48 protein-coding genes and 3 pseudogenes (1 of these 51 running past the window's edge) are annotated in these 57671 nt (G+C 52.6%); 37 read left to right on the forward strand and 14 right to left on the reverse strand.

Features of this window, described 5'->3' with window-relative positions; translation table 11 throughout:
• Window positions 1-88 precede the first annotated feature (88 nt).
• From gucD to B4113_RS00035, 7 genes are all read left to right on the forward strand, one after another.
• Window positions 89-1555 (forward strand): alpha-ketoglutaric semialdehyde dehydrogenase GucD, encoded by a 1467-nt coding sequence (gene gucD / locus B4113_RS00005; RefSeq protein ID WP_033022690.1) that lies wholly within the window; start codon window positions 89-91, stop codon window positions 1553-1555.
• Between the two features lie 425 nt (window positions 1556-1980).
• The gene (locus B4113_RS00010) at window positions 1981-2928 is read left to right on the forward strand and encodes an ABC transporter permease (protein ID WP_033022688.1); all 948 of its coding nucleotides are present in this window, start codon (window positions 1981-1983) and stop codon (window positions 2926-2928) included.
• Complete coding sequence (locus B4113_RS00015) at window positions 2921-3871, forward strand: iron chelate uptake ABC transporter family permease subunit (RefSeq protein ID WP_033022685.1); 951 nt, start codon at window positions 2921-2923, stop codon at window positions 3869-3871. Before B4113_RS00010 ends, B4113_RS00015 begins: the two co-directional genes overlap by 8 nt.
• On the forward strand, window positions 3865-4620 hold the full coding sequence (locus B4113_RS00020) for an ABC transporter ATP-binding protein (RefSeq protein ID WP_033022683.1): 756 nt from the start codon (window positions 3865-3867) through the stop codon (window positions 4618-4620). The genes B4113_RS00015 and B4113_RS00020 overlap by 7 nt, the downstream gene beginning before the upstream one ends.
• A 2-nt stretch (window positions 4621-4622) precedes the next feature.
• Window positions 4623-4934, forward strand: coding sequence for a hypothetical protein (locus tag B4113_RS00025; RefSeq protein WP_033022681.1), 312 nt, complete (start codon window positions 4623-4625; stop codon window positions 4932-4934).
• Entirely contained in the window at window positions 4931-5896 is a 966-nt protein-coding gene (locus tag B4113_RS00030) for a siderophore ABC transporter substrate-binding protein (RefSeq protein ID WP_033022679.1), read from the forward strand. The genes B4113_RS00025 and B4113_RS00030 overlap by 4 nt, the downstream gene beginning before the upstream one ends.
• A gap of 549 nt (window positions 5897-6445) precedes the next feature.
• On the forward strand, window positions 6446-7879 hold the full coding sequence (locus tag B4113_RS00035) for a site-specific DNA-methyltransferase (protein WP_033022678.1): 1434 nt from the start codon (window positions 6446-6448) through the stop codon (window positions 7877-7879).
• Window positions 7880-7950: 71 nt separating this feature from the next.
• On the opposite strand, the gene B4113_RS00040 is transcribed toward B4113_RS00035, so the two are convergent.
• Window positions 7951-8262 (reverse strand): hypothetical protein, encoded by a 312-nt coding sequence (locus tag B4113_RS00040; RefSeq protein WP_033022676.1) that lies wholly within the window; start codon window positions 8260-8262, stop codon window positions 7951-7953.
• Window positions 8263-8471: 209 nt separating this feature from the next.
• Window positions 8472-9863 carry a GABA permease gene (gene gabP / locus B4113_RS00045; protein WP_033022674.1) on the reverse strand — a complete coding sequence of 464 codons (1392 nt, stop codon included), beginning with the start codon at window positions 9861-9863 and terminating at the stop codon, window positions 8472-8474.
• Between the two features lie 225 nt (window positions 9864-10088).
• Here gabP and B4113_RS00050 point away from each other — a divergent pair, with 225 nt between their 5' ends.
• Complete coding sequence (locus tag B4113_RS00050; protein WP_033022673.1) at window positions 10089-11705, forward strand: PucR family transcriptional regulator; 1617 nt, start codon at window positions 10089-10091, stop codon at window positions 11703-11705.
• 316 nt (window positions 11706-12021) lie between these two features.
• A complete protein-coding gene (locus B4113_RS00055; RefSeq protein ID WP_033022671.1) occupies window positions 12022-13374 on the forward strand; it encodes an aspartate aminotransferase family protein in 1353 nt (450 codons plus the stop codon).
• 225 nt (window positions 13375-13599) lie between these two features.
• On the opposite strand, the gene B4113_RS00060 is transcribed toward B4113_RS00055, so the two are convergent.
• A complete protein-coding gene (locus B4113_RS00060) occupies window positions 13600-14169 on the reverse strand; it encodes a Uma2 family endonuclease (protein WP_081917065.1) in 570 nt (189 codons plus the stop codon).
• A gap of 211 nt (window positions 14170-14380) precedes the next feature.
• On the opposite strand from B4113_RS00060, the gene B4113_RS00065 reads away from it, so the two are divergent.
• The 4 genes from B4113_RS00065 to dhaM all read left to right on the forward strand — a co-directional run bounded on the left by B4113_RS00065 (window position 14381) and on the right by dhaM (window position 17623).
• Window positions 14381-15367 carry an acryloyl-CoA reductase gene (locus B4113_RS00065; protein ID WP_033022701.1) on the forward strand — a complete coding sequence of 329 codons (987 nt, stop codon included), beginning with the start codon at window positions 14381-14383 and terminating at the stop codon, window positions 15365-15367.
• Window positions 15368-15450: 83 nt separating this feature from the next.
• Complete coding sequence (dhaK, locus tag B4113_RS00070) at window positions 15451-16449, forward strand: dihydroxyacetone kinase subunit DhaK (RefSeq protein ID WP_033022668.1); 999 nt, start codon at window positions 15451-15453, stop codon at window positions 16447-16449.
• Between the two features lie 18 nt (window positions 16450-16467).
• Window positions 16468-17082, forward strand: coding sequence for a dihydroxyacetone kinase subunit DhaL (dhaL, locus tag B4113_RS00075; RefSeq protein WP_031410086.1), 615 nt, complete (start codon window positions 16468-16470; stop codon window positions 17080-17082).
• Window positions 17083-17230: 148 nt separating this feature from the next.
• Window positions 17231-17623: a dihydroxyacetone kinase phosphoryl donor subunit DhaM gene (dhaM, locus tag B4113_RS00080; RefSeq protein ID WP_033022666.1), complete on the forward strand. Its 393-nt coding sequence runs from the start codon at window positions 17231-17233 to the stop codon at window positions 17621-17623.
• A gap of 80 nt (window positions 17624-17703) precedes the next feature.
• Here dhaM and B4113_RS00085 read toward each other — a convergent pair whose 3' ends face one another.
• Window positions 17704-18612, reverse strand: a complete 909-nt coding sequence (locus B4113_RS00085) for a LysR family transcriptional regulator (protein ID WP_033022665.1) — start codon at window positions 18610-18612, stop codon at window positions 17704-17706.
• A gap of 126 nt (window positions 18613-18738) precedes the next feature.
• On the opposite strand from B4113_RS00085, the gene gltB reads away from it, so the two are divergent.
• The 5 genes from gltB to B4113_RS00110 all read left to right on the forward strand — a co-directional run bounded on the left by gltB (window position 18739) and on the right by B4113_RS00110 (window position 29070).
• The gene (gene gltB / locus B4113_RS00090; RefSeq protein ID WP_033022661.1) at window positions 18739-23298 is read left to right on the forward strand and encodes a glutamate synthase large subunit; all 4560 of its coding nucleotides are present in this window, start codon (window positions 18739-18741) and stop codon (window positions 23296-23298) included.
• Between the two features lie 135 nt (window positions 23299-23433).
• Entirely contained in the window at window positions 23434-24918 is a 1485-nt protein-coding gene (locus B4113_RS00095) for a glutamate synthase subunit beta (RefSeq protein WP_033022654.1), read from the forward strand.
• Window positions 24919-25121: 203 nt separating this feature from the next.
• A complete protein-coding gene (locus B4113_RS00100) occupies window positions 25122-25706 on the forward strand; it encodes a phosphatase PAP2 family protein (RefSeq protein ID WP_033022700.1) in 585 nt (194 codons plus the stop codon).
• Between the two features lie 166 nt (window positions 25707-25872).
• A complete protein-coding gene (locus B4113_RS00105; protein ID WP_061912041.1) occupies window positions 25873-26451 on the forward strand; it encodes a hypothetical protein in 579 nt (192 codons plus the stop codon).
• Window positions 26452-26979: 528 nt separating this feature from the next.
• Complete coding sequence (locus B4113_RS00110; protein WP_033844013.1) at window positions 26980-29070, forward strand: GDYXXLXY domain-containing protein; 2091 nt, start codon at window positions 26980-26982, stop codon at window positions 29068-29070.
• 185 nt (window positions 29071-29255) lie between these two features.
• Here the strand turns inward: B4113_RS00110 and B4113_RS00115 are convergent, their stop codons facing one another.
• Both B4113_RS00115 and B4113_RS00120 read right to left on the reverse strand, forming a co-directional pair.
• Window positions 29256-30128 (reverse strand): fructosamine kinase family protein, encoded by an 873-nt coding sequence (locus tag B4113_RS00115; RefSeq protein ID WP_033844012.1) that lies wholly within the window; start codon window positions 30126-30128, stop codon window positions 29256-29258.
• Window positions 30125-30853 (reverse strand): NAD-dependent deacylase, encoded by a 729-nt coding sequence (locus B4113_RS00120; protein WP_033844011.1) that lies wholly within the window; start codon window positions 30851-30853, stop codon window positions 30125-30127. Before B4113_RS00120 ends, B4113_RS00115 begins: the two co-directional genes overlap by 4 nt.
• Before the next feature lie 151 nt (window positions 30854-31004).
• Here B4113_RS00120 and B4113_RS00125 point away from each other — a divergent pair, with 151 nt between their 5' ends.
• The 6 genes from B4113_RS00125 to B4113_RS20205 all read left to right on the forward strand — a co-directional run bounded on the left by B4113_RS00125 (window position 31005) and on the right by B4113_RS20205 (window position 37470).
• Window positions 31005-31556 carry a DJ-1/PfpI family protein gene (locus B4113_RS00125; protein WP_033844940.1) on the forward strand — a complete coding sequence of 184 codons (552 nt, stop codon included), beginning with the start codon at window positions 31005-31007 and terminating at the stop codon, window positions 31554-31556.
• Between the two features lie 227 nt (window positions 31557-31783).
• The gene (locus B4113_RS00130) at window positions 31784-33220 is read left to right on the forward strand and encodes an NAD-dependent malic enzyme (protein WP_061912042.1); all 1437 of its coding nucleotides are present in this window, start codon (window positions 31784-31786) and stop codon (window positions 33218-33220) included.
• 339 nt (window positions 33221-33559) lie between these two features.
• Entirely contained in the window at window positions 33560-33910 is a 351-nt protein-coding gene (locus B4113_RS00135; RefSeq protein ID WP_235597932.1) for a MurR/RpiR family transcriptional regulator, read from the forward strand.
• Between the two features lie 451 nt (window positions 33911-34361).
• Window positions 34362-35138, forward strand: a complete 777-nt coding sequence (locus B4113_RS00140) for a CAP domain-containing protein (RefSeq protein WP_061912043.1) — start codon at window positions 34362-34364, stop codon at window positions 35136-35138.
• Window positions 35139-35335: 197 nt separating this feature from the next.
• The gene (locus tag B4113_RS00145) at window positions 35336-36589 is read left to right on the forward strand and encodes an MFS transporter (protein WP_061912044.1); all 1254 of its coding nucleotides are present in this window, start codon (window positions 35336-35338) and stop codon (window positions 36587-36589) included.
• A gap of 146 nt (window positions 36590-36735) precedes the next feature.
• Window positions 36736-37470, forward strand: a complete 735-nt coding sequence (locus B4113_RS20205; RefSeq protein WP_061912045.1) for a hypothetical protein — start codon at window positions 36736-36738, stop codon at window positions 37468-37470.
• On the opposite strand, the pseudogene B4113_RS20210 reads toward B4113_RS20205, so the two are convergent.
• Window positions 37465-37842: pseudogene (locus tag B4113_RS20210) on the reverse strand (SIMPL domain-containing protein); the annotation flags it as partial. The gene B4113_RS20205 and the pseudogene B4113_RS20210 overlap by 6 nt on opposite strands.
• A gap of 100 nt (window positions 37843-37942) precedes the next feature.
• On the opposite strand from B4113_RS20210, the gene B4113_RS00155 reads away from it, so the two are divergent.
• Both B4113_RS00155 and B4113_RS00160 read left to right on the forward strand, forming a co-directional pair.
• Complete coding sequence (locus B4113_RS00155) at window positions 37943-38596, forward strand: 5-bromo-4-chloroindolyl phosphate hydrolysis family protein (RefSeq protein WP_033844939.1); 654 nt, start codon at window positions 37943-37945, stop codon at window positions 38594-38596.
• A 41-nt stretch (window positions 38597-38637) separates the two neighbouring features.
• Window positions 38638-39828 (forward strand): toxic anion resistance protein, encoded by a 1191-nt coding sequence (locus tag B4113_RS00160; protein WP_033844009.1) that lies wholly within the window; start codon window positions 38638-38640, stop codon window positions 39826-39828.
• 230 nt (window positions 39829-40058) lie between these two features.
• Here B4113_RS00160 and B4113_RS00165 read toward each other — a convergent pair whose 3' ends face one another.
• Together B4113_RS00165 and B4113_RS20900 are read right to left on the reverse strand one after the other, a co-directional pair.
• On the reverse strand, window positions 40059-40574 hold the full coding sequence (locus tag B4113_RS00165) for a YndM family protein (RefSeq protein ID WP_033844008.1): 516 nt from the start codon (window positions 40572-40574) through the stop codon (window positions 40059-40061).
• A gap of 15 nt (window positions 40575-40589) precedes the next feature.
• The gene (locus tag B4113_RS20900) at window positions 40590-40718 is read right to left on the reverse strand and encodes a hypothetical protein (protein ID WP_255358687.1); all 129 of its coding nucleotides are present in this window, start codon (window positions 40716-40718) and stop codon (window positions 40590-40592) included.
• 150 nt (window positions 40719-40868) lie between these two features.
• On the opposite strand from B4113_RS20900, the gene B4113_RS19980 reads away from it, so the two are divergent.
• The 5 genes from B4113_RS19980 to B4113_RS00190 all read left to right on the forward strand — a co-directional run bounded on the left by B4113_RS19980 (window position 40869) and on the right by B4113_RS00190 (window position 44895).
• Window positions 40869-41069, forward strand: coding sequence for a YozQ family protein (locus B4113_RS19980; protein ID WP_033844007.1), 201 nt, complete (start codon window positions 40869-40871; stop codon window positions 41067-41069).
• Between the two features lie 150 nt (window positions 41070-41219).
• Entirely contained in the window at window positions 41220-41627 is a 408-nt protein-coding gene (locus B4113_RS00175) for a VWA-like domain-containing protein (RefSeq protein WP_033022695.1), read from the forward strand.
• Between the two features lie 174 nt (window positions 41628-41801).
• Entirely contained in the window at window positions 41802-43103 is a 1302-nt protein-coding gene (locus tag B4113_RS00180; RefSeq protein ID WP_061912046.1) for an ammonium transporter, read from the forward strand.
• 18 nt (window positions 43104-43121) lie between these two features.
• Window positions 43122-44174, forward strand: a complete 1053-nt coding sequence (locus B4113_RS00185; protein ID WP_033022820.1) for a DUF294 nucleotidyltransferase-like domain-containing protein — start codon at window positions 43122-43124, stop codon at window positions 44172-44174.
• On the forward strand, window positions 44167-44895 hold the full coding sequence (locus B4113_RS00190; protein WP_033022824.1) for a 3'-5' exonuclease: 729 nt from the start codon (window positions 44167-44169) through the stop codon (window positions 44893-44895). Before B4113_RS00185 ends, B4113_RS00190 begins: the two co-directional genes overlap by 8 nt.
• A 668-nt stretch (window positions 44896-45563) precedes the next feature.
• Here B4113_RS00190 and B4113_RS00195 read toward each other — a convergent pair.
• Complete coding sequence (locus tag B4113_RS00195; protein ID WP_033022826.1) at window positions 45564-46052, reverse strand: PCYCGC motif-containing (lipo)protein; 489 nt, start codon at window positions 46050-46052, stop codon at window positions 45564-45566.
• A 245-nt stretch (window positions 46053-46297) separates the two neighbouring features.
• A complete protein-coding gene (locus B4113_RS00200) occupies window positions 46298-47260 on the reverse strand; it encodes an ABC transporter substrate-binding protein (protein ID WP_033022863.1) in 963 nt (320 codons plus the stop codon).
• A gap of 381 nt (window positions 47261-47641) precedes the next feature.
• On the opposite strand from B4113_RS00200, the pseudogene B4113_RS00205 reads away from it, so the two are divergent.
• The 5 genes and pseudogenes from B4113_RS00205 to B4113_RS00225 all read left to right on the forward strand — a co-directional run.
• A pseudogene (locus tag B4113_RS00205) lies at window positions 47642-48364 on the forward strand (FecCD family ABC transporter permease); the annotation flags it as partial.
• 14 nt (window positions 48365-48378) lie between these two features.
• Window positions 48379-49191, forward strand: coding sequence for an ABC transporter ATP-binding protein (locus B4113_RS00210; protein ID WP_033022828.1), 813 nt, complete (start codon window positions 48379-48381; stop codon window positions 49189-49191).
• Window positions 49191-49928, forward strand: coding sequence for an IucA/IucC family C-terminal-domain containing protein (locus B4113_RS00215; protein ID WP_033022831.1), 738 nt, complete (start codon window positions 49191-49193; stop codon window positions 49926-49928). The genes B4113_RS00210 and B4113_RS00215 overlap by 1 nt, the downstream gene beginning before the upstream one ends.
• Before the next feature lie 135 nt (window positions 49929-50063).
• Window positions 50064-52028 (forward strand): bifunctional diguanylate cyclase/phosphodiesterase, encoded by a 1965-nt coding sequence (locus B4113_RS00220; RefSeq protein WP_061912047.1) that lies wholly within the window; start codon window positions 50064-50066, stop codon window positions 52026-52028.
• Between the two features lie 21 nt (window positions 52029-52049).
• Window positions 52050-52676: a histidine phosphatase family protein gene (locus B4113_RS00225; protein ID WP_061912048.1), complete on the forward strand. Its 627-nt coding sequence runs from the start codon at window positions 52050-52052 to the stop codon at window positions 52674-52676.
• 630 nt (window positions 52677-53306) lie between these two features.
• Here the strand turns inward: B4113_RS00225 and B4113_RS00230 are convergent.
• The 3 genes from B4113_RS00230 to B4113_RS00240 are packed head-to-tail and all read right to left on the reverse strand — an operon-like array spanning window position 53307 to window position 55651.
• A complete protein-coding gene (locus B4113_RS00230; protein ID WP_033022835.1) occupies window positions 53307-54701 on the reverse strand; it encodes a nucleoside recognition domain-containing protein in 1395 nt (464 codons plus the stop codon).
• Window positions 54670-55404, reverse strand: a complete 735-nt coding sequence (locus B4113_RS00235; RefSeq protein WP_033022836.1) for a FeoB small GTPase domain-containing protein — start codon at window positions 55402-55404, stop codon at window positions 54670-54672. Before B4113_RS00235 ends, B4113_RS00230 begins: the two co-directional genes overlap by 32 nt.
• Complete coding sequence (locus tag B4113_RS00240) at window positions 55397-55651, reverse strand: FeoA family protein (protein ID WP_033022837.1); 255 nt, start codon at window positions 55649-55651, stop codon at window positions 55397-55399. Before B4113_RS00240 ends, B4113_RS00235 begins: the two co-directional genes overlap by 8 nt.
• A gap of 236 nt (window positions 55652-55887) precedes the next feature.
• On the opposite strand from B4113_RS00240, the pseudogene B4113_RS00245 reads away from it, so the two are divergent.
• A pseudogene (locus B4113_RS00245) lies at window positions 55888-57671 on the forward strand (acetoacetate--CoA ligase); it runs 217 nt beyond the window's last position.

Consider the following 57671-nt stretch of genomic DNA (forward strand, 5'->3'; position numbering starts at 1 on the left):
TTGGCCATTTTCAGTATACCCGCACGGATCAGGAGCGTATACAGCACTCACCCAGTGGTGGGGATTTTCACGGAAAGGAGAATGGATCATGACGGCAGGAACGGCAAGACAAACGTATTTGAATTACATTAACGGCCAATGGACCCCTTCATCCACAAGCCAAACCGAACCGAGCATTAGCCCAGCCAATACCTACGATATTGTTGGCTATGTGCAGCAATCCGGCATCGAGGACTTGAACGCCGCGGTCGAAGCGGCGGGACGAGCGCAACCGGTATGGCGGAAATTGTCCGGCCCAAAACGCGGGGAGTATTTGTTCCGCGCAGCTGACGTTCTTGAGCAACGGCTTGATGAGATTGCGGAAACGGTGACAAGGGAGATGGGGAAAACACTCCCCGAAGCGAAAGGGGAGGTGCAGCGAGGAGTAAATATTTTGCGCTACTACGCTGGAGAAGGAATGCGGTCCATCGGCGAGGTCATTCCTTCTACGGACAGCGAGGCGCTCATGTTGACAACCCGCGTGCCGCTTGGAGTGGTCGGCGTGATCACGCCGTGGAACTTTCCGGTCGCCATTCCGATTTGGAAAATTGCTCCCGCTATCATCTATGGAAATACAGTGGTGTTTAAGCCGGCCCAGGAAACGGCGGTCACGGCGGCCAAAATCGTGGAGTGCTTGGACGAAGCGGGATTGCCGGCCGGGGTCGTCAACTTGGTGATGGGGAAAGGGTCGGTGATCGGCAACGCCATGGCCGAACATCCGTATATTCACGCGATCACCTTCACCGGTTCCAATGACGTCGGCAAAATGATCGCCCAAAAAGCGGTGGCCAGAGGGGCAAAGTATCAGCTGGAAATGGGCGGAAAAAACCCGATCATTGTGCTTGAGGACGCTGACCTTGACCGCGCAGTCGAAGCGACGATTAGCGGCGGGCTGCGTTCGACGGGGCAAAAATGTACAGCGACAAGCCGCGTTTTTGTGCAAAGCGCTATATACGAACCGTTTAAACGGCGGTTGTTGGCAAGGATCAAGGAACTGACCATCGGCAATGGACTCGCGGACGGCGTTTGGATGGGGCCGTGCGCCAGCCAGAAGCAGTTGGAGACGGTGCTTTCTTATATCGAAAAAGGAATCGAAGAAGGGGCGACATTGCTTTGTGGCGGCCGCCGCTTGGACGACGGGGAGTTCGGTACCGGTTTTTATGTGGAGCCGACGGTGTTTGAGAACGTATCCCCGAACATGACGATCGCCCGTGAGGAAATTTTTGGGCCGGTGCTCGCCTTAATCAAAGTGGAGACGTTTGAGGAAGCATTGGCGTTAGCCAATGACACGCCGTTTGGATTGAGCGCCTCAATTTTCACTCAAAACATCGGAAAAATGTTGACGTTTATCCAAGATATTGAAGCCGGGCTCGTTCGCATCAATGAAGAAAGTGCAGGAGTTGAACTGCAAGCGCCGTTTGGCGGCATGAAGCAGTCGAGCTCCCATTCGCGGGAACAAGGGCGGGCGGCCATTGAGTTTTTCACGGCGATCAAGACGGTGTTTGTCAAAGGATAAGACGTTGATGAAAGTGCGCTGCCGGTTAGGCAGGGCGCTTTTTTTGTGCGAGGGAGAAAAGGGGAAAGGGATCTCGTTTTTGTTGGTCGATGAAAAAAGGACAAGAAATTGATGAAAAAGTGATGAAAAACATTGACAATGATAATTTTTATCAATTAAAATATGAAATGTGAAAATGATAATCTTTCTCTTTGAGAAATTGCCAAGAAAATTGGCAGAAGGCGGCGATAGACGTAAGCAGGAGGGAGTTGATTTGAAAAGCATACAGAGTTGACGGGAGAGGCCGATTGTCATAGCAGCGCCGCCTGCTTGGAAACAAACTCTCTATTAATAAAGACGATCACTATATCCTGATTGTTTTGGGAAAATGGTTCATCCCGTCCCGTTGGGGGTATGGGGCAGAATGGAAAACGAGATGAGGAAAAATGAAAAAGTGGATATTGTTGCTTGTTGTCCTATCCATGGGTTCGCTGTTTGTCGGCGTTCATGATTTATCGCCCAGCGCGCTGCTTTCCGGTGACCAGGCGGCTTGGGAAATTTTCTTGATTAGCCGCTTGCCTCGGCTGATCAGCATTCTTCTTGCCGGGTCAAGCGTCAGCATTTGCGGCTTGATTATGCAGCAGTTGAGCCAAAACAAATTCGTGTCGCCGACAACCGCGGGAACGATGGATTGGGCGCGGCTCGGCTTGCTGGTGTCCATGATTTTGTTCGCTTCGGCGGCTCCGCTGGTCAAAGCCGCTATAGCTGTTGTGTTTGCGTTTGTCGGAACGCTGCTGTTCATGACGATGTTAGATCGCATCAAATATAAAGATTCCGTGTTCATACCGCTTGTCGGTTTGATGTTCGGCAACATCATCGGTTCAGTGACGATGTTTTTGGCCTATAGGTACGATTTGATTCAATCGCTTTCCGCTTGGCTGCACGGCGACTTTTCCGTGATGATGGAGGGGCGCTACGAGACGTTGTATGTAAGCGTCCCGCTGATGGGTCTTGCCTATGCATACGCCAATCGTTTTACGATCGCGGGAATGGGAGAGGAGATGGCAACGAATTTAGGGCTTCGCTATCGATCGGTTGTGTATGCGGGGCTGCTCATTGTCGCGGTCGTTTCAGCGATTGAAGTGCTGACGGTGGGGACGCTGCCGTTTTTGGGCTTGGTCGTTCCGAATCTTGTAACGATGTATTACGGTGATCATTTGCGCAAAGTGTTGCCGCTGACAGCGGTGTTTGGCGCGCTGTTTGTGTTGCTTTGTGATGTATTGGGGCGCGTGGTCATCTATCCGTATGAAATTCCGATTGGGTTGACGGTCGGGGTGATAGGGAGCGGCATTTTTCTATATTTGCTGGCAAGGAGAACAAAGCGGTATGTCTAAGCGGATGAAAGTAGCGGTGCTTGTCGTTTTGGTTCTTGTACTAGCCGTTTTGTTTTTGTTTACGCATTTGCGCGGCGATCTTGAATATGTGTTGCGTTCGCGCGGTGAAAAAATCATGGCGATGGTGTTTGTCGGTTGGGCAGGGGCAGTGTCGACCGTTTTATTTCAAACGATGACGCACAACCGAATCTTAACGCCGAGCATCATCGGCTTGGACGCGGTTTACATGCTGGTGCAAACCGTTGTTGTGTTTTTTTTCGGTTCGACGACGTTAACGATGATGAGCGACACGTCTCACTTTCTTTTTTCAGCCGGCACAATGATGGGGTTTTCGGTCTTGTTGTATTCTTTCTTATTTCGTCGAGAGGGGCAAAACCTCTATTTCATCTTGCTTGTCGGGATGATTCTCGGTACGTTTATGCAGAGTGTGACGTCGTTTTTGCAATATTTGATTGATCCGAATGAGTTTTCCATCATTCAAGACCGAATGTTTGCGAGCATCAACAATATGAAAACCGATTTGCTTTGGCCGGCTGGATGGTGCATTGCCGCTGCCACGGCCTATACATATCGCCACCTTCATGAGCTGGATGTGTTATCGCTAGGCAAAGACCACGCCATCAATTTGGGGGTGGACTATGAACGGATCGTCAAGCGATTGTTGATGGTGGTGGCTCTGCTTGTCTCAATTTCAACAGCGCTTGTCGGGCCCATCATGTTTTTCGGACTGATCGTCGCCAATCTTGCGTATGCGTTTTTTCAAACGTATGAGCATCGGTATTTGCTGGCGGGAGCGGGGCTGTTTGGCATCGCTGCCCTGATTGGTGGTCAGCTGATCGTCGAGAGAGTGTTTGTGTTTTCGACGCCATTGTCTGTCATCGTCAATATAGTCGGGGGCGCGTATTTTCTGTACCTCTTGATAAAGGAGCGAAAGGCATGGTAGAGGTGAAACAAGTGACAAAGCGGTACGGTGGAAAGACGGTCGTCGATCGCGTATCTTTAACCGTTCCGCCTCGGCAATTAACGTCGCTCATCGGACCGAACGGAGCGGGGAAAAGCACGCTCCTTGCCATGATGAGCCGCTTGATTTCAAAAGATGACGGAGAAATCTGGGTTGAGGGAAAAGAAATCAGTTGCTATCGAACAGAAGAGTTAGCGAAAAAAATTTCCATTTTAAAGCAGTCCAATCATATCGCTGCCCGGCTGACGGTCAACGAATTGGTGTCGTTCGGCCGCTTTCCATACTCGCGCGGCCGTTTGACGCGCGAAGATCGGAACTATGTGCGCGAAGCGATTCGCTATATGGAATTGGAAGAGTTGCAAAACCGGTATATTGATGAGCTGAGCGGCGGACAGCGTCAGCGGGCCTATATCGCCATGGTGTTGGCACAAGATACAGATTACATTTTTTTGGACGAACCGTTGAACAATTTGGATATGAAACATGCGGTGCAAATGATGAAAGTGTTGCGCCAGCTGGTCGATGAGCTCAACAAAACGATTGTCGTTGTGATGCACGATATCAATTTTGCTTCCTGTTATTCCGATCATATGGTCGCTTTAAAAGATGGCACGGTCATCTGCGAAGGAGATGTCTCATCGATCATGCGCAATGAGGTTCTTCACCGTATTTACGATTTGGATGTGCGCGTGCAAACGATAGAGAATAGACGCATCTGTGTGTATTTTTAAGGTTGGCGATTACGGCGGCGCAAATGGGCCTGCCGGGAATAGCCGCATCTGTCTGTAGTTTTAAGAGACTGGTGAAAACCAACCGATCGCTCGATCGCTGGAAATCACAAAAAATGATGACATTTCAAGGGGTTTTGATTGGAAACACCATGCGGGAGACTGGCGAAGCGCATGGATACACTCCTATTCCAGTAACGTACAACAGGTTGATCCGGCTTTCCTTGGAACATTGGCAAGAAAGGGCGCCCCTTGCCGTGGGAAAAGAAAGCCGTCAACATATACAGAACATTGTTGAAGGGGGTAAGAGCCAATGAAGCAGCGTTGGCTGATGCTAGTTGTAGCCTTGCTTGTCGTCATGTTGGCCGCATGCGGAAACGGCCAAACAAAGAGCGAAAGTAGCGGCACGAGCGGAAAGAATAACGAAAAGAAAACGGAACAGGCAGAAGAAATGACGATCAAGCACCAGCTTGGAGAAGCGAAAGTGAAGAAAAATCCTGAAAAAGTGGTTGTCTTTGATTTCGGGGTGTTGGACACATTAGATAAGCTCGGTGTCAAAGTGACCGCCTTGCCGCAGATGAACGTTCCGAAATACTTGGAAAAATACAAAAGCAATGAGTATCAAAACGTGGGAAGTTTGATGGAGCCAGATTTTGAGAAGTTAAGCGAAATAAAGCCTGATGTTATTTTTATTTCCGGGCGGCAGGCCAATTTGTATGACAAGTTCAAAGAAATAGGTCCTACCGTGTACATGGGCATTGACACTCAGCATTATTGGGATTCGTTCACAAACAATATGAAGCTAATCGGACAAATATTCGGCAAAGAAAAAAAAGTGGATGAGGAATTAGCAAACATCGAGAAACAAGTCGAAGAAGTGAAGGCGAAAGCGGGAGATAAGAAAGCGTTGATTATTCTAACGACAGGAGGAAAAGTAAGCGCGTATGGAACGGGATCACGGTTTGGTCTCATTCATGATGTGCTCGGCGTCCCGGCCGCGGATCCGAATTTGAAAGTAACGAATCCGCACGGACAAAGTGTGTCGTTTGAATACATTGCCGAAAAAAATCCAGATTACTTGTTTGTCATTGACCGCGATGCCGTTGTTGAAGGAAAGCCGACAGCCAAGCAAACCATTGAGAACGCGCTTGTGAAAAAGACGAAGGCATATCAAAACGGACAGATCGTGTATTTGGATCCGAACTATTGGTATCTGTCAGGAGGCGGATTGACGTCCGTATCCGAGATGGTCAAGCAGGTGGAAGAAGGGTTGAAATGAGAACAGGCGGGCCGCAACAGCCCGCCTTCCTTCATAAAATGGCCTGTTTTACTACGATGCCGGTGATTTAAGGGAGCAGGTCGCTTCAGCTAGAAGACGTGTACGATGTCGCCAACGGGATGGCTGCATCGACCATGTTTCCCAAGGTGCGTTTTTCCGTGAAGGAGATTTTTGCGTTTTTGTCGTTGGACAGTTGACGTTTTTGGTCAATCATACAAGTTGACATAACCACATTTTATTTTTCAAAGGGGTGGAAGGGGTGTGCAAAATGGCCTCTTGCCACCTTGGAAAATCAATGGTAAAATGAAGGTGCTCTTGAAAGGGGAAGGCCTCGTTTAGAGGATTGAAACATCTCCGTTGCCATAAAAATCATAAAGGAATAATATAGCTTGAAAGAGGAAGGCCTCGTTTAGAGGATTCTACCCCCGCTTCCGTTCGCAGGAGGCGGGGTTGTTTTTCGGCTAGAAATGGAGGCAGGAAAACCGTTTGCCATGGCGAAATAATGGAAACACGAGCACTTTTTCGCGGACATGGGGGAGGGGGCGTGCGATGGCAAACGGCAGCAGGAGAGCGAAAAAAGCAGCGAGGGCGCGGCTTGAGTTGGTTAAAGAGCTTTTTCCGGAGGCGGTGACGGGCGAAGCGATCGACTGGGAGCGGCTGAAAAAGGCGCTTGGCTGCCAGGCGGAGGACGAAGTGTATGAGTTCACGTGGCCAGGAAAAGCGGAGGCGAAGCGGTTGGCGGAGGCGCCCGCTGCGGGAGTGCTGCAGCTGGACCGGGAAAAAAGCAAGAGGTGGGAGACGACAAGCAATTGGTACATTGAAGGGGATAATTTGGAAGCGTTAAAGCTTTTGCGCCCCTCGCATGAAGGAAAAGTGCAGATGATTTACATTGATCCGCCGTATAATACAGGAAAAGCGTTGATGTACAAAGACAATTGGCGCAAGCGAAAACGTGCCGCTTCAGGTTTAGGACGGGAAGAGGCGCGTGCCCATGCCGGCTGGCTCAACATGATGTATCCTCGCCTTTGGGCGGCGAAGGCGTTGTTGGCTGAAACAGGGGCGATTTTTATCTCTATTGATGATACGGAGCAGGCGAATTTGAAAAAGGTGTGCGATGAAATTTTCGGTGAGCGGAATTTCGTTGCGACGTTCATTTGGCAGCGGGCGTTTTCGCCGGTGAATATGAACAAATTCGCCTCGCGCAATCATGATTTCATTTTATGTTACGCGAAAGATATCGACCGCCTCGCTTGGTACGGCTTGCCGCGCCATCCGGAAGCGGACGGGCGGTATGCCAACCCGGACAATGACCCGCGCGGTCCGTGGACGTCCGGTGATTTATCGGTCGGCCCGCTGATTCCGGAAAAAATTTATGACATCGTGACCCCAAGCGGCCGGATTGTTTCGCCGCCCCACGGGTATTGTTGGCGGGTGACGAAAGAGCGCTTTGCCGAGTTGGCGGCGGACAACCGCATTTGGTTTGGTAAAGACGGCAACGGGGTGCCGCGCTTAAAGCGGTTTTTGCGCGAGGTGAAACCGACGATGACACCGCTCACGATCTGGACGCATGATGAGGTGTCCCACTCGCAGGAGGCGAAAAAGGAGCTGAAGGAGCTGTTTAACGGGGTGGCGGTGATGGATTACCCGAAGCCCGTCAAGCTGATTCAGCGTATGATCGCACTGACGACGAAGAACGATGATGTCATCCTCGACTTTTTTTCCGGCTCGGCGACAACGGCCCATGCGGTCATGCAGCAAAACGCCGAAGACGGCGGCCGGCGGTCGTTTATTATGGTGCAGCTTCCTGAACGGCTGGCGGAAACGTCAGCGGCATATCGGGCTGGGTTTCGGACGATTTGCGACATCGGTCGTGAGCGCATTCGCCGTGCGGGGGAGAAAATCGTTTATGAAACGGGGAAGACGGAGTTGGATATCGGTTTTCAAGTGTTTCGGATCGAACGGAACAATCAGCCCGCTCGCTAGGCGAACGGGCTGGTTCCTTGACTACGTGAATGAAAGACGCTGTCTCCGCTGTCCATCGTTTCGGGCGTTTTTTACAACGACGCCGCAGCCCAACGGTCATTGACAAAGACGTCGTATTCCGCGGCAATCGTTTCTTTGAGCTCGTCCAGAGACGGGATGCCGTCGGCGAAAGTGTAGGTGTCAAGGAGAATGAGGGAGTATTCGTCGCCGGGATCAAATACGATGGTGACGACTTCTTCCGTGCCGGCGTCCACTTGCCGGACGGTGTCGCCGTCTTTTGGTTCAACGAGTACGTTTTGGTACGTTTCGCGAATAATGTAATAGCCTTTTTGAACTTGCTCGGTAAACAAATGTTCTATCCCTATCAGTTCATGAATGATCATAGTTTCGGCCTCCTAGTTTGTGAAATTGTTCTCAATATCAGTATATATAGCAATGGAATCGATGTATACCAATGCGAGAGGAAGTTTGAAAAGTTGTCAAGTTTGTATGTCTGTGTGGACGTGGTTGGGGGTGAGCAGAGAAGACGGGCTGTTCAAAAGGAATAGCGCCCTTTGTGATGGGCGCTAGGCTCATCCATCCATAATGAACGTTACTCTTTTATGACTGTTGATGCTGGCGGTTGGTAGTTTGGCTGAAGATGACGCCGGGCAAACACGAAGTAGCAAACGATCACGACAACGGTAATGAGCAATGTTAACAACAGCTGAGAAGCCATGGATTCAATGAATAGCATAGAAACGAGGATGACGAGCAAAACAAGAATTGTAAAATAAGTCAAGTATGGAAACAGCCACATTTTAATTTTTAAGGCAGCATTGGTTTCACGTTCGAGTTTTTTTCGCAGGCGGAGCTGCGAGACAGCAATAGCTAAATAGACGAGCAGCGCGATCGCCCCGGAAGAGTTGACGAGAAAGAGAAACACTTTATCAGGCGAAACGTAGTTCATGATGACGGCGATGTAGCCAAACAGCGTGCTGGCGATAACAGCTCGAACTGGGACGCCGTTTTTGTTCAGCCGCAAAAACGATTTCGGCGCCTCGCCTTTTTCCGCCAACGAGTACAACATGCGTGACGTTGTGTACAGCCCGGAGTTGAGGCAAGACAATACCGCGGTCAATACGATAAAGTTCATGATTTGGGCGGCCGCAGGGACGCCGACGTGTTCCAATACAGCAACAAATGGGCTTTTCAAGACACTTGCCGAGTTCCACGGCAGCAATGTGACGACAACGGCGATAGAGCCGATGAAAAACACTAAAATCCGCCATGTGACCGATTTCGTCGCCTTCGACACCGCTTCTTGCGGCTCGGCCGATTCGCCGGCGGCGATCGTGACGATTTCTGTCCCGAAGAACGAGAAAATGACGATGACGATTCCGACAAGGATCGAACCGATGCCATGCGGCATAAACCCGCCGTGGCCGGTCAAATTTGTCAAGCCGACCGGATCGCTGCCCGGGGCAAGGCCGAAGATGAACGCTAAGCCAAGAATGAGAAAAAGCACGATACTTGCTACTTTGATGAAGGCGAACCAATATTCAAACTCCCCGTAAGATTTCACGGACCAAATGTTTGTAAGCGTCATCAAAATGGTGAGAACAAGGCTAAGGAGCCATAACGGAATAGAAGGAAACCAATATTGGATGATCGCCGCTCCCGCATTCGCTTCAATCGCAATGACAATCACCCAAAAGAACCAGTACAGCCACCCAACCGTGAATCCTGCCCACGGGCCGATCGCTTCATGGGCGTAAGCGGCGAACGATCCGCTCGTTGGGCGGGCTGCCGCCATTTCCCCGAGCATCCGCATAACAAGCACAACGAGCGCACCTGCTAGAGCGTAAGAGACAATGGCTCCTGGTCCTGTCGAGTGGATGACAGCTCCGCTTCCAACAAACAGACCGGCGCCGATGACCCCGGCGATGGCGATCATGGCCATATGACGTTCTTTCAATCCTTTTTGCAAGCTCGAATGATTCATCCGAACTCCCCCCTCAAGGAAGTTTGAATTTACAAAATAGTCAAACCATAATATTGCTTTTAGTGTAAGTGGAAATCCTGTCTTGTACATTAGACAAAGTGCCAACAAAAAATGGAGCATCATTGGACAATTTGTCAATAGACGCCTCCCATGATAGAAGGATTTTGGCTATAAAATTTCGAATGTTTTTATGAAAAATTAGGCTAAAAGAAAGGGGAGGAGAGGATGGGGGGCAACTTTCCCTTTACAGTCGCTGATATTTTGCAGCGAAAACATTTTGAAAATACAATGGTTGTCGCAGGGAAGGAAGGATTGTCCAGGACGGTCAAATGGGTGCATGTCGTCGAGGTGACGAAAATCAGCAACTTGTTGCGCGGCAAGGAGTTGATTTTGTCTACCGGAATTGGATGGCGGGAGGACGATTCGCTCTTTTTGTCGCTGCTTCAGCAATTGATTGAGTGTGACGCCTCCGGGCTGTGCATTGAACTGGGAACATACGCTTCGTCCATTCCGGAAGAGGCGATCGAGTTGGCTGATCAGCACCATTTCCCACTTATTCTTTTTCTTGAGGAAGTCCCGTTCGTTGAGATCACCCATGATATTCATACCTATTTAATTAACCAGCAGTATAAGATGATTTCCCAGCTTGAGTCCTATTCCCAAGAGCTGAATAAAAAGTTGCTGGCCATCCACCATCATCGCGACATTTTGAAAGTTCTCCATCGCTGCCTAGGCCATGATGTCATGTTCAAAATGAACGGTGGGGAAGCTGAGTATGTCCCTGGACGGCCGAAGCGGGGGAACGAAAGCGGTGTTCCATCCGAAGCCAGCCTGCCGCCGGGCGCCGTTTCGAAACCGATTTCTTTGTTTGGCACGGAATATGCGGAACTGGCCCTTCTCCCCACCGATCGGGACATCAATGAGTTTGATGTGCTGATTTTGGATCGAACAGCTACTGCCTTGGCACAGCACTTGTTGCGGAATCTTTACATTGAGGAAAAGCGGCGGACGGAAGAAAACGAATGGGTGAAGGGATGGATGGAAGGGAAGTATACGGAAGAAGAGGTTTCGTCTTATTTGTCTCATTATTTTCCATATTACCAAATCAACGGGGGAGTTGTGTGGGTGTGCAAAGCAGAAGGGGCCGGCCAAAAAGGAAATTTCGATTCGACATACTTTAAGCTGTTGTGTCGGTCGGTGTTTGAGCAGCGTGGTTTTTTTCTGCTTTCATCCGACATGGGACGGCACTTGGCGTTTATCGCAATCAATCAACGGGATGAGGCGACGTGGAAAAGCCGGATCGCGGAAAGTATCAGGTGTCTTATGGAGTCAGAGTTTGTCCCAACGAGACTTCCTCATTTGCTCGTCGGCGTTGGGACGTTTGTCAAGTCCCTTTCGGCGATGAAGAAAAGTTATGCGGCCGCGCTCGAGGCGCTGACCATTCGGAGCCGGATGAAGGGGAAATCGACCAGCCTATTTTATAATGACCTTGATTTGTATCGGATGATCACGGTGCTTGATAAATATAGCGATCTTCGTGAAATGGTAGGCAGCTATTTAGGCCCGATTATCGAGTATGACCGGAAACATAATGGAAAGCTGCTTGAAACGCTTAAGGTGTATTTGCAGTGCAACGGCTCAAAACAAGAAACGGCGAGGCGGCTGTTTATTGTCCGGCAGACGTTGTACCACCGCATGGAAAAGCTAGAAAGATTCCTTGGGACTGATTTCATGGAAGCGGACAAGCGGTTGGCTCTCGAGTTGATGCTCCAAGCGTACGACTACTTGATGAGCGGCGGGGAGATGCATGGGCAACGGAGGGCCGCGCTTGGAGCCGAGTAAAGGCCATAGCCCTAGAGGGATGGACGCAGTCCTAGCAGAGATTCGTCTCTAGAGGGCTGGTGAAAAGCAGTGGTTTCCTTTGTTCAATGAATAAATGTGTACAGTGTTTCAAGTTTTTTTATTTAAGAAACAATGCCGAGAAGCGGTATGCACGATGTAATCGCCGGTCTCCTAGTGGTTTAGGGTGAAAATGGTAGTCAAACTGTGGAACGGATGAAACGACTATTTTTACACTTTGTCTAATGAACCGTGGTGCGGGATGAGCGATAATGGCTGTAAAATAGAACGATTTCCAATGGAAGGGAGCCAAGCGGTGATGAAAACCGAACCAACCCACCAACTGTGGCTCGACAAAGACGATCGATACGTTTGGCATTCGATGAAGCCGTATAACCCACAAGCAACGCTGATTGCGGACCAAGCAAAAGGCTGTTGGGTGGTGGACGCAGCTGGCCGTCAGTATTTGGATGCGATGGCCGGGCTTTGGTGCGTCAACGTCGGGTATGGGCGCGAGGAGCTGGCGGAGGCGGCGTATGAGCAGCTGAAAACGCTGGCGTATTTCCCGCTCACGCAAAGCCACCTGCCGGCGATCCAGCTCGGCGAAAAGCTCAGCGAACTGTTGGGCGATGAGTATGTCATCTTCTTCTCAAACAGCGGGTCAGAGGCGAACGAAACGGCGTTTAAAATCGCCCGCCAATACCATCAGCAACGCGGAGAACCCCACCGATACAAAATCGTCTCCCGCTACCGGGCGTATCATGGCAACTCGATGGGAGCGCTTGCGGCGACCGGGCAGGCGCAACGGAAATACAAATACGAGCCGCTCGCCCCGGGCTTCATCCATGTGCCGCCGCCTGATCGCTACCGCGATCCTGACACAGCGGACGATCCGCGCCAGCTTCGGGCCGTGAAAGCAGTTGACGATGTGATGACGTGGGAGCTGAGTGAGACGATTGCCGCCATGATCATGGAGCCGATCATCACTGGCGGCGGGGTGCTGATGCCGCCCGATGGATACATGAAAGCGGTCAAGGAAGTATGTGAAAAGCACGGCGCCTTGCTCATTGTCGATGAGGTCATCTGCGGTTTCGGCCGAACCGGGAAGCCGTTCGGGTTCATGCATGAAGAGGTTAAGCCAGACATCATTACGATGGCCAAAGGCATTACGAGCGCTTACTTGCCGCTGGCGGCCACGGCGGTGCGGAAAGAGATTTATGAGGCGTTTAAAGGAACGGACGAATACGATTACTTCCGCCATGTCAATACGTTTGGCGGCCACCCGGCTGCTTGTGCGGTGGCGCTGAAAAACATCGAAATCATGGAGACGGAGCGCTTGTTTGACCGTTCCCGTGAAGCCGGCGAATGGCTGCTTTCGGCACTGAAAACGAAACTGGCCGATCATCCGTACGTCGGGGATGTGCGCGGAAGAGGACTGCTTGTCGGCATTGAGTTGGTCGTCGACCGAGCGACGAAAGAGCCGCTTGATGTGTCGCTCGTCAACCAAGTAATCAGCCAATGCAAAGCCCATGGCGTCATCATCGGCAAAAACGGAACGACGGTCGCCGGGTACAACAACGTGCTCACCTTGTCGCCGCCACTTTGCATCAGTGATGACGAACTGTCGCTCCTTGTCCGCGTCTTAACAGAGGCGTTAGCAGCCATTCAATAAGAAGAAGGACAAACGCCAGCTTGGGTCGACGGGCTGGCGTTTTGTTTGCTTTTGTGCGGCTGTTTAGAAAAATACGGTATGACACGGCTGCCGCGGGGGCAGAATGTTCTTCCGCCTATGCGCTTGGGTTTCGGGAGGGGAGATTTTTAGGAGCGTCTGCCCGATCATCGATTTCTGTCTGTTTGACGAAAGATCGATCATGAACACTGAATGGTCAGAACCGTTTTAACTCCATTCAAATACATACGTTAATGGAATAGCTAAGTCCTTAAATTGTACGGAATGCAGCGTGTCTTGTTGCCCGTATGTGGCATGCCGTTGATAGACCCCTTTGTGCAAATTGTATACATGAAGCATTTTGTTAGCTGTATCGACGATCCAATATTCCGCAATGCCATAGTGTTGGTAAGTATAAAATTTTTCGTTGTAATCTTTTAAAGCGGTTGAAGGTGACAAGACTTCAACAACTAGCGCAGGCGCCCCGTAACCCCCTTTTTTGACAATCTGTTTTTTATTGCAAATCACCACAATATCGGGTTGGACAATGTCATCAGGGGGTTCATACGTTTCCTTTTTGCTAAGGAATACATCAAACGGCGCCATAAAGACGTAACAATGTTGGTTTTGGAAAACATGGCGCAAAGCAAAATACAATTTTCCGACTGCAAATTGATGTTCCGAAGATGGAGCAGGGGTCATATTATAGGCTTTTCCATTGATCAGTTCCCAGCGACCTTCCCATGTTTTCCAGTCCGCGTACGTGTAAATTTTGTTCGGGTCAGGGATATTGCCCACTGTTTCCCCCTCTTTCATTTTAAGGATGCGTTTGTTTCCAGTTTAGCAAAAGAAATCAAGGAAGGGTAGGGAGGACGTTCATGAGAGGTTTATTCATCACTCGCCTACGCCCACAAGCCGAAGTGATGGTTTTCTTGGTTCAGAAAGGAATGTAGCGTCTGTTTGTCGAATGACATGAGGGAAAAATGCATGGGGAAAGGGTGAGGAAATGATGTCCGCATTTCAAGCGTTTGTTGTCAACAAAACGGAAACGGAGTTTACAGCTGAGGTGAAAACGATCTCGATGGACGATTTGCCGGAAGGGGATGTCGTCGTCCGCGTCCATTATTCAAGCGTCAACTACAAAGACGGGCTGGCGTCGATCCCGGACGGCAAAATTGTGAAAACGTATCCGTTCGTGCCCGGGATTGACTTGGCCGGAGTCGTCGTCTCGTCGCAACATCCGCGGTTCCTTGAAGGGGATGAGGTGGTCGCTACCGGCTATGAAATTGGCGTCACCCACTTTGGCGGCTACAGCGAGTATGCGCGTTTGCCCGGCGACTGGCTCGTGCCATTGCCGAAAGGGTTGACGTTGAAAGAAGCGATGGCGATCGGCACGGCGGGGTTCACGGCGGCGTTGTCCATCCATCGGCTTGAGGAGCACGGGCTGACGCCGGAACACGGGCCGGTGCTCGTTACGGGGGCGACGGGCGGCGTCGGCAGTCTGGCGGTGTCGATGCTCGCGAAGCGCGGCTACACGGTAGAGGCGAGCACAGGCAAAGCGGCGGAGCACGATTATTTGCGCGCCCTTGGCGCCAAGAAAGTGTTGGCGCGCGAAGACGTCACCGCCGAGCGCATTCGCTCGCTCGATCAGCAGCGCTGGGCGGCGGCGGTCGATCCGGTCGGCGGCCGGACGCTGGCGACCGTGCTAAGCCGCATCCGTTACGGCGGGGCCGTGGCGGTAAGCGGATTGACGGGAGGAGCGGACGTGCCGACAACGGTCTACCCATTCATTTTGCGCGGCGTCAGCTTGCTTGGCATCGATTCGGTCTATTGTCCGATGGATTTGCGGCTTCGCATTTGGGAACGGCTCGCTGGCGATTTGAAGCCGGATTTGGAGCGGATTGCCAAAGAGATTTCGCTCGCTGAATTGCCGCAGGCGCTTAAGCGCATTTTGCGTGGAGAGCTGCGCGGCCGGATGGTAGTGCGGCTGGCTTGATCAGGAACCATCTCGATTTTACCGGGCGACTAGTTCTGTTTGGGGTTCGTTTTGATGATTCTTGATTGAAGGGGAGAGGAATCTTGAAAAAATTGATCAATGATCCGCTACGGGTAGTGGATGATATGTTGGAAGGATTTGTGGCTGCTCATTCTCGACAAGTGAGACGAATTCCGGGAACGAATGTGATTGTCCGGAAGGATGCTCCAGTGAAAGGGAAAGTTGGGATTGTGAGTGGTGGCGGAAGCGGCCATGAGCCGGCACACGCCGGGTACGTCGGAAAGGGAATGCTTGATGCAGCTGTTTGTGGGGAAGTGTTTACGTCGCCGACGCCAGATCAAATTTTGTCCGCTATTCAAGCCGTAGATGGCGGGAATGGAGTATTGCTCATCATTAAAAATTATACCGGTGACGTGATGAATTTTGAAATGGCTGCTGAATTGGCTGAGGCCGAAGGAATCCGGATCGCGAAAGTGATTGTAAATGATGACGTGGCGGTCGAAGACAGCACGTTTACGACAGGACGTCGTGGGATAGCGGGAACGGTGTTCGTCCATAAAATTGCTGGAGCATTGGCGGAACGCGGGGCTTCGCTCGAAGAAGTGGAAGCAGCAGCAAAAAAAGCCATCCAAAGAGTCCGTTCCATGGGGGTGGCCATCAGCCCTTGTATTGTGCCGGCTGCTGGAACGCCAGGGTTTGTGTTAGGTGAGAATGAGATGGAAGTAGGAATCGGCATTCATGGGGAGCCGGGAATTGAGAAAGTCAGCGTTCAGCCAGCCGAGCATGTTGCGGACGGATTGCTTGCCCGCATTGTTGAAGATATGAAACTCGATCAAGGAGATCAAGTGGCGGTCATGATCAATGGACTCGGAGCTACCCCTTTGATGGAGCTGTATATTGTTCATAAACGTGTTGCTGAGCGGTTAGCAGAAAAGCAGATTCGTATTCATGAGACGTTTGTCGGGGAGTATATGACCTCATTGGAAATGGCGGGGTGCTCCATCTCGCTGTTGAAGCTCGATGACGAGCTGATCGACTTGCTTCGTTCGCCGGCTGATACAGTAGCCTTTAAGACATGCTGAGCGGAAGGAGGGCAGAAGATGAATTTAGGCGTAGAGCAAGCAAAAGCATGGATTGATCAAATGAATGAACTTTTTCAGCAACAGAAACAGTATTTAACTGAGTTGGATCAAGCGATCGGTGACGGCGACCACGGATGGAATATGGCTCGGGGATTTCAAGAAGCGGTGGATAAAATTTCTTCAAATCGCTATGAAGATCTCGGAACACTGTTGAAAGATGTGGCCATGACTTTGATTGCCAAAGTTGGGGGAGCTTCAGGGCCGTTATATGGGACGGCTTTTTTAAAAATGTCCCAAGTCCTTGCTGGTAAACAAGAAGGAAATGAGCAAGAATGGATTGCGGCATTAGGAGAAGCATTGGCTGGGCTGAAAGCGCGTGGAAAGGCGCAGGTCGGTGAAAAGACAATGATTGATGTGTGGGAGCCAGTCGTGATGTTTTTGCAAGAAAAAGGACAGCTGCTTGCTAGAGAGGCAGCACAATTGGCACAACAAAAAATGGAAGAAACGAAAACATTGGAGGCGAAAAAGGGGCGTGCCGCTTATTTAGGGAAACGTTCGATCGGCCATATTGATCCTGGTTCGGCGTCTAGCTGCTTATTGTTTATTGCTTTCGCTAAGGTTGTTGAGTCATAGGGAGCAGGTGATTGACTCGCGCAACCGCTTCCCGGGATCGTTTCTCAAGTAGAAAAACCTTGGCAGCACCAGCCCTTATTTTCATCCGTTCACCCATTGATCAAGGAAAACAGCGGTTTTTCACCAACCTTATAGGGAGGGCTTATGGATGAACCATGTCAGTCTTGTATTAGTTTCTCATAGTGAAGAAATCGCCGAAGGATTGAAGAAGTTGTTGGAACAAGTAGCTCCAAATGTGGGCATTGCCGCAGCGGGAGGCAACAATGGCGAAATTGGAACGAATGCCCTTCGTATACAGGAGGCAATCGAATCAGTTTATTCTGAAAAAGGGACCGTTGTTTTGTTCGACCTTGGAAGCGCTCTGCTAAACGCTGAACTGGCTCTTGAGATGGCAGGTGGAAAAGAGCGGGTCCGAATCGCTGACGCCCCCTTGGTGGAAGGGGCGTATATCGCCGCTGTTGAGGCGGGGCTAGGAAAACCGTTGGAAGAGGTCGTACAGGCTTGCGAAGCAGTGAAACAAATGGTAAAAATTGAAAAATAAAAGCTGGTGAAACGAACGCTCTCATGTTGTTTAGCGGGAGGGGGAAGCGGCATCTCCCCTTCCCTTTTCGTTCGGGCTTCCTACCCAAGCTGATACCGCTCCAGCTCGGAGAAAAAATTTTTCACAAACCGGTAAAACACTTTCACCGACGGGGCGAGCTCGTGATGGTCGGAGATGATGATGCCGACGTTGCGCCGCACTTGCGGAGTTTCGATCGGCACTTTGGCGGCGTAGCGGAGGAGGCTCTCCGACAAGGCGCTTTCCGGCAGCAGAGTGACGCCGATGCCGGCGGAGACGAGCCCTTTAATGGCGTCGAGATCCTCGCCTTCCGAGGAGATGTTCGGGGAAAACCCCGCTTGATGACAGGCGTCGATTAAAATTTGATGCAAAATGTATCCTTTGGGAAACGTGACAAACGGGTCGTGGCGCAGTTCGTTCAACACGATCCGGTCGCGGCGAGCGAGCGGGTGGCTGTTCGGCAAGAGGGCGGCAAACGGTTCGGAAAATAAAATTTCCCCTTTAATGCCCATTTCGCGCGCGGGAATGGGGCCAAGAAAGGCCAAATCAATTTCCCGCTTTTTCACCGCTTCGATTAAATAATAGTACGATCCTTGGCGGAGATGGAACGAGACGTTTGGGTGTTCCGCTTTAAAGGCGGAGATGACCATCGGCATCATATGGCTCGCGAGGCTGGTCGGGAACCCGATTTTAATCGTTCCGCGCTCCGGATCCAAATACTCCTCAATTTGTTGCTTTGCATCCTCAACCGCTTTTAACACCGCTTCGGCGTGCGGCAAAAAATGGCGGCCGATCGGAGTGAGCTTGACGTTCCGTCCTTCCCGTTCAAAGAGCTGGACGCCAAGCTCTGCTTCTAAGTTGGCGATTTGCCGGCTGATCGCCGACTGCGCGACATGAAGGGCATCGGCGGCTTCAGAGACATGTTCGCGCCGGGCGACTTCCACAAAATATTGCAACTGCCGCAGCTCCATTGTTTCCTCTCCTTTTTCATTGATCGCGAAATGAGATCAATTTTATCTAAATTATATATTGTTTATATTAATTTTGAAAACTACAATGAATATTACAGACAATTCGGAACGGGAGGGGAAGGCAGCATGAAACACTACGGATTACCGAAAGCGCAAGGGCTGTATCGTCCGGAATTTGAACATGACGCGTGCGGGATCGGGTTTTATGCGCATTTAAAAGGAAAAGCATCGCATGATGTGATCGAAAAAGCGCTCCATATGCTCCGTCAGCTTGAACATCGGGGCGGGCAGGGAAGCGATCCGGAAACGGGCGACGGCGCGGGCATTATGACGCAAATTCCTCACGAATATTTTCAAGACGTGTGCATTCGGATGAACTTGCCGGAAAAAGGGCGCTATGGGGTCGGGATGTTCTTTTTGCCGGAAAATGAAGAAAAACGGGCGTATTATGAAGCAAAAGTAAATGAAATCATCGCCCAGGAAGGACAACAGCTGCTCGGCTGGCGGACCGTGCCGGTTGACGGCACCAAGCTTGGCAAGCTGGCGCGGCAAAGCCAACCGTTCATTCGTCAAGTGTTTGTCGCGGCAGGGGATGATGCGGCCGATGAGCTGGCGTTTGAACGGAAGCTGTATGTGATCCGCAAACAGTTCGAAAAATGGGTGGAACACAACGAGTGCTATGTAGCGAGCTTCTCGAGCCGGACGATTGTCTATAAAGGGCTGCTTACGCCGGAACAAATCGATGCGTTTTATTTGGATTTGCAGGATGAACGGTTCCGCTCGGCGTTCGCCCTCGTGCACTCGCGCTTCAGCACGAACACGTTCCCAAGCTGGGAGCGGGCCCATCCGAACCGCTATTTGATTCATAACGGCGAGATTAACACGCTCCGCGGCAATGTCAACTGGATGGCGGCGCGCGAGAAGCAATTTGTGTCCGAAACGTTCGGCACCGATTTGGAAAAAGTGTTGCCGATTTTGGATACAAACGGGAGCGACTCGTCGATTTTGGACAATGCGTTTGAATTTTTCGTCCTTGCTGGCCGTAATCCGGCCCATGTGGCGATGATGCTCATTCCGGAACCGTGGTTTTGGGATGAACAAATGGATGACGCGAAAAAGGCGTTTTACGAGTATCATAGCTGTCTCATGGAGCCGTGGGACGGCCCGACGGCGATTTCGTTCACCGACGGCAAGCAAATCGGAGCTATTTTGGACCGGAACGGCTTGCGCCCGGCCCGCTATTACGTCACGAAAGACGATTACATTGTTTTCTCGTCCGAAGTCGGCGTCATTGATATCGATCCGAACAACATTTTATATAAGGAACGGCTGAGCCCGGGGAAAATGTTGCTTGTTGATTTAGAGCAAGGGCGGATCATTTCTGACCAGGAAATTAAAGAAGAAATCGCTCATGAAAAGCCGTATCGCCAATGGATCAATGAGCAAATGATCACGCTTGGCGATCTGGAGATTCCGGAGGACGTCGAAGCGCCGAAGCAGCTTGTCAAACGGCAAAAAGCGTTCGGCTACACGTTTGAAGATGTGGAAAAAACGATTTTGCCGATGGCGACGGAAGGAAAAGACCCGACCGGCGCCATGGGCATGGATGCCCCGTTGGCCGTATTGTCCGAGCGGCCGCAAAGCTTGTTCAACTACTTCAAGCAGCTGTTTGCCCAAGTCACGAACCCGCCGATTGACGCGATTCGCGAGTATGTCGTCACGTCAACGATGACGCTGCTCGGCAAAGAAGGGAACATTTTGCATCCAGACGCCAAAGCGGCGCGGCGCATTCGCCTTGAGACGCCGCTATTGACGAACGAAGAATTGGCCGCGTTAAAAGCCAATCCGTATCCGGAGTTTACATGTGTGGTGCTGCCGACGCTGTTTACGGATGACTTGAAGCAAGCGTTGGATGAGTTGTTTGCCAAAGCGGACGAAGCGATCGCGAACGGGGCAACGCTTCTCGTTTTGTCCGACCGCGGCGTTGATGAGACGCATGTGGCGATTCCGGTGTTGCTGGCGGTGAGCGGGCTTCATCAACACCTGATCCGGAACGGGACGCGCACAAACGTCAGCCTGCTGGTCGAAAGCGGCGAGGCGCGCGAAGTCCATCATTTTGCGGCGCTGATCGGCTACGGGGCGGATGCCATCAACCCGTACTTGGCGCTCGAGACGATCCGCCAGGCGTCCGAAAACGGCGTCATTGCCTTGTCGTACCGTGACGCGGTGAGCACGTATAGGAAGGCGGCTGTTGACGGTGTGGTCAAAGTGATGTCAAAAATGGGCATCTCGACGGTGCAAAGCTACCGCGGTGCGCAAATTTTTGAAGCGGTTGGCATCGGCGACGCCGTCATTGATCAATACTTCACCGGCACCGCCTCGCAAATTGGCGGCATCGGGCTTGAGGAAATCGCCAAAGAGGCGAAAATGCGCCATGAAGCGGCATTTGCCGCCCGGCACGAAGATCATGTGCTCGATACCGGCAGCGAGCTGCAATGGCGGCGCAACGGCGAACATCACGCGTTCAATCCGAAGACGATCCATTTGTTGCAATGGGCGTGCCGGAAAAATGATTACAATCTTTATAAGCAATATTCGAAACTGGCCAATGAAGAACAGTTGACGTTCTTGCGCAACTTGTTCGACTTCGATCCGAACCGGACGCCGGTGCCGATTGACGAAGTCGAGCCGGTCGAGTCGATTGTCCGCCGCTTCAAAACCGGAGCGATGTCGTTTGGCTCGATCAGCCAAGAGGCGCATGAGGCGTTGGCGATTGCCATGAACCGGATCGGTGGAAAAAGCAACAGCGGTGAAGGCGGGGAAGATCCGGCTCGCTATGTGAAGGACGAAAACGGCGACTGGCGCCGCAGCGCGATCAAGCAGGTCGCTTCCGGGCGTTTTGGCGTGAAAAGTCATTATTTGGTCAACGCCGACGAATTGCAAATTAAAATGGCCCAAGGTGCAAAACCAGGCGAAGGCGGGCAGCTTCCGGCCAACAAAGTGTACCCGTGGGTCGGCAAAGTGCGCGGCTCGACGCCGGGGGTGGAGCTCATTTCTCCGCCGCCGCACCATGACATTTACTCGATCGAAGATTTGGCTCAGCTCATTTACGACTTAAAAAATGCGAACAAAGACGCGCGCATCAGCGTTAAGCTCGTCGCCAAAGCGGGCGTCGGCACGATTGCGGCCGGCGTGGCGAAAGGGAACGCCGATGTCATCGTCATCAGCGGTTATGACGGTGGCACGGGCGCGTCGCCGAAGACGAGCATTAAGCACGCAGGGCTTCCATGGGAGCTCGGTTTGGCGGAAACACACCAGACGCTGATGCTCAACGGCTTGCGCGACCGCGTCGTGTTGGAAACCGACGGCAAACTGATGACCGGCCGCGACGTTGTGATGGCGGCGCTGTTTGGCGCCGAGGAATTTGGGTTTGCGACGGCGCCGCTCGTCGTGTTGGGCTGCGTCATGATGCGCGTTTGCCATCTGGATACATGTCCGGTCGGGGTGGCGACGCAAAATCCGGAGCTGCGCAAAAAATTTACCGGCCAACCGGAACATGTCGTCAACTTCATGTATTTTGTCGCTCAGGAAGTGCGGGAGATCATGGCCGAGCTCGGCTTCCGCACGATCGACGAGATGGTGGGCCGCGTCGATGTGCTGACAGTGAGTGAGCGGGCGAAAACGCATTGGAAAGCGAAACATCTCGACTTGTCGCGCCTGCTGCACCAAGTCGACGGCCCGCGCACTTGCGGCCAAGGACAAACCCATCGCATGGAAGAAACGCTTGACTATACGACGATTTTGCCGGCGGTGCAGCCGGCGCTCGAAAACCGGGAGCCGGTTGCGCTTGAACTTACGATCCGCAACGTCCATCGGACGGTCGGAGCGATGACCGGCAGCGAAATTTCGAAACGGTACGGCGAAGAAGGATTGCCGGATGATACGATCCGCCTCCGCTTCACCGGATCGGCAGGGCAGAGCTTCGCGGCGTTTGTGCCGAAAGGGATGACGCTCGAGCTTGTCGGCGACGCGAACGATTACGTCGGCAAGGGACTCTCCGGCGGCAAAGTGATCGTCCGTCCGCCGGATGAGGCGCCGTTTGCGGCAGCGGACAACGTCATTATCGGCAACGTCGCCTTCTACGGAGCGACGGGCGGCGAGGCGTATATTCGCGGCCGCGCCGGCGAGCGGTTCTGCGTGCGCAACAGCGGCGTCCATGCCGTTGTCGAGGGCGTCGGCGACCACGGCTGTGAGTACATGACCGGCGGCCGTGTCGTCATCCTCGGCTCGGTCGGCAAAAACTTCGCCGCTGGCATGTCGGGGGGCATCGCCTACGTTCTCGCTGATGAAGATAGCTGGACGCAAGCAGCCAACCTTGAGCTCGTTTCCTTGGAACGGCTCGAGAATGAGGAAGAAATTCGCGCCGTCCGCCGGATGATCGAAAACCATTTCCGCTATACCGGGAGTCCGCGGGCCTCGCTCGTGCTTGACGAGTGGGACGCTTATGTGAAACGGTTTGTTAAAGTCATTCCGCACAACTACAAACTGATGGTGGAAACGATTCAAGCGCTCGAACAATCCGGGCTTTCGTATGATGAAGCTGCCATGGCGGCGTTTGAAACGGTGGCGAAACAGAAAAAAGCGGCTGCCGCCAACGCTCCAATGTTGCAAGCGGCCGCAAAGTAGTCCCGCTTTTTCGGTCGGCTGCGCATGGCGGCGCCGCTTCGGCCCCGCGCCGCCGCGGGGCTCGCTTTTTGGCTGCCAAACAGGCGGGAAGGATAGAGCGGAGAGAAGAGAGGACGCAGAAGGAGGGGAACCGTCGTGGGAAAAGCAACGGGGTTTATGGAATATGCTCGCGAGGAAGAAAAAAAGCGCGACCCGCTTTCCCGTCTTGACGATTGGAAGGAATATACAAAGCCGTTTTCCGAAGACGTGTTGGCGCGCCAAGGAGCTCGCTGTATGGATTGCGGCACGCCGTTTTGCCATATGGGATTGGAGCTGAACGGTCTCACCTCGGGGTGCCCGGTGCACAACTTCATTCCGGAATGGAACGATTTAGTGTACCGCGGCCGTTGGAAAGAAGCGCTCGATCGGCTCTTGAAAACGAACAACTTTCCAGAGTTTACGGGCCGCGTCTGTCCGGCGCCGTGCGAAGGATCGTGTACGGTGGCCATTTCCGACCCAGCGGTGGCGATCAAAGGAATCGAACGGGCCATTATTGATAAAGGGTTTGCCGAAGGTTGGGTGAAACCGCGCATCCCGAAAACGCGCACCGGAAAAAAGGTGGCCATCGTCGGCTCCGGCCCGGCCGGGCTCGCCTGTGCCGACCAGCTTAACCAAGCCGGCCATTCGGTGACGGTGTACGAGCGGGCCGATCGCATCGGCGGCTTGTTGATGTACGGGATCCCGAACATGAAGCTGGAAAAAGACATCGTCGAACGGCGAGTGCGGCTGCTTGAAGAAGAGGGCATCACCTTTGTTGTAAACACCGAAGTCGGCAAAGATATTACCGCCGATGAGCTGCGCGCTCAATACGATGCCGTTGTGTTGTGCGTTGGGGCGCAAAAGCAGCGCGATTTGGCCATTGAAGGTCGGGAGCTTACAGGCGTTCATTTTGCTATGGATTATTTAACAGGCGTCACGAAAAGTTTGCTCGATTCGAATTTTGCCGACGGTCAGTTTATTGACGCCAAGGACAAACGTGTCATCGTCATCGGCGGCGGCGACACGGGGGCTGACTGTGTGGCGACCGCGCTGCGCCAAGGCTGCAAAAGCGTCGTCCAGTTTGGCAAACACCCGGCGTTGCCGGACAAGCGCCCAGACGATAACCCGTGGCCGCAATATCCGCTCGTGTTCACGCTTGATTATGCGTATGAGGAAGCGAAGGCGAAATTCGGGGCAGACCCGCGCCAATATTGCATTCAAACGAAAAAAATCGTAGGCGACGAGCACGGCCGGGTGAAAGAACTGCATACGGTTCAAATGGAAAAAATCATTGATGAAAACGGCAAAGCGACCTTTCAAGAAATTCCGGGGACGAAGCAAGTATGGCCGTGCGATTTGGTGTTCATCGCGATTGGCTTCGAAGGTCCTGAACAGCTACTGTTGCAGCAGTTTGGTGTGGAAACGGTCAACAATAAAGTGAAAGCTCCGTACGGTAAATATACGACAAACATTGAAGGCGTGTTTGCGGCCGGCGACGCCCGCCGCGGCCAAAGCCTGATCGTTTGGGCGATTCACGAAGGCCGGGGGGCGGCCCGTGAAGTGGACCGGTTCCTGATGGGAGAGACGAAGCTGCCGTCGTAACGGTTGTTTCCTCCTTAAAAAGTGCTGCTTTTTAAGGAGGATTTTTCTTTTGTTCGTAAAAATATTATTGAGAAACTTTCAATGTTTCTTTTGGGTTTCATCTCCATACAAATCTATTTGACGATCTCGTAGTGGACAACCGACTGATGCGGTTGTGAGGAAGCATCGACAAGGAGTGAGTCAGAGTGAACCGACGGTTATGGATGATAGCGGCTGTCGGCGCGGTCTTTTTTTTGGCTGTTTGGGCAAGCGTGGCCGCCGGGGTGACAAAGGCGGCTGACGAAGGTGGGCTGCAGCTGTTTGATTCATGGCAATGGCTCGATCCGTTTACGTTTCTCGGCAATGGGAAAACAATAGGCATCATCAGTGTGATGCTTGTTATTGGTTTATGGTTTTTCCGCCGCGATGTCTATGGAATGGTGTTGGTGGTCGTCGCTGTTGGTGGGGGGTATGGCATCAATGAATGGATCAAGCATGTGGTTGGGCGGGAGCGCCCGCCGCATTCCGAGATCGGAGGATTCAGTTTTCCGAGCGGCCACGCGATGATCGGGACGATTTATTTGTTGCTTTTGGCGTATTTTTTGGCGCAAACGCGCACAAAGCGCGGGGAGCGGGCGGCCATTTACGGCGTGTTTGCGACGCTGGCGCTCTTAACCGGCTTAAGCCGGCTAAGCTTGCAAGTGCATTATCCGTCTGATGTGCTTGGCGGGTTTGTGCTTGGCGGCGCTTACTTGTCGGCCTGCCTTGCTCTTTATCGGATGTCGATTCATCGAGGCGACCGTTGGTAGCTGATCATCAAAAAATCACTTTTGCCCCATAGTGATTTGATGATGAAGCCGATTCATCGGCTTGATCTAGCGTCTCGTCTTGTCGAAAAGGCGCAGAAAATCTCTTTTTCTATACTATGACGTTGTGTGGGACCATGATACAATGGAGGAAAGGAGGTGAGAAACGATGAGTCAAGCCGAACTCGTGCAACTAATGGCTGAATTGCTTGACCAAAAGTTGAATCCGATCCACATGCGGCTCGATCGGATCGAAGGCGATGTTCGGGCCCTTCAAGAAGGACAAGCGCGTTTGGAAATTGAGATCCAAGCGCTGAAAGAAGGACAGGCGCGCTTGGAAGGTGAAGTGCAGTTGTTGCAAGAGGGACAAGCCCGCTTGGAACAGCGGCTTGACCGAGTAGAAGAGGATGTGCGCACATTAAAAGCGGACATGGACATGGTCAAGGGCGATGTGCAAACGTTGAAAGTGGACATGGACATGGTCAAGGGCGATGTGCAAACGTTGAAAGAAGGACAGCAACGGCTTGAAGTGAAAGTTGAACGGGTCGAAGAAAAAGTGGACAACCTTGCAACAGAAATGCGGAGCCACTTTCGCCACATCGAGAACATGCTTCATAAGCATCAGGCCGCTCTTGATCTGGCTTCGCGCGAATTCTCTTCCAAGCAAACATCCATCGATTATTTGATAAAAAAGGTGGCCGAGCATGATATGGAAATTTTCCACTTAAAACATCATCTCCAACTGTAATGTTCTTCATCGCAAGCAGGAACCGAGAAGACCGGTGACAAACAACCGCTGGAAAACAAAACGGAGAAAGAGGGTGGTGTTTTCGGCAGTGTCAGCTTAAGAAGCGCTGTTGGAGCACCACCCTATCCGCGAGCCTTCTAGAAGGGTGGTGATTTCGTGCAAAATACCGCTGAGTTCCACCCATTTCTCAATGAGAGAAACCTCGCAGAATCAGCTTTCTTCTCTGAATGAAAATGTCGCAAATTGGTGGTGACAGCAGTTTTTCACCAGCCTTCTAGAGGGCTGGCGAAAAACGGTTGTTTCTTTTGAGCAATGGGGGAGCGTTTGAAAGACGATCCTGATGCGACAAGGCTTTTCTATTTGAGAAACGAGGTTGGTAAGCGACCTGCTCCCTTAAATCACCGGCATCCTAGCGGACCGGCAGCGGCTGGAAACGTGCGAGGAAATAACGCGTATTTTCAACGGTCTTCTAGACAGCTTTTTCTGCATATATTTTATAGAAAAAATCATTGACAAGGGGGAAGCGATATGGCGGCCCGGATCGTGAAAACAGGGTATGCGTTAGCGTTTTTGTGCATCATTGCCGGCATCGTGTATTTTTTTGCCGCCAACTGGCCGGAGATGGGGCGAGAGGCGAAAGTCGGAATCAGTATCGGCATGATGGCGGGGTTTTATGGAGCAAGCGCTGCTTTGGCGGGCCGCCATCGCTTTTTAGGGCGCTGGATGTTGATCGGTGGGGTGTTGTCGTTTGGCATCTCATTGGCGTTAGTAGGACAAATTTATAATTCTCACGCCGACAGTTATTGGTTGTTCCTCATTTGGCTGGCGCCGACAGCGTTGTTGGCGCGGCTGACGAAAGATCCGGCGCTTTCGGTCATCGCTGTCGTGCTGCTGCAACTTGCTTGCTGGTTTTATTATTTTCCTTCCGCTTACCATATCGAGTGGACGGAATGGGCATCGTTTGGCTGGCTGCTTCTGTTCGCTGTAGTCAACGGCGCGCTCGTTCGCTTCAGCCGTTCGCCTTGGACAGCGTATCCCGCGTATGCGGCGATGCACGGCTGGCTGCTTGTCATCGGCATCACCGGCTTTTCGTACGGGCGCGATGTTTGGTGGCCGTACGTGTATGCGGCGCTGCTTGTCGGGCTGCTTTACTACTTTTTCTCGGTTGCCAAACAGCGTGGCTATGGTTTGCTGACGAGTTTGTTTGCCGGCTTGTTTTTGTTCATTCAATACCACCGTTTGCTGGTGGATCATTTTGAAACATGGCTGCTTCTCCTCGGACTTGTCGTTGCCACCATCGTCCTGTACGGCGGGGTCGTCTTTTTGCGCCGGGCCGGAGTGTTTTCGGCGAGAACGCGGGCCGGGAAATGGTTTTTGGCTGCGTTTCAAGCGGTGATTACGCTCGCAGCTTCGTCGTTGGCCATATCGAGTTTGCTCGGCTTGTATTTTCTGTGGGCGGACACGTGGTCGCCGTATGTGCTGTTTTTCCTTTCGATCTTTGGATTGGTGCTTCCGGCTTGGCTCGGCCGCCGTTGGAACGCCGTTGTTCGTTATACGCTGCTCGCGGTCGGTTATGGGCTTGGCTGGACGGTGACGTGGGAACTGTCGACGGTGGTGTTGGTTCTTTATATCGCCGTGCTCGCCGTGGGAGTGATCCGTGTCCCGGAGCGCGGGATGCAGCGGTTGACGACGGTTGCGTTGACGCTTTATTTGTATGTAGTGCTTGATGGGAACATGGAGAATGGACGGGTGGAGCTGTTGCTGCTCGCCCTATGGAACGGGGCGTTGTACGCGTACAGTCGATGGAGAGGGAAGACGGCCGCGACCCCGCTCGTGCTGGCGCTTAGTTCGCTCGGGATTGCGACAAGTGTTCACATCTCCGAACCTGATGGGCTTTATATGGCGTTCAATCTCGCTATGGTGGCGGTGCTCGCCTTTTTCTTGTTTCAACGACGGCGCCGCGAGCGGACCATTGCTTGGGGGTATACCATTCTTTATTTTGTGCTCAAATATTATGAGCTGGCGTGGAACTTGCTCCATAAATCGGTCAGTTTGTTGGCGGCTGGGGTGGTGTTGCTCGCTTGGGCTGTTTGGCTGGAAAAACGGAATCGGCTTCATTTCCCTAGGGAGGCGGTGTGGCCTCGAAACGTTTCCTTCGGTGTCCTGTTGATCGTTGTTGCCCAATTTCTGTTTACCGGATATACCGTATGGGAGAAAGAACGGCTATTGCGAGACGGACAGTTGGTCAAATTAGCGCTCGAGCCGGTGGATCCGCGTTCTGTGCTGCAAGGGGATTATATCCGGCTTCGCTATGACATTTCTACGATCTCGTCTCTGGATGGAAACGGCAAGGTGAAAGTTGCGCTGCGAAAGGGACCGGATGGGGTGCACCGCTTTGCTGGGGTGTACGCCGTGAATGGGGAAGAATGGCCCGGATTTAAGCGGCAACAAGGGGATATTTTGATTAACGGCACTTTTTATAGTACGCAAGTCGTATACGGGATTGAATCGTATTTCGTGCCGGAACAAAGCGGGGAACGGTGGCGGGATGCCCGCTTCGCTTATGTGCGTGTCAGCCGAAACGGCGATGCGCTGCTTGAAAAGATCGGCGCAGAATAAGCGAACTGGGGAGCGGGCCTGCTTGAGCGTCCGCTCCTTATCGACATACAGGCGGTGTTTTCGCAAACAGGGCTGTTCGTATGGACAACTGGGTCAACGGCACGTACCATGTGACAAGTTTAGGAAAAGTCAACGGCAGCACGCTCGTGTTGCGTCCGGAATGAGCGGTCAAGTCAAGCGGGGGGTTACTCCCCCGCATAACGTTCAAGCACGCGGTCGACGGATCGGCCATACGATTCGCCAAACAGATTCAAATGCACGAGTAAATAAAACAGCTGGTAAAGCGGTTTTCGTTCATGATACTCCGGAGTAAGGGGCATCAGCTCTTGATAGCTTGCATAAAACCGAGCGGGAAAGCCGCCAAACAGCTCGGTGAACGCGATCTCCAACTCATAATGACCGTAAAACACGGACGGGTCGATCAAATAAGGAGCTCCGCCGGGACCCGGAAGCCAGTTGCCGCCCCATAAGTCGCCGTGCAACAACGACGGAAAACAATCGTTTGGAATCCAGCGGTCAAGCCGCTCAAGCAGCCGCTCCAACTTTCTTTGTCGCTCGGCGGGCAGGAGGCCGTTTGCTGCCGCCCGTTTCATTTGCGGGGCGAGCCGGGCATCGCGGTAATAGTCAAGCCAGCGGCCGTACCAGCCGTTTCGTTGTGGCAGCGTCCCGATATATGTATCGTGGTCGAGCCCGAACGCCGGCCCGCGGCATCGATGGAGGCGGGCGAGGCCGCGCCCGAGCTGTTTGGCCGTCTGCGCTGTTTCTGTTCCTTCGATCCACTCGAGGACAAGCCAGCCCCATCCGTTTGCTTCCCCGACGCCAAAGACAGCTGGGATGTGGATGGCGTCCGCTTGGCGAAGCCGTTCCAACCCTGCTTGTTCGGCGGTGAAAAAGCCGGCTGGCGGAAAGCGCTGCATTTTGATGAAATACGTTTGCTTGCCGCTTTGGACGCGGTAGGCGTCATTGATGTCGCCGCCGGATACGCGCCGCCAATGGCGGATTTGTGAATCATCGCCGATTGAGCAAAGCGCCTCTTGGAACATCGCTTCCCGGTTCATGACGTTCCTCCCGTCAGCTGTTCGTTAAGTTCTTTCAGCACGTCGCCAATTTTCCGTTGCTGGATGACGGCGTCAGCGAGATCATCAAGTTCTGTCGGTTCCCAATTGATGATGACGAGTTTGGCGCCGTTTCGTTTGGCGACAAGCGGCAGTTGGTTCGCCGGCGCTACTTGCAAGGATGAGCCGAGCACAAGGAACAAGTCCGCTTGGCGGGCGGCTTCCCACGCTGCATTGATGGCATTCTCCGGCAGCGGCTCGCCAAACAATACGACCGATGGACGCAAAACACCGCCGCATTCGCACGTCAACACACCGTGCAAATAGACAAAGCTAGGCTTTGATTGCCCGCACCGCTGACAATGGACGGTTCGGAGCGAGCCATGCAGTTCGATGACGCATCGGCTGCCGGCTTGTTGATGAAATCCATCGACGTTTTGCGTCACAATCGTCTGCACGATTCCGCGCTGCTCCCAGTCGGCGAGCAGGCGATGTCCATCATGCGGCTGGCATTGCTGCAAGGTGCGGATGCGGTATTGGTAAAACTTGAAAAACGACTCGCGGCGGCGGTACAACGCATCGATGGTAGCGAGTTCGCTCGGGTTAAAACGCGCCCACAGCCCGGTGCGCGGCGAACGGAAATCCGGCAGCCCGCTTTCGGTCGACATGCCGGCGCCGGTAAGCACCACCGTTCGGCGCGATTCGGCGAGCCAAGAGGCAATGGTCATGGTTGATTCCTCCTTGATCATGCGCTTTTTCCTCGTTAAAGCTTCACACGAACCCTTTTTCTATTGATTCGACAATCATTTTGCTTTTCCTTTCCGTCCGTTTCCATTATGATAAAAGAGAAGGAAAAAATGGACAAGGGGGGCGAGAATGATGAGCAAAAAAGTGTTGATCATCACCGGCGACGCTGTTGAGGCGCTGGAGGTGTATTATCCGTATTATCGTTTGTTGGAGGAAGGGCATGACGTAACGATTGCCGCGCCGAAGAAAAAGAAACTGCACACCGTTGTCCATGATTTTGCCGACTGGGATACGTACGTGGAAAAACAAGCCTATTTGATCGACGCCCATGCCTCGTTTGCCGAGATCGACCCGACCGAATACGATGCGTTAGTCATTCCGGGCGGGCGGGCGCCGGAATACATTCGCCTTGATGAAAACGTGCAGCGCATCGTCCGTCATTTCTTTGAGGCGAATAAGCCGATCGCGGCGATTTGCCATGCTTCGCTCATTTTTGAGACGATGCCAGAGGTGCTGAAAGGGCGGAGCTTGACGGCGTATATCGCTTGCAAACCGGGGGTTGAAGCGCTCGGAGCGACGTATGTGTCCGACCGTACGGTGCATGTCGACGGCAACCTTGTTTCCGCCCATGCGTGGCCGGATTTGCCGGCGTTTATGCGCGAGTTTCTCCGCCTGCTTCAATAGCGGAAAGGCAGCGGTCTTCCTGCATCCGGGAAGGCCGCTTTTTTTCGTGAAACTCCTACCGACTGATGCAGCCAAAGTAGGCTTATTTCTGCGCTGGCCGCTTTGCCTGTCACGCCAGCATCCGTTTGGCTTGTTCGAACCATAAGGGTTGTCTTTTTGGCGCTCATAAGATAACATTTGTACCGTAGACCATTTACAAAATATAGAGAAAAGGAAGGACGATAGGTATGGCATTACCAGGCGGGGCAGCGATGAACATTACGATTCGTCTTCAGTTTGAAAAAGACCGCGTCTCTTTTAGCGATATCGCCGCGGCGATCGGCAAGGCGGGCGGAGACATCGTCGGGATTGACGTCATCTCATCAAGCAAAGTCCATACGGTGCGCGACATCACCGTCAGTGCGCTTGATACGAAACAGTGCGATTTGATCATCGAAGCGCTGAAACGGATTCAGGGCGTCAAAATTGTGAACGTTTCCGACCGCACGTTTTTGATGCATATCGGGGGGAAAATTGAAACCAGCTCGAAAATTCCGGTGAAAACGCGCGATGATTTGTCGCGGGTGTATACGCCGGGCGTGGCGCGCGTTTGCACGGCCATCGCTGAAGATCCGCGCAAAGCGTATTCGCTGACGATTAAACGGAATACGGTCGCCGTCGTCTCGGATGGCACAGCGGTGCTCGGGCTTGGCGACATCGGCCCGTATGCGGCGATGCCGGTCATGGAAGGGAAGGCGATGCTGTTTAAGGAGTTTGCCGGCGTCGATGCGTTTCCGATTTGCTTGGACACGAAAGACACGGAAGAGATTATTCAAATTGTGAAAGCGATCGCTCCGGCATTCGGCGGCATCAACTTGGAAGACATTTCGGCACCGCGTTGTTTTGAAATTGAAAAGCGATTGAAAGAAGAGTTGGACATTCCGGTGTTCCATGATGATCAACATGGCACGGCGGTCGTGCTGCTCGCCGGATTGCTCAATGCCTTGAAAATTGTTGATAAAAAGCTGGAAGACATTAAGGTCGTCTTAACCGGCATTGGCGCGGCCGGCATTGCTTGCACGAAAATTTTGCTTGCCGCTGGCGTGCGCAACATTATCGGGGTGGACCGCCACGGCGCCATCCACCGCGACGAAACGTACGACAATCCGTATTGGCAAGAATATGCGCAAATGACGAATCCAGATAATCTGAAAGGAAGCTTGTCGGATGTCATCGCCGGCGCAGATGTGTTTATCGGCGTTTCCGCCCCCGGCATTTTGAAAGTCGAAGACGTGAAAAAAATGGCGCGTGACCCAATCGTGTTCGCGATGGCCAATCCGGTGCCGGAAATCGATCCAGAGCTGGCCGAGCCGCACGTGCGCGTAATGGCGACCGGACGTTCCGACTATCCGAACCAAATCAACAACGTCCTTTGCTTCCCCGGCATCTTCCGCGGTGCATTGGACTGCCGGGCGAAAGAAATTAACGAAGAAATGAAGCTCGCCGCTGCCAAAGCGATTGCTTCGGTGGTCACCGAGGACGAATTGAATGAAACGTATATCATTCCAAGCGTCTTTAACAGCAAAGTCGTGGAACGCGTCCGTCAGGCGGTGATTGAAGCGGCTTACCGCACCGGCGTTGCCCGGAAAGACAACATCCCGGTTGGTGGGTATACAGGACAATAAAGAAACAAATACAACGAGCTGATGAACGGTTTCCTTTGATTAGGAAGCCGTTTTTTTTGGCTGCAGGAGTGTTTCAGCCGCGGCTGTTGGGGGCCAAATCTAGTTTAGAGATAGAAAATCAAGCGCTTAAGGGGTGAATGGACGATGATCGATCAATATTTCCAAAAAGTGAACGAACGCTTGGAACTCGTTTTGAAACATGAGAAGGGCAATCTAAAAAAAGCCGCTTATATAGTAAGTGAAGCCATTCAAAAAGTCGGAAACAAGCGTTATAGCCAACCGCCATCGGTTCTTGCTAAAATAGTAGCAAACGAGAAGACGGTGGGGGATGGGAGACCGATGCGGTTTGACGAACGGGTGCGGCTGTATGCCGATAAGCTGAACGATACGGATGAGCAAATTGTCGATTACATTATCAAACACCGTGAGGAGATCGCCGACATTCCGATTCAAAAAATGGCGGAAGCGCTTTATACAGTGCCGAACACGATCGTCCGGTTTGCCAAAAAATTACGATATAAAGGGTTTGCAGAACTAAAGGCAGCGTTGGCGCTCGAGCAGCGGGATGAGACGGCGATCAAGGCGGACGGAAAAACGGTCATCGAAAAAACAAAAAAGTTGATCGATGAGCAGCTCATCGACGAAGCCGAACGAAGTGCAAACCGCACTCATTGTCGATCAACAGCATGAATAACCATCAAAGCTGGGGCGAAACGCCTCAGCTTCTTTTTTTATAACAAAACATTGAGGTTCTCTTCTGTTTTGTCACACAGCTGTAACAATTGTTAAACGAAACGGCCGAAATGAGAGGCTGTCAACTCCTTTTTTGCAAGAAAAATATAGATGGTTGAGGGGATACAGGAAAAAGAGGGATGACTGTTAGTGAAAGGATGTTACTTCCAACTGTTGCAACCATCAACAATTAGAGTTGATTTGGCAATGAAAACAAGCGTCTTTTTTACCGAAGGCTGCCAATGCGCTAATTTTTCCATTTTGGACCAAAAATATTACAAAAACTCCGTGCTATAATGGGGACGAGGCAAGGGAACAAGAAAATCGTTTCCCTTCGAATCTCGTTGTGTAGTCAGATGGACGCAAGATCTATGAGACTTTTAAATAGAGGATACAAGGAGGAATTCTCATAAAGAAAAAAATGGTAGCAACCATCGCCGCTTCGGTCGCACTCATCGGCGCTTCGTTCGCGGCAACGAAAACGGAAGCAGCTGGGACAACATGTCCGACAGCGAATGCGTATCAAGTAAAATATGTCAGCACAAACGTTCAAGATGTGGAGAAATGGTTGCAACAATACTTCCCGTTCGTGTCGTTCCAACCGGTAAAGCCGGTAACAAAACAACCGGCGGCAAAACAGCCAACGGCGGTGGCAAAACAGCCAACGGCGGTGGCAAAACAGCCAACGACAAAACCACAAGCGCCGGCAACGGTCAAACAGCTGGCGGCTAAACCGCAAGCCAATATGCAAGCGCCGGCGAAAACGCCAGCCACGGCACCAAAGACCGGCACACAAAAAACAACCGGCTTAAACGCCTATGAGCAGCAAGTTGTTGAGCTGACGAACAAAGAACGGGCGAAATACGGCTTGCCGCCGCTTCAAGTTGACTTGGCCCTCAGCAAAGTCGCTCGCGAGAAATCGCGCGATATGGCGGTCAACAACTACTTCTCGCACAACAGCCCGACATACGGCTCCCCGTTTGAGATGATGAAAAAATTCGGCATCTCGTACACAGCCGCTGGGGAAAACATTGCCAAAGGCCAACGCACCCCGCAAGAAGTCGTCAATGCGTGGATGAACAGCGAAGGCCATCGGGCAAACATTTTGAACAAAAACTTTACGCATATCGGCGTTGGTTTTGAAGAAAACGGCTATATTTGGACGCAGCAATTCATCCGCAAGTAAGATATACATGTCAGTCGAAGGTGTCCCAAAAGGATGGGGCACCTTTTTCTTATGGTCAAAAACCGTATGTTGCGTTTCGTTTCAGGAAAACAACGTTTGGGTCATTCTTTTATTTGAAAACTATTTCTACCGTTCCAATAAAAATATGATATAATTTCCAAAGAAGTTTGAGAGACGAAAGATTAGGGGGACAGCGGATGCGAATACGTGAGTGGGATCGCAACTTGAAAGTGCGCCTGTTTGGCGAGGCGCTGATGAATACGACATTTTGGATGTTTTTTCCGTTTATGGCTATTTACTTTGCCGATTCGTTCGGTAAAGAAACGGCGAGCGTGTTGTTGATCGTGTCACAGCTATTTTCTGTTGTGGCGAATTTGTGCGGCGGTTATTGTGCCGATGTGTTCGGGCGCAAGCGGATGATGGTGCTGTCCGCCTACGGGCAAGGGGCAGCGTTTTTGTTCTTTGCTTTGGCTAGCACGCCATGGTGGTCGTCGCCGTTTGTCGGGTTTCTTTGTTTTACGTTTGCCGGCATTTGCGGGGCGTTTTATTGGCCGGCCAGCCAAGCGATGGTGGCGGATGTTGTGCCGGAACAAGGGCGGAGTCATGTGTTTGCCGTGTTTTATACCTCGGTCAACATTTCGGTGGTGATCGGTCCCACCATCGGGGGGCTCTTTTACGCGGACCATCAGTTTGCGTTGCTAATGGCTGCTGCTGGCTCATGTTTCGCGATGGCGACGCTGTTGGCGAAACAGTTGCGCGAAACCGCGCCATTGGCAGCGCCCAGCCAGAAAGCGAGGTCATGGACGCAGTTTTGGCGTGAACAAATCCGGCAGTACGTTGTGATCGTCCGCGACCGGACTTTTTTCTTGTTTATCGCCGCTGGGGTATTGGTGGCGCAAACGTTCATGCAACTTGATTTATTGATTCCTGTGTATACAAAAGAAATAATGAAAGAGGAAACCGTATGGGGCCGTTTTACGGTGGACGGGGCCCAGGCGTTTGGGTTGTTGATTGCGGAAAACGGGTTGCTTGTCGCCCTGGGCACGGTGATCGTGACGCGGTGGATGGGCCGCTACAATGAACGATGGGTCTTTATTGGTTCGTCAATGGTATACGGCGTCACGATGTGGTTGTTTAGCCATGCCACATCGATCATCGAGCTGATGGCGGTGATGGCGCTGTTTACGTTCGCCGAGCTGATGACGGCCGGTTTACAGCAGGCGTTTGTGTCGAAGCTAGCTCCTAGGGATATGCGCGGCCAATATTTTGCCGCGGCGAGCCTTCGTTTTACGATCGGTCGGATGCTGGCGCCGGTGTCGCTGGCGGCGGTGACTTGGATCGGCTATACGTGGACGTTTGCGTATCTCGGTTTGCTTGCTTTGGCCAGCGCGGGGTTGTATGCTTGGATGTTTCGGCAAGCCGCGCGGCGATCCAGTGTCTCGCTGTCTTAATATCCGGGTGGCCGGGACTGGGCAAACGGCTACCCGTTTTTTTATTGATCATTATAATAAAAAACGTATCGGTGTTCATGTAACATAGATTCCCTGTCTCTTACATAAAGTGGAATTAGATAGAGAGAAGGAGAGGGGAAGGCAACATGAAGCCGTATACGTCTGAGCCGGATAGAATTGAGGGGGGAAGCGGGAAAGACGGCGCGGCGGCGTTGGCGCGTTATGCAAGACGCCAGCAAGCGCATGTGTTGTCCCGGGAAAAGAGAAAAAAAACCGTTCGTTTCTTCAGCTGGCTGTTTTTCGCTTTGGCTGTCGCCTGGGGAGCAGGAACGTTGATTTGGAACGGGTACGGCGCGTTAAAAACAGCGGCCAGCCGTGAAATGGCCATTCGCCAGCTAAAAAATGCCATTGACGATCATGATGTAGCTGCCTTGCGGGGGATGCTGCGGGTGACGAATGAAGAGGTGCCGATCAATGAAAAAACGCTGGCGCCGTTATTCGCTTACTTTGATCGGCATTCTGAAGCGTATGATGAATTGGATAAAGAGTTTGACCGCCAGCGCAAGGGGGAGCATGTATACATCAAAGGGCTGACATCCCGTCCCCCTGTGTTTGCGATCCATGCCTTTAGGGATCGGTACGTTTTTGAGCCTGCTTTCTATTTTCTCCATGTCCGCGTCGCTGCCCCTGAGGTAACGCTTGTTGTCAATGGAGTGACAAGGAAGGGGGAAGCAACGAAAGACCCGTTTGTTCAAAAAATCGGCCCGTGTTTGCCGGGGGTGTACGAGATCACGGTTGTTGATCGAAACGGGAAAAAGAAAACGGTTCGCGTCGAGTTGTTCGGCGGAGCCCGCGTTCGCGAAATCGACCTCACGAAATGAATAGGCGAATATCGCTTTAACGGCGGCACAGATGGCCACATCTTGTGTCTGGATGGGCGGCGCTTTGGAAAAAGTAGCAACAGCCGTTTGCGAGTATGGTGCCGGCGGCGAGGCGGGCTCCTCTTTCAGCTCAACGGGTAGATCGTAAAGCGGCAAGCCAAGAGCGCGGGCAATGGCCAGCGCTTTTTCTTTGGCATTGTGGACGTCTCGTGCGAGCGCCTGTTGATAGTACACCGGCTCGTTTGCCAGCCGAAATGCCAAGCCGCGGGCCAGATTTGCCCCGTGAGTGACACCTGTTTCGTAAATGGAGCCGGCTTTTTTTGGGTCGCGGACGGTGATGCGCAGCCAATGTTCAACCTCATAGCCGGACAAGGCCGGGGGGCTTTGCTTGATGAAACTTCCCGGAAAGCTTGTGCGTATCAAAATGTGGACATGCTATAATGGAAGAAAAGATGAAGAAAGGGATGGAACCATGAAGCCATTGTTTCGCACGATATGGCGTTGGTTTGTTTCGTGGAATGTTGGGGCTGTGACGGCTGTTGTTGTTTTTTTCGCCGCTGATTTTCGCTTTTGGCCGTCGTTCGTATCGGGAATGGCGGCGATGTGGGGAGTGTCGGCCGTCATGAAAAGGCGGCATCGCTTAGCGGCCGGTGTGCCGGTTGAGGAGCAGGCTTACGTCCGCAGTCAGCTTCACGAGGCGCGGGCGTTATGGAAGCGGCTGCGCCGCGCTCGGTACCGGCTTCGCTCGGTAGCGATGTGGCAAACTGTCTCGCGGTTAGGGGCGGTCGTTGACCAGCTCATCCGCATCGTCGAACAAAAGCCGCATCAGCTCCGCCTTGTTCAGCCGTTTTTTTTAAACGAATGGCCAACGGCAGTGGAGATGGTCGAAAAATACGTATATTTGTCGCGGCAACCGGTGCAAAGCGCCGACATGACGGAAGCGCTGCGGAAGACAGAACGGTTGCTCAGCGAGCTGACCGAAGCGGCGGAGCGGCAGCTGCTTGATGTGTTGTCAGGCGACGTTTGGTCGCTGCAGACGGAAGCGAAAGTGCTTGAGCAATCGCTCCAGCAGTCGGATCGGCTTCATCTCCGCTATCTGCAAGGAGAACCGCAATTCAAGCGTTAGCAAAACAAGGGAGCTGACCGGCTGTCGCGAACGAAAGGGGAATGACGATGGACGAACGGAATCGTGACAGGATCGATTTATCTCATGAACAGGAACGGACAAGCGTGCTCGATGAACTGCTGGCTCGACCGTTTTCTTCTCCGGCGGCGCCGTTCGCCGAAGAGGCGGAAAAGCCGGCCAGTGTGCTTGAGACGTTAAAGCCGGAACATAGAGAAAAAGCGCTGGCGCTTGCCAAACAGATCGATCCGGCCAATCATCAAGCTATTTTACAGTATGGCGTGGCAGCCCAAGCCGAACTGTCGAAGTTTTCCCATACGATTTTGCATCATGTGCAGACGAAAGATGCCGGCCCGATCGGCGAAGTGATCAGCGAGCTGATGGCGAAAATTAAAGAGGTCAACCCGGATGACCTCATGCCGGCGAAAAAAGGATGGCTGTCGCGCCTGTTTGGCACGGTGGCCAAACCGCTGCAAGGCATGGTCGCCAAATATCAAAAAATCGGCGTCGAGATTGATAAAATCGCCGACCAGCTTGAGAAACATCGGCATGGACTGCTGCGCGATGTGATGATGCTCGAGACGCTTTATGAGAAAAATAAAGACTATTTTGAGGCGCTCAATATTTATATTGCGGCGGCCGAATATAAGCTTGCAGAGCTGCGGACGAAAACGATCCCCGAAAAGCAGGCGGCCGCTGAGCGCTCCGGTGACCAAATGGCATGGCAGGACGTTCAGGACTTGCGGCAGTTCGCTGATCGGCTTGAGAAGCGGGTGCACGACTTGAAGCTCAGCCGGCAAGTGACGATCCAAACGGCGCCGCAAATCCGCATGATTCAACATATGAATGAGACATTGATCGAGCGCATCCAATCGTCGATTTTAAACGCGATCCCGCTTTGGAAAAATCAGATTGTCATCGCCTTGACCCTTTTCCGGCAACAAAAAGCGGCCGAGGCGCAAAAGCGGGTTGCCGAAACCACAAACGAACTGTTGCTGCGCAACTCGGAAATGTTGAAAACAAACAGCATCGAAATCGCCAAGGAAAACGAGCGCGGCCTTCTCGACATCGAGACATTGAAGCGAACGCAAGAAAACTTGATCGCCACGCTCGAAGAAACGTTAAAAATTCAAGCCGAGGGTCGGTTGAAACGGCAGCAGGCCGAACGCGAACTCGCAGCGATGGAAGCGGAACTAAAGCAGACGCTGCTGGCGCTGAAACGGCCGGAACAATAAAAAAGGCGCCGTTGCTCTTTGGCCATTGGCCGAACGGGCAGAGGGCGGCCCGTTGAGTGCGGAAACAAGCGATTAGGGTGAGTATCATCATATGTAAAACGGGTGTCTCGCGAGCGAGAAGACACCCGTTTTTTTGCTGTTGTAGTGTTCCGCTTGGTGGAGAAACGAACAGACCGGTCGCCGTTCGGCCATCGCTGATGAGCATTGGTTATTTGGCGTCTGTTCGCTGCTTACAAAATAGGAGGATGGGGCGGTTCTTGTTCCTGCCGGTCGCCTTCTTGTTTCACCTGTGTGCCTTCTTGATCGCCGGGGCGGGCGGCGCGGACGTCAAACTCTTCCGCCGCTTCCGTTTGCCAACGCGGGCCGCCGGCAAGCGGCGCGTCTTCCTCTCCGTGTTGGCCGACGACAAACCGGAGAACATAGGCGTGCAACAGCAGCTCACCAAACGCGGCAAGCAGCGCGGCGAAAAACGCTGCGTTTACGACCGCCCCGCCACCGGTGTCGTAAAACACGCCAACGCCAATCCAGACGGCAACGAAGACGAAGCCAAAATCGGCGATCGCTGCCGAAACGTTGCCAAGGCGCGGCAAAAGGTACAAGTCGCCGAGCGCATAGGCGGCAAGCGTTAGCCAGAGGCTGAACGACAATATTTCCGCTGATGAGATGCGCAAAAACAGCGGCAAAATAGCGAACATGACCGTCGCGGTAAGCAAATATTTGAGCGTCAACGCAAGCAAATGTCTCATCTTGCCCTGCCGCCTTTATTCCGCTGGGTAGTTCGGGCCCTCTAGTTTTTTATCGCCGTAGCCCGGTTGCTTTTCCAGTTCTTTGTTGGGTTGCTGCTTTTTTTGTTGTTGTTCTAAGCTGTCGTTTCGTTTCGGCTGCTTCATTGGTCATCATCCTCTCTGTGAACGTTTATCATTAGTTTGTCGCGCGGGCCGCCATGTATGCATGTATCATCCATAAACTTCCTTCTTTTCTTTTTCCCTTTGTTCCACATAAATAAAACGAAGGTGATGAACGGAAAGGAGGGAGCAACGATGACAGAAATCAGACGATCGCTCGACCGATCGCTCGACGTCGCCGAGCGCCACGATGACCCATCCGCTGAGCCATCCGCTTCACTTCTTAACGCTGCGTTGGCGGAAACGCATGAACAAGTCAGCGATGTGTACATGGAGGGAACGATCGAGGCGGCGGACCAAGAAAAGGCGGACACTCCTTTCTCCCGGCCTGAGTAAAGCGGCGGAGGTTGACTGCGACGGGCCCATCCCCGGCTTGGTTGAGAAAAGGAAGGAAAACAGGAAAGAAAAACAGTTCGTACGTTTCGCCAAGGCGGTCTATACTAGTAGTGCGCACGGCGATTCACCGATATAAGGGGGATGATCCTCGTGAGATGGCAGCGAGCATTGTTATCGTTGCTTAAGGAGCGGAAGGACCATTCGATTGCCTTGGCGATTGATACATCGAACCGTCCGGCGCGGCCGGTGCTGATTCAAAACATCGTCAACCTGTTTGAAAAACTGCGTCCGGACACATTGCTCGTCCAAGCGGATTTTAAAATTCGCGATGTCTCTCCGGTTGGCGTGGCGACGATTAAATATTTCAAGCACGGGAAATCGTCGTACACCGAAGTGCTGGAATGGGCCGCTAGGCAAAAAATCGATACGTTGTTTTACATTACCGATGTAACCGGCTATTTTTATGAAGAACTTGAAGTCGACTATGAAGTGTTTTGGCTTGTGCCGGACGATTATATGCCGCGCGTGCCGTTTGGCAAGCCGATTCGTGTGGCGTAACATGGTGAGGAATGCCCTTCGTGATGAGGGGCATTCTTTTATTGTTAAAAAAATTAACAAACTTTTTCTATCAGAAACCGGTTTCAAGAAAAAATGATCGTTGTTATCGGTTGAATTATGTTATATATTATTACATATATAAGTTATAAAAAATGACAGAGGGGGATGTGCACGATGGATGAAAAAACGTTGACGCTCGGGCTCGATGCCCTTTGGGTCATGCTCTCGGCGGTGCTCGTGATCGGCATGCAGGCAGGGTTTGCTTTGCTTGAGGCCGGATCCACGCGCATGAAAAACTCCGGGCATGTGGCCGGCAAACAAATTTTAAGTTTTGCCCTCGCATCATTGGCGTTTTGGGCGTTCGGCTTTGCGATTACATTTGGGGCTGGGAATGGCTTCATCGGGACGGAAGGATGGTTTTTAAAAGAAGGAAAAGGAACGTTTGATTCGTTATCGTGGGCGAATGTGCCGCTCGAGCTCAAATTTTTATTCCAACTCGGCTTTGCCGGCGTGTCGCTGGCGATCGCTTGGGGCGGCTTTGCCGAGCGGGCGAAACTGTCTGTTTATTTTCTCTTCGGGACGATGTTTACGATCGCCATTTACCCCGTGATCGGCCATTGGGTGTGGGGCGGCGGCTGGCTTGGAAAAATGGGAATGCAAGATTTTGCCGGTTCAACAGTCGTCCATCTGCAAGGAGCGATTGCGGCGCTTGTGGCGACGGTTTTGCTTGGGCCGCGCATCGGCAAGTTCAATAAAGATGGGACGCCAAACGTGATCCCCGGGCATAACCAAGTATATACGGTCATCGGTGGGTTGATTTTATGGATCGGCTGGTTTGGTTTTAACGCCGGCAGCACGATGGCCGTTGGTGACGGATTTTTCGGCTATGTGGCGCTGACGACGAATTTGGCTGCTGCGGCAGGGGCGGTTGCCGCGATCTTGACGGCGAAAATTTTGGTTGGCAAAGCGGACATTCCGGCGATGGTGAACGGTGTGCTCGCCGCTTTAGTCGCCATTACCGCCGCATGCGCGTTCGTCGAACCGTGGGCGGCGGTGGTGATCGGCGCGGTGGCCGGGGCGTTGACATTCTGGACATCGATCTATTTTGAGCGCAAAGGGATTGATGATCCGATTTACGCGTTTTCTGTCCACGGGATTGCCGGCATCATCGGCACGATTTCCACCGGGTTTTTCGCCTCGCCGCGTTTAGTCGAGATCACGGGCATCGGGAAGGCTGGGCTGTTTTACGGGGGCGGATTTGATCAGCTGATTGTGCAAACGGTCGGTGTGCTCGGTGCGGCAGTGTATGTCGCGGCTGTCTCGTTTGTTATCTTATATGCCATGAAGAAAACGGTCGGGCTGCGTGTTACGGCCGAGCAAGAAATTTCCGGTCTTGATATTAGTGAGCACGGTTCGTATGGCTATCCGGAACAGCTCGATCCGGCGTATCAGCCCAAAACCCTCGCCCAGCAGTAATCGGGAGGGGAAAAGAGGATGGAATTATTGGCGGCAAAGGTGGTCGAGCGGCTAAACCGAGCCGAGTCGGCCGCCGAACTTCGTTTTTGCCACGATGAACTGGCGCGTGAACTGCGGCGCTATGCAGTACGTGAACAAATGGGTCAGCTCCCCAATGACATCGTTTCTGTTCATGAAGCCATCCTTCGCCGCGCGTTCTTCCTTGCCGAGCGGGAGACGATGAAACGGTCGGTCGGCGTTCGTCCCTCAGCGTGGTGCTGGTATGTGATGGGAAGCATCGGCCGGTGTGAGCCGACGATTTGGACGGATCAAGATCACGGCATTTTATTCAACTGTCCTGAGAACGAGGAAGCGGCTTGTTATGAATTCATTCGCCATATGGCGACGATCGGGGTGGATATGCTGCATGAGGCTGGGTATCCGTACTGTTCCGGTTACGTGATGGCGACGAACAAGCGGTGGGCACAGTCAGTCCGCGGTTGGGAGCAACAGCTTGTTTCCTACTTGGACAGCGGGTGGCCGAACGACATTCGTTTTTTGTTGATTGCGATGGATATGCGGCCTCTTTATGGGGAAGCGGAATTGGCTGAGACGGCAAGAAAGGCGCTGTTTGCGGCGGTGGCCGAACGGCCGCTGCTGTTGGCGCGCATGGGCGAGCACGTTCAGTTTCCTCCGGTTCCGCTGGGCTGGTTGGGCAACGTGCAAACGGAGCGATGGGGGCCGTACAGCGGGGCCGTTCATATGAAACAGGGCGGTTACGTGCAGCTCACCAACGCTTTGAAATGGTTGGCGTGTTTTGCGCACGTCCCGGCGGCGGGCACAGCCGAGCGGCGGCGGGCGCTTGAAGCGAATGGCGTGTTGACGGCGCCGTTTTCCGACGCCGTTTGCGAGGCGCTTTCTGTTTACTATTCGATTCGCCTGAAGTACAGCACTGAGGTGGGGGACGGGCGTGAATACGTGTTATGGCGGGCGCTTGAGCGGCCGGAACAAAAGCGGCTGAAACAAGCGATGCGCACCGCTAAACGATTGCAGCGCTTTGTCGCCCGGCGGGTGGCTAACATTCATGCATGAGCGGCACCGGTTTTGGCAGCGGGCGCTCCGCATGTTGTCGCTCGGCGTTCCGCGCGAGGCATCATCCGCCTTATTTGGACAGGACCATTCATGGCAGCAAGAATCGTGGCTTCGCTCGCTGCAAAAGGAAAAACAGCACGTCATCGATTGGCATGACCGTTTGATCGATATCCCGTTTGTCATCATCGATCTGGAAACGACCGGCTTTTCCCCGGAGCAAGGCGATGAAATTTTGGCCATGGCGGCGGCGAAAACGGTCGGAGGGATCGTGACGGATGCGTACATGACGCTCGTCAAGCCGGAAAAGCCCATTCCAGAACCTATATCCGCCTTGACCGGCATTGAGGCGAAGGATGTCATGTTCGCTCCGCCGCTTGCCGAGGCGCTGCGCGCGTTTGTGCCGTTTATTGCCGCCGGTGTACTCCTCGGTTATCACATTGGCCATGACTTGGCGTTTTTACGCCATGGCCTTTGGCGCCATTACCGGCAAAAATGGAGCGGGCGCTTTCTTGACTTGCAGCCGATGATGACGCTGATCGGCCATTCATGCCCGACGTTTGACGATGCATTAGCCTGTTATGGCATCCGCTGCCCGCGCCGTCATACGGCGGACGGCGATGTGGAAGCGATGGCGAAGTTATGGGTCATCTTGCTCGACGAACTGCGTAAACGCGGCATCGAAACATTGCATGATTTGTACGCCGCGCTCAGCCGGTGTTGATGTTGCCCGCGCCGACAGGCCATTGGGGGAGTATCTTTGACAGGGGAACTCGAGTTTTAACACATTGACCGCGAAGTCTCCCCCTCTAAAAGGTCGGTGATTTAGGGCAAAATACCGCTGAGTTTTACCCATTTCTCAATTAGAGAAACCTCGCAGAATCAGCTTTCTTTTTTGAGTGAAAATGCCGCCGATTGGTGTGTAACAGCGGTGTTTCACCAGCTTTCTAAGAGGCTGGTGATTTAATCTTGGATCCAGCTTTGCAATGTCACTTCTCAACTAGAAAAACCTTGGTGTATCGATCCTGCGTTTCACGTGTTCTCCCATTGGAGGAAGGAACTCCGCCGTTTTTCACGATCCTTCTAAGCACAGTGTAGGTGGGAGAGGTTCATCAGCTGATCTTGGAGGTTGGTGCTTGAATTGTGCATATATCCTTACCATTTTATTTCTAAAAACATTGTTTTATCGGTCCTGCTTTCCGCTTATTCTTCCATTGAGGGGATCAGCCGTTTTTCACGAGCCTTCTCGGCCAACAGGCGGAACGAACCGTCAAAAAGCGCTGGGTCTCATTGGACTGTTTCTCTTGCTTCTTAGCGCCATATGGATGAGAGCGCTCAGCGGAACAAAAACGACGGAAAAAAGCGCCCAGTTCGGCGCTTTTTTCATTAGGATTAAAGCGGTTTTGTCGGTGTCGGTTCGGCGTAGCCTTCTTTGTATTTTTCGTCGATCATATGCCGGATGTCGTTGATCGATTTCCCTTGATTGTAAGCAGCGATCGATTCGGCAGCGATGTCGAGACAGACGCCGCATTTAGTTGCATGATCATCCCAGACAATCGATCCGTCTTTTTTATTTTTATAGACAAAGCAGTCATAGTTGTTTTTATGGCCGGCCGATTGTCCGCAGCCGCAATAGCACGGGATGTTTTCAAGCAGTTCGCGGTGTTCCGCAGCCTGTTGGTACAACACAGCCATTTCCTCTTCGAACGCGCCTAAAAAGCTTGGTAAATGCTCGACCGATTTCGTTGTCTCGCGAATATCGCCAGTGGCGGTTTTCGTCATATGCGAATGGCTTTGTTTTTGGCTGCTGTCATCAGCACAGCCTGACAATAGAACGCTAAGCGACAACAGGCATGCTGCGATCCGTGCTGGATGGTTCAATCGTCTTCTCCCTTTCTTTCGTTCATTTCATAGTTTGAATGTATCACAATTTGCGTTAAACGGCAATGGAGTTGCTGTCAGGGGCGCTTGCCTAGCATCGAAATGTTTAAGCAATTCATCCAGATCATCGGTTTTGTGCCCGGATGCTTTGCGGGAACGGAGAGTAGGGAATGCGGAGGAAAAGGGAAGAGGAAGGCTGTGCAGAAGATTCGGTATGCCATCTTTCGCACAGCCTTTACGTAAGATTATTGTTCCTGCAAGAAATATTTCTCGATATCGTCCAGCATCAGATGGGCAGCGAGCACACCGCCAGCTGTGTTCCAAATCGTGTCGCTCACTTTGTACACCTTGCCTTGTTTCGCGACGTTTAAGTTTTGAAAGAGCGGATCGTTAATCCATTCTTTTTCGATTTCGCTTGCTTTGCCGTCGCCTGTTTCATACGTAAAGTAGAACAGGATGTCGCCGTCCATGGCCGGGATGCGTTCTTTCGTCACACCGGTTTCCGCGAAGTCGTTCACGTTTTGCGATTCCGGACGGGCGAAGCCGAGCTGGTCCAAAATGACGCCGGAGAACGAGTCTTTATGGTAGATGCGGACGTCACCAGCCATGAAGCGGACGACCGACACGTTCATTTTCAGCTTGTCGCCGAGTTTCGCTTTTACGTCTTCAATGCGCTTGTCGTAGTCGGCAATGACTTGTTTCCCTTTCTCTTCTTGATTCACCGCTTTCGCATAGAGCATAAAGTTGTCTTTCCAGTTGCCGCGCAGCGTTTCAGAGAATACGGTTGGAGCGATTTGTTTCAACTGTTCATAAATTTTTTCATGGCGCATTTTGTTGCCGATGATCAAGTCCGGCTTTAAAGCGGCGATCGCTTCAACGTTCGGCTCCGATTCCAATCCGAGCTCTTTGACGCCGTCCATTTTGTCTTTAATGTGGTCATACCACGGATCGCCCGTCCACGATTGGACGGCGCCGACCGGTTTCACACCTAGCGCCAGCAGGGCTTCTGTTCCTTCGTTTGTCAATACAACGACCCGTTTGGGCGTACCTTTGATTTCGGTCGTGTCCATGGCGTGTTCGACGGTGTAGCTTGCTTCTTTCGATTGATTGTTGCCCTTCGGTTTGGCCGTTTCTTCCTGTTTCCCACCGCAGCCGGCGAGAAGAAGGAGAGAAAGGAGGAAGGTGAAAAGAAGATGGGTTTGTTTCATATTCACGGTGCAAATCCCCCTTTTCCATTTCACGGAATTGATAATGAGTTTCATTCATGCCACTATCATAAATAATAGTGATAATCATTGTCAGAAAAAATAAAAAAATCATGAGAAAATCATAATAAAAAGAGGGTAAAAAATATTGACGATGAGAGTCATTATCAAATAGACTTAACGGTAGATGTTATACTAAGGGAGATTTCACACCATGTTCGCAACGAATCGTCAAAAAACGCAGGGCCTCATTGGGCTGGCGATCTTGCTTCTTACCGCCATGTGGATGAGCGTGGTGTACGGGTATACCGATACGAACTGGCGGGAGGCGATGGCCGCCTTGATCGACAACAACGGTTCAAACGCCCGTTTAGTGGTGGCGACGGGGCGGCCGCCGCGGTCGTCGGTTTTTTGGCGCTGTTTAGCGATGAAAACAACTCCCTTACCGTCAGCATCCACTGGCTGCCGCTCGCGGCTTTTCTCGGCGCTGCAGCCGCCGCTTGGCTCGTGTATACGCTGGCGTGGAAAAACGGTCTCGCCCCGCTTCGGCTCGTGCTTGTCGGCATTGGCATTTCTGCGCTGATGCAGGCGTTGACAACGCTGCTGATGATCGTCGGGCCGATTTACCGGGCGAGCCAGGCGAACGTGTGGATTACGGGCAGCGTGTATGGTGCTTCTTGGCAGCACGTCTCGTTCATGGCTCCATCGGTCATCGGGTTGCTTCTTATTGCTATGCTCGCCACTCGACACGTCAACGTGCAAGAATTAGGCGACGAGCTGGCGATTGGGCTTGGCGGCGCGGTTGAACGGCAACGGCTCGGGCTGGTGTTGCTGAGCACCGCGCTCACTGGGGGCGCGGTCGCCTTCGCCGGCGGCATCGGCTTTGTTGGGCTGATGGCGCCGCATATGGCGCGTCGCCTTGTCGGTTCAGCGTTTGGTGCGCTGCTTCCGGCGGCGGCGCTGTTCGGCGGTGTGCTCGTCATGGGAGCGGATTTGGCTGGGCGGTTGCTGCTTGCGCCGGCGGAAATTCCGGCCGGGGTGTTTACCGCCGCCCTTGGCGCGCCGTATTTTATTTATTTATTGTACAGAGTCGGAAAGCATCAATGAAGGAGGGGGAAAGCATGCACGTGCTGCAGGCGAAGGAGTTAACGTTATCTTACGGGGACGCGCTCGTGATCGACCGCTTACATTTGACGATTCCGAAGGGGAAAATGACCGTGTTTATTGGGGCGAACGGCTGCGGCAAGTCGACGTTGCTGCGCGCCTTGGCCCGGCTGTTGAAGCCGGCAGGCGGCGCCGTTTTGCTCGATGGAAAGGAGATCGCCAAACAGCCGACCAAGGAAATCGCCCGTCGCTTGGCCATTTTGCCGCAGGCGCCTGTCGCTCCGGAAGGGTTGACCGTGCTGCAGCTCGTCAAGCAAGGGCGGTACCCATACCAAACGTGGTTCAAACAATGGAGTGAGGAAGATGAGCGTGCCGTGGCGCGCGCTTTGGCGGCGACCGGGCTGACAGAGCTCGCCGAGCGGCCGGTTGATTCGCTTTCCGGCGGACAGCGCCAGCGCGCATGGATTGCCATGACACTGGCGCAAGAAACGGACATCATCTTGCTTGATGAACCGACGACGTATCTTGATTTGGCCCATCAAATTGACATTTTAGATTTATTGTTTGAGCTGAATGAAAAGGAACGGCGGACGATCGTGATGGTGCTTCATGACGTAAATTTGGCCTGCCGTTATGCACATCATCTCGTCGCCATTCGCGACAAGGCAGTGTACGCCGAAGGGAAGCCAGAAGACGTCATTTCCCGCCAGCTCATAAACGATGTGTTTCAGTTGGATTGCCAAATTACGTACGATCCGCTCTTTGGCACCCCGCTTTGCATTCCGTACGGAAAAGGGCGGCGCATTTTACAGAAAGAAGGCGTATCATGATGAGACTGTGCGAAGACGAAATGAGAGCGTTAGAAACGTATCGTTTTTCAAGCAAGCAGCCCGATGCTTCGGCGTCGATGCGGTTTTCCCGGCTGCTGGAGGACGCCGAACAGCTCGCTAAGTATGTCGCCCACGTGCGTGATGAGATGGGGGCGGCGAATGACGCTGTGGCGGCGTCGATGCTGGTCAAGCGCCTCAGCTTTTTAGCGCCGATGGCGTTATACGCCATGTCGGCATGGAACAAGCGGCTTTTGCTTGAGCCTGAGCGCATTTGGCTTGATACGGACGGTGAAGGAGAGACGTGGATGCCGCGCTTTCGCCTTGAGCCGGCGGAAGCGGAGATGTGCGGCAGCGAACGAAGCCGCTGGCGCGAGCAAGCCGTTCGCGACGTGTTCGCCGAGCTGTTCGCGCCGCTCATTGCTCAGTTGCGCCGTCTGACGCGCATCTCCCCGCTCGTCTTGTGGGAAAATGTCGCCATTTACGTGTATTGGGTATATGAACGTTGGCTGGAAGATGAATCGCTTGCGTTCGTCGCCGATCGGCTGCGGGCCGATTTTCGTTTTCTCGTTCATGAAGCTGATGGCCGTCTGTTTGGCCAAAAAGACAACCCGCTCCGCCGCTTTTTTAAAGGGGCGAGCGGCATGCAGCGAACGACGTGCTGCTTGTACGTGCATACAACGGGGGGAACGTGTTGCCAAACGTGCCCGCTTCGCGCCCGCCAGCGGCAAATTGGGTGATCGGTCAGCCGCCGGTGGGCGGTTTCTTATTTTGGCGCTGGTTTTTTGCGAAATTTGTTGATTTTTGTCGATGTTTTCGTGAAAATGGAAGTGAGGATAACGGGATATTTCGATCAATGGCGAGGTAACCATTGCATGGACAAGTATACAGCCTTTTTCCATCACTTCAATGAAGCAGTTGCCATCTTGAATGGGCAAGGTACCATGATTTATCGAAACCCTACCTTTGCTGGGTTAGCGCTGAGTGAAGAAACGGAAAAGGCGCTGATGGCTGCGGGGCGGGGGTTAGCCAAGCGGATGAAAGAACAGCTAGCCGCTTTTCAAGTGGAACTGTCCGGCGGCGCCTTCGTTGCCGGGTTGTCGCCGATTATTGATGAGCGCGGCCAAGCGGCCGCTATATTGTGCGTGTTGCGCCGTCAAGCCCAAGCGGAGGAGCTGCGGGCGCGGCTCGCTGAGGCGGAGCGGCGTTTGCAGCTGATCGTCGAACATTCAAACGATTATGTCTTCATTTTTTCACGTGACCGTCAGCTGTCGTACATTCCGCCATCATGGCAGGGAAAAATGAACTGGCAGCCAGCGTCGTATGATGATATGTTGGCGTTTGTCCACCCTGACGACGCGCCGGTGATCACGCAAAAATTGGCGAATTTGTATGATACATATGAGACGCAAACAGCGGAATTTCGCAAGCGGGACGAACATGGCGAATGGATTTGGATGGAAGCTAGCGGGAAAGCGATCATTGATGAGGCCGGAAAGCTCGATTGCGTCATCGTCACGGTAAAAAACATCAGTGAGCGGAAGCAGTATGAAGAAAAGCTGCGCCAACTTGCTTACTTTGATTCGCTCACCGGCATCGCCAACCGCATCTATTTCGAACGGCAGATCGGTGAGCTGATGGCGAGCGGCACGCCATTTGCCCTCTGTTATTTAGATTTTGATAAATTTAAATGGATCAACGATCATTTTTCTCACCAAGCTGGCGACTATTTTTTACGCGAAGCGGTGAAACGCGTCAGCCGGGAGCTGCGCCATGATGACTTTTTCGCCCGCATCGGCGGCGATGAGTTCGTGTTGCTGCTGCCGAATGTAACGAAAACGGAAATGACCGCTTTGGCGGAACGGTTGGTCAGCTCGTTCCATGAGCCGTTTTATTATGAAAAACAGCTCATTCAATCGACGTTATCGATCGGCATCGCCTTTTTCCCAAAAGACAGCGACCGGATCGAGCAGGTGATGAAATACGCCGATCAGGCGTTGTATGAGGTGAAGGAGCGGGGACGGAACGGTTACGCGTTTTATCGCCCGGTCGAGCATCGGCGCATCGTGATCGAGCAGGATTTGCCGTTTGCCATTATGCGTGGGCAGTTTTATTTGTGCTATCAGCCGAAAGTGCGGTTGACCCAAGGGCGAGCGATGGGAATTGAGGCGCTGTTGCGCTGGCGCCATCCGACGCTCGGTGAGATTCCGCCGCTCGATTTTATTCCGTTGGCTGAAGAGAGCGGATTTATTTTTGAAATTACGCTTTGGGTGTTAGAACGGGCGTGCCGCCAAGTGAAAGAATGGGAAAGGAAATTTCCCGGGCTGAAGTTAGCGGTGAATTTGTCGCCGTTTTTGCTCAACCGTCCCGAACTTGTCGAACATGTGAAGCGCATTTTGCGGGAGACGGAGCTGGCGCCCGACCGCTTGATTCTAGAGGTGACTGAAAGCGGGCTGATGGAAAACATTGAGACAGGAAGGCACATTTTAACCGAATTGCAGGAGCTTGGCGTGCAGGCGGCGATCGACGATTTTGGCACCGGCTTTTCCTCGCTCGCGTATATTCGCAATTTGCCGGTGTCGCTGCTCAAAATTGACCGCAGCTTCATTCAAGGAATTGCCGAAAATTCGAAGGACGCTACGATCGTTGATACCATCATCCACTTGGCGAAAAGCTTGGATATTGAAGTGTTGGCCGAAGGGGTGGAGACCGAATCGCAGGTGGTCCTTCTTTCACAAATGGATTGCGATTACGCCCAAGGGTTTTATTTCAGCCGTTCGCTTGAAGCGGAAAAGCTGCAGCAATGGCTTGAGAAATACAACCGTTCCGCCGCTTTTTAGCCATCGAAAGGGAGAGGAAACATGAGGACAACCTTGTATTTGACAAGACATGGGGAAACGAAGTGGAATGTCGAAAAGCGGATGCAAGGAAGGCAAGACTCGCCGCTCACGGAAAAGGGGCGGCAAGACGCCATGCGGCTTGGAAAACGGCTCGAAGCGGTCGAGTTGGCCGCCATTTATACAAGCACGAGCGGTCGGGCGCTTGAGACGGCCGAGCTGGTTCGCGGCGCGCGGCTTATTCCGATTTATCAAGACGAGCAGCTGTGCGAGATTCATCTTGGCGATTGGGAAGGAAAGACGCATGATGAAATCCAGCAAATGGATCCGGTTGCGTTCGACCATTTTTGGAACGCACCGCATCTGTACGCGCCACAGCGCGGGGAGCGGTTTTTCGATGTGCAACAGCGGGCGCTGGAAGCGGTGCGGCGCATCGTCGGGCGGCACGAGGGGGAGACCGTCTTGATCGTCACCCACGGCGTCGTACTGAAAACCCTCATAGCGGCATTTAAAGGCGCGCCGCTTGACCAGCTTTGGGCGCCGCCGTATATGTACGGGACAAGCGTGACGATCGTCGAAGCGAGTGAAGACGGGTTTCGCGTAATCGTAGAGGGAGATGCCTCTCATGTGGAGAATGTAAAAGAAGTATAGACGGAAGTTGATTTCGGCTAATAAACGGAGGCTGACGTACAAGGTCTGTTCTCAAGATAGGGACAACGGGTCGCGTGACATAAGAAGCCGGTGCGTATGCGAAAGAGAGGGGCCCAAGAAGCTGGTGATTAACATCAACCGCTTCTTGGAGGTTCATCACCACAACGTGTACTTGACAGATGGTGCACTTCTCTGAACAGGTGTAAGCAAAACATGATTGGTTTCCTGTTCTTTCGTGGATGCATAAGTAAGATGTGTGCTGGAAAAATCAAGTACAACTGTTGGTGAAGAGCCTTCTCGGAATCGGTTCTCAAGTAGAAAAAAACTTGCTGCATCAGCCTCGATGTTCACGCGTTCCATCATCGATCAGGCAAACAGTGGTTTTTTCACCGACCTTCTAAGAGTCCGGTGATTGATTCGTGGATCCGGCATTGCCATCTCAAAACCTTGTTACATCGGTCCTCCTTTTCACGCGCTCCCTCATTGATGAAGGGAATTAGCGGTTTTTTCACCCACTTTCTAAAAAGTCGCCGGTCTGCAATACAGACACAACATGAAGTTGGTGTGTACATATAAAAAGAGGCTGTCTTGACAGGTTGTTAAACCGACCTGTCGAGACAGCCTCGAGTGTTAAACGAGCCCGAGCCATCTTGCCAACTGCGCGGTCGCAAAGGTGACCATAATGGCAATCGCTGTCGGCAAGGCGAAGGCGACGAACGTCCATTTCACGCTTTTCGTTTCTTTGTAAATGTTGACGAGCGTCGTGCCACACGGGTAGTGAAGCAGGGAAAACAGCATCATATTGAGGGCGGTGAGCCACGTCCAGCCGTGGTCGAGCAAAATTTGTTTCAATGATGATAGTCCGTCGACTTCGGTGAGCGCTCCGGCGGATAAATACCCCATCAATAAAATGGGAAAGACGATTTCATTGGCTGGCAGGCCTAAAATGAACGCCAGCAAAATGTAGCCATCCAATCCCAACACTTTGGCAAATGGGTCAAGTCCGTCGGCCAAATACGCCAGCACGGTCGTATCTCCCACGTGAACGTTGCCGAGCACCCACGTAAGAATGGCGGCTGGCGCTGCCACCGTCACTGCTCGCTTTAGCACGTAGAGCGATTTGTCAAGGGTGGCCCGGATGATCGTTTCCATGATTTTCGGGCGTCGGTATGGCGGCAGCTCTAGCGTGTAATGGGTCGGAATCCCGCGCAAAGCTGTCTTAGACAAAATCCATGAAACCGCCAGCGTGACGATGATGCCAAACAGCACCATGGCGACAACCACTGCGGCAGTGACGAGCGTGTTCCAGCCCCCTGTATAACCAGCTGCCATAAATAGCGAAGAAAGCAAAATCAGCGTCGGCCAACGTCCGTTGCACGGGACGAAGTTGTTGGTCAAAATGGCCAACATCCGCTCGCGCGGCGATTCGATAATGCGCGTCGACATAATGGCGGCGGCGTTGCAGCCGAACCCCATGGCCATCGTCAGCGATTGTTTGCCGTGCGCGCCTGTTTTTTTAAACAATCGATCCATGTTAAAGGCGACGCGCGGCAAATAGCCATAGTTTTCAAGAAGTGCAAACAGCGGAAAGAAAATGGCCATCGGTGGCAGCATCACGCTGACGACCGCGGCGGTGCCGCGGTATAGGCCAAGTACAATAAGCCCGTGCAGCCAGTCGGGGGCATGAATCGCTTGAAAAGCCATGGTCAGATACGTTTCGACCGTCCCGAACAAACGGGCGAGCGAATCGGAAAATACGTTGGCGCCGGCAATGGTCATGTACAGGACAGCGGCGAGCAACGCCAGCATAATCGGAAATCCCCACCGTTTCGATGTGACGATCCGGTCAATTTGTTCCGTTCGATCCCGTTTCACGTTATGTCTATGAGTGACACATTCTCGGCAAAGCGCAGCCGATGTTTGGAAGATGGCGGTGACGATCTGTTCACGCGTGTCAGCTGGCGTCAGCGTTTGGGCTTCTTCTAGCAAACGATCAAATCGATTCGACCGATCCGCAGCAAGCATAAGCACCCTCCTCCTTTGTGTCCCGTTGCGGCGGCTGTTTTAACGCAGCCAAGAGCGATGTATCCCCGTCAAGCAGCCGAAGCGCAATCCAGCGCGCCGGATACGCATCGCCGACCGTTTCGCGAATATTTGGCATAAGCTTGGAAATGGCTTGTTCAATTTCGGGGCTGTACTGGATGGAAAGCGGGTTCGTCTTGATGCGGCCGCGTACCATTGCATCAACAGTGTTCATCAACTTGTCGATTCCTTCTTTATTGCGGGCGGATATCGGTACAACCGGTACGCCGAGTTTGTTTTCCAATTTTTTGCTGTTGATGAGAATGCCTTTCTTTTTCGCTTCGTCCATCAAATTGACAGCGACGATGACGCGGCCGGTGATTTCCAATACTTGCAACGCCAAATTCAAATTGCGCTCCAATGCCGTTGCATCAACGACGACGATGGTAAGATCGGGCCGTTCAAACAATAGAAAGTCGCGCGCCACTTCTTCATCAGCGGAGTTGGAATAAAGCGAGTATGTTCCTGGCAAGTCAACAATTCGGTATGTGGCACCGCGGTGGGCGAATTCTCCTTCTGCACGAATGACAGTTTTTCCCGGCCAGTTTCCAGTATGTTGGCGCAGGCCTGTCAAAACATTGAACAACGTGCTTTTTCCCGTATTTGGATTTCCCATTAAGGCAATTGTATAGTTCGTTCTAGTCATTGTTGATTCTCTCCCCGTAAATATAATTGCTTTCTTCTTTTCTTAATGCAATCGTTGTTCCTCGTACGCGGTAAGCAGTCGGATCGCCGAGCGGACTTTTTTGGCCGACTTCTATTTCCCCACCGGGCACAAAGCCTAAGTCAAGCAATCTTCTTCTCAGCACAGGGTCAGGAATGGCGATGTTCGCAATGCGAAACCGATCTCCCTGCTTCATACGGGAAAGGGGACAATCATTTCGTTCGGCCATAAAAGTTTCCCTCCTATTAATATTTTAGGTAAAGGACATTTTTTTTACCTAGACCAACTTTTGTGTTTATCATATTCCAGTTTGGCTTTTTTGTCAATCCGTTTGTTCCACTCTTTTCCGACAAAATGGGCGGAGAAACGTCTATTCAAAATAGTTTGAAAGAATGGTATCATATAAATAGTCTGAATCCACTATCGACAGAAAGGCGGTGACGGCGTCCATTGACGCGCCATCCAATGAAAGCGATTACGGAAGGAACGATCCTTTGGAAACCGACAGAAGAAAAAATCCAACGGTCAAATATTCGGCGGTATATGGACTGGCTGAAAGAGAAAAAGGGGGTGTCATGTAACTCGTATCGCGAGCTATGGACATGGTCAGTTGAGCATCTTGAAGAATTTTGGGAAACGGTTTGGGAGTATGGCGGTGTGCAAGCGGCGACGCCGTATGAATGCGTGCTGCGCGAGCGGAAGATGCCGGGGGCGGAGTGGTTTCCGGGCGCGACGCTCAACTATGCGAAGCATATGTTCCGGCATGCGCGCGCCGACCGTCCGGCCATCATTTTCCGCTCGGAGCGCGTGCCGTATCGGGAAGTGTCATGGCAGGAGCTGAGCGAAACAACGGCGGCGATCGCCAAAGCATTGCGAGCGATGGGGGTAAAGCGCGGCGATCGCGTGGTGGCGTATATGCCGAATATCCCCGAGACGGTGATGGCGTTTTTGGCGTGCGCGTCGCTCGGCGCCATTTGGTCAAGCTGCTCGCCGGACTTTGGCGCCGGCAGCGTCATCGACCGGTTTGCGCAAATCGAGCCGACGGTCTTGTTTGCCGTCGACGGCTGCCAATACAACGGCAAAGAGTTTGACAAACTGCCGGTCGTATCCGAACTGCGCGCCAAGCTGCCATCATTGAAAAAGACGGTGCTGCTTCCGTATTGGCGCGGGCAGATGGAGGCCCCGGATGAGGGGGTCGTGCTGTGGGGTGATCTCGTGGCGAATAAGGGAGAGCTCGCCTTTGAAGACGTCCCGTTTGACCATCCGCTTTGGATTTTGTACTCTTCGGGAACGACCGGTTTGCCAAAGCCAATCGTCCAAGGACATGGCGGCATTTTGCTTGAACATTTGAAAACGTTGACCATTTCCGAGAACTTGACGAAAGACAGCACATTTTTCTGGTTTACGACGACTGGATGGATGATGTGGAACTTTCTCATCGGCGGCCTGCTGGCCGGATCGACCATTGTGCTCTATGACGGCAGCCCGACGTATCCGGACGGCAACGTTTTATGGGAGCTCGCCGAGAAGGCAGGCATCACCCATTTCGGCACAAGCGCGGCGTTTATTAACGTCTGCATGAAGCTCGGCCTCAAACCGAACGAGCGCTATGACTTATCGAAGCTTGAGGCTGTGCTTTCGACCGGCTCGCCGCTGACGGTCGAAGGGTTCGCCTAGGTGTATGAAAACGTCAAGGATGACATTTGCCTGGCATCATGCAGCGGCGGAACGGATGTGTGCACCGCGTTTGTCGTCGGTTCGCCGATTTTGCCGGTGCGCGCCGGTGTCCTCTCGTGCCGCGCGTTGGGCGCCGATGTGCAGGCGTTTGACGAAAACGGCCAGCCGCTCGTGAATGAAGTCGGTGAACTAGTGATTACAAAACCAATGCCGTCGATGCCGCTCTTTTTCTGGAACGACCCGGACGGCGAGCGGTACCGGAACAGCTATTTTGACACGTATCCAGGCGTCTGGAAGCACGGCGATTGGATTAAGATTGATGAACAAGGCGGCTGCGTCATTTACGGCCGCTCCGACTCAACGATCAACCGCGCCGGCGTTCGCATGGGCACGAGCGAAATTTATCGCGCCGTCGAAGCGGTCGACGGGGTGCTCGAGAGCCTTGTCGTCGATTTAGAAATGATGGGCAAGCAGTCGTTTATGCCGCTGTTTGTCGTCCTGAAGCCAGGCGTGGCGCTCGATGATGAGCTGAAAGACCGCATCCGCCAGTCGATTCGGCAACACGTCTCGCC

Source organism: Geobacillus sp. B4113_201601 (genome assembly GCF_001587475.1).
Classification (GTDB): domain Bacteria; phylum Bacillota; class Bacilli; order Bacillales; family Anoxybacillaceae; genus Geobacillus; species Geobacillus icigianus.

Coding starts and splice junctions, on each gene's coding strand:
- gucD (WP_033022690.1), top strand. CDS start 89: ATGACGGCAGGAACGGCAAGACAAACGTATTTGAATTACATTAACGGC.
- B4113_RS00010 (WP_033022688.1), top strand. CDS start 1,981: ATGAAAAAGTGGATATTGTTGCTTGTTGTCCTATCCATGGGTTCGCTG.
- B4113_RS00015 (WP_033022685.1), top strand. CDS start 2,921: ATGTCTAAGCGGATGAAAGTAGCGGTGCTTGTCGTTTTGGTTCTTGTA.
- B4113_RS00020 (WP_033022683.1), top strand. CDS start 3,865: ATGGTAGAGGTGAAACAAGTGACAAAGCGGTACGGTGGAAAGACGGTC.
- B4113_RS00030 (WP_033022679.1), top strand. CDS start 4,931: ATGAAGCAGCGTTGGCTGATGCTAGTTGTAGCCTTGCTTGTCGTCATG.
- B4113_RS00035 (WP_033022678.1), top strand. CDS start 6,446: ATGGCAAACGGCAGCAGGAGAGCGAAAAAAGCAGCGAGGGCGCGGCTT.
- B4113_RS00040 (WP_033022676.1), bottom strand. CDS start 8,262: ATGATCATTCATGAACTGATAGGGATAGAACATTTGTTTACCGAGCAA.
- gabP (WP_033022674.1), bottom strand. CDS start 9,863: ATGAATCATTCGAGCTTGCAAAAAGGATTGAAAGAACGTCATATGGCC.
- B4113_RS00050 (WP_033022673.1), top strand. CDS start 10,089: ATGGGGGGCAACTTTCCCTTTACAGTCGCTGATATTTTGCAGCGAAAA.
- B4113_RS00055 (WP_033022671.1), top strand. CDS start 12,022: ATGAAAACCGAACCAACCCACCAACTGTGGCTCGACAAAGACGATCGA.
- B4113_RS00065 (WP_033022701.1), top strand. CDS start 14,381: ATGTCCGCATTTCAAGCGTTTGTTGTCAACAAAACGGAAACGGAGTTT.
- dhaL (WP_031410086.1), top strand. CDS start 16,468: ATGAATTTAGGCGTAGAGCAAGCAAAAGCATGGATTGATCAAATGAAT.
- dhaM (WP_033022666.1), top strand. CDS start 17,231: ATGAACCATGTCAGTCTTGTATTAGTTTCTCATAGTGAAGAAATCGCC.
- B4113_RS00085 (WP_033022665.1), bottom strand. CDS start 18,612: ATGGAGCTGCGGCAGTTGCAATATTTTGTGGAAGTCGCCCGGCGCGAA.
- gltB (WP_033022661.1), top strand. CDS start 18,739: ATGAAACACTACGGATTACCGAAAGCGCAAGGGCTGTATCGTCCGGAA.
- B4113_RS00100 (WP_033022700.1), top strand. CDS start 25,122: ATGATAGCGGCTGTCGGCGCGGTCTTTTTTTTGGCTGTTTGGGCAAGC.
- B4113_RS00105 (WP_061912041.1), top strand. CDS start 25,873: ATGAGTCAAGCCGAACTCGTGCAACTAATGGCTGAATTGCTTGACCAA.
- B4113_RS00110 (WP_033844013.1), top strand. CDS start 26,980: ATGGCGGCCCGGATCGTGAAAACAGGGTATGCGTTAGCGTTTTTGTGC.
- B4113_RS00115 (WP_033844012.1), bottom strand. CDS start 30,128: ATGAACCGGGAAGCGATGTTCCAAGAGGCGCTTTGCTCAATCGGCGAT.
- B4113_RS00120 (WP_033844011.1), bottom strand. CDS start 30,853: ATGACCATTGCCTCTTGGCTCGCCGAATCGCGCCGAACGGTGGTGCTT.
- B4113_RS00125 (WP_033844940.1), top strand. CDS start 31,005: ATGAGCAAAAAAGTGTTGATCATCACCGGCGACGCTGTTGAGGCGCTG.
- B4113_RS00130 (WP_061912042.1), top strand. CDS start 31,784: ATGGCATTACCAGGCGGGGCAGCGATGAACATTACGATTCGTCTTCAG.
- B4113_RS00135 (WP_235597932.1), top strand. CDS start 33,560: ATGCGGTTTGACGAACGGGTGCGGCTGTATGCCGATAAGCTGAACGAT.
- B4113_RS00145 (WP_061912044.1), top strand. CDS start 35,336: ATGCGAATACGTGAGTGGGATCGCAACTTGAAAGTGCGCCTGTTTGGC.
- B4113_RS20205 (WP_061912045.1), top strand. CDS start 36,736: ATGAAGCCGTATACGTCTGAGCCGGATAGAATTGAGGGGGGAAGCGGG.
- B4113_RS00155 (WP_033844939.1), top strand. CDS start 37,943: ATGAAGCCATTGTTTCGCACGATATGGCGTTGGTTTGTTTCGTGGAAT.
- B4113_RS00160 (WP_033844009.1), top strand. CDS start 38,638: ATGACGATGGACGAACGGAATCGTGACAGGATCGATTTATCTCATGAA.
- B4113_RS00165 (WP_033844008.1), bottom strand. CDS start 40,574: ATGAGACATTTGCTTGCGTTGACGCTCAAATATTTGCTTACCGCGACG.
- B4113_RS20900 (WP_255358687.1), bottom strand. CDS start 40,718: ATGAAGCAGCCGAAACGAAACGACAGCTTAGAACAACAACAAAAAAAG.
- B4113_RS19980 (WP_033844007.1), top strand. CDS start 40,869: ATGACAGAAATCAGACGATCGCTCGACCGATCGCTCGACGTCGCCGAG.
- B4113_RS00180 (WP_061912046.1), top strand. CDS start 41,802: ATGGATGAAAAAACGTTGACGCTCGGGCTCGATGCCCTTTGGGTCATG.
- B4113_RS00185 (WP_033022820.1), top strand. CDS start 43,122: ATGGAATTATTGGCGGCAAAGGTGGTCGAGCGGCTAAACCGAGCCGAG.
- B4113_RS00190 (WP_033022824.1), top strand. CDS start 44,167: ATGCATGAGCGGCACCGGTTTTGGCAGCGGGCGCTCCGCATGTTGTCG.
- B4113_RS00200 (WP_033022863.1), bottom strand. CDS start 47,260: ATGAAACAAACCCATCTTCTTTTCACCTTCCTCCTTTCTCTCCTTCTT.
- B4113_RS00210 (WP_033022828.1), top strand. CDS start 48,379: ATGCACGTGCTGCAGGCGAAGGAGTTAACGTTATCTTACGGGGACGCG.
- B4113_RS00215 (WP_033022831.1), top strand. CDS start 49,191: ATGAGACTGTGCGAAGACGAAATGAGAGCGTTAGAAACGTATCGTTTT.
- B4113_RS00220 (WP_061912047.1), top strand. CDS start 50,064: ATGGACAAGTATACAGCCTTTTTCCATCACTTCAATGAAGCAGTTGCC.
- B4113_RS00225 (WP_061912048.1), top strand. CDS start 52,050: ATGAGGACAACCTTGTATTTGACAAGACATGGGGAAACGAAGTGGAAT.
- B4113_RS00230 (WP_033022835.1), bottom strand. CDS start 54,701: ATGCTTGCTGCGGATCGGTCGAATCGATTTGATCGTTTGCTAGAAGAA.
- B4113_RS00235 (WP_033022836.1), bottom strand. CDS start 55,404: ATGACTAGAACGAACTATACAATTGCCTTAATGGGAAATCCAAATACG.
- B4113_RS00240 (WP_033022837.1), bottom strand. CDS start 55,651: ATGGCCGAACGAAATGATTGTCCCCTTTCCCGTATGAAGCAGGGAGAT.